This window comes from Anabaenopsis sp. FSS-46 (genome assembly GCF_029891665.1).
GTDB classification, from domain to species: Bacteria; Cyanobacteriota; Cyanobacteriia; order Cyanobacteriales; family Nostocaceae; genus Anabaenopsis; species Anabaenopsis arnoldii.
Genome location: NZ_JANQDG010000011.1, coordinates 57,672 through 102,759 on the forward strand (window position 1 = coordinate 57,672; position 45,088 = coordinate 102,759).

The following is a 45,088-nucleotide window of genomic DNA, read 5'->3' on the forward strand; positions in this document are numbered from 1 at the left end:
CTCCTGCGTTGTTTCAATCGGACTAACGCCTTGATTCCGGGTGCTAAGGTGAAGGGATACCTTACTTACCGGGGACAAAATCTCTACGGTGCTACAGTTGACCCGGTGGTAGTCCGCCGCAGGGTGGGTATGGTATTTCAGCAGCCTAATCCTTTCCCGAAGACGATTTATGACAATGTAGCCTATGGTTTGCGGGTGAATGGCATTAAGGGCAATATGGATGAGATTGTTGAAAATTCTCTCCGCCGTGCAGCCCTCTGGGATGAGGTTAAAGACAATCTCCACAAGTTGGGGACTTCTCTTTCAGGGGGACAACAGCAGCGTTTGTGTATTGCTCGCGCTATTGCGGTTCAGCCGGATGTGATTTTGATGGATGAACCTTGCTCGGCTCTTGATCCTATATCGACGATGCGGATTGAGGAGTTAATGCTTGATCTCAAACAGCATTACACTATTGTCATTGTCACCCATAATATGCAGCAGGCTTCTAGGGTGGCAGATTATACTGCTTTCTTTAATGCCGAAGCCCTGGAAGGGGGAAATCGCGTCGGTTATCTGGTAGAGGTAGATACCACGGAGAGAATTTTTTCCAGTCCCCAGGATCAGCGTACTCGCGATTATGTGAGTGGTCGTTTTGGCTAATGAACCACCAGAGAAAGATTCTCTGGGGCAAAAATCCACAATACACTATTATTATGCCTACTAACACTACTACAGTGAATGACACTGAAACTGTTTTACGCACAGAGAATCTGAATGTGTACTACGGTAATTTTTTGGCTTTGCGAAATATTTGGCTGGACATCCCGAAAAATCAGGTGACAGCTTTTATTGGTCCGTCTGGTTGCGGTAAAAGTACATTGCTGCGATGCTATAACCGTCTCAATGATGTCATCGATTCCTTTCGAGCAGAAGGCAAAGTTTATTTTTACGATCACAATTTGTATGCACCCAACATCGACCCTGTACAGGTGCGCCGCCGAATTGGGATGGTATTTCAACGACCAAATCCCTTTCCTAAATCAATTTATGAGAATATTACTTTTGGAGCCAAAATCAATGGCTATCAAGGGAATATGGATGAATTAGTCGAACGCAGTCTCAGACAAGCTGCTTTGTGGGATGAGGTCAAAGATAAACTGCGACAAAGTGGCACATCTTTATCCGGGGGACAACAGCAACGCTTGTGTATCGCTAGAGCGATCGCAGTGCAACCGGAAATCATTCTCATGGATGAACCTTGTTCTGCCTTAGACCCAGTTTCTACATTGCGGGTGGAAGAACTAATTCACCAACTCAAAGAAAAATATACCATTGTCATCGTCACCCATAATATGCAACAGGCAGCACGGGTGTCTGATCAGACAGCTTTTTTCAACGTTCAGGTTGTGGAAGGTGGTCGCAGTGGTTATCTAGTAGAATATAGTTCTACAGAAGCCATCTTCAAGGACCCCCAACAAGAAGATACCCGAAATTATGTCAGTGGCAGGTTTGGTTAAATATAGCAGATTTGGAACAACTGGCCATGTATAGCATGGGTGATATCAAAAAATGTGCAATATCTGACATGATTCACAAGAAAATCCCCGAAAGGCACGGAAGCCAATCGGCTTTAGACAGTGGAGGAAGTGCCAACGGCTTGATTCGCCGTGATAGTTAACCATGAAAGGGATTTTTCCAGTTTTTGTCCGCATTTAGAGTTAAATTATTCAGCAACCTAAGCCGGTAAATATACTTTTTTCTCCCAGACCTGTAGAGACGTGAGGTCTCACGTCTCTAGGTGATTTGTTAGATATGTCTAATCTTAATCTCAATATTGGGTTAATCTAGACATCAGAAGCTAATAATTCATCCAGCTTACCTTGACGTTCTAAAGCGTGAATATCATCACAACCACCAACATGGGAATCATTAATAAAAATTTGTGGTACTGAGCGTCTCCCCTGAGCTCTTACTGACATTTGAGACCGTGCTTCTTCATCTCCATCAATGCAATATTCAGCAAAATCAACACCTTTTTTAGTCAACAAACTCTTAGCACGTATGCAAAATGGGCAGGTGCTCCAAGTGTAAATTTCAACGTTGGCAGCCATAACATCCTCAATTAAATTTAATACTTCTTAATTTTAATACTCCCCCGGCTTCTATCCGGGGGTTTCTTGCAGCCATCACGGCGATTCAAGTCACCGAGTGTCAACAACATATTGAACCAGTTGGGTCAGACGTTGACGCAGGGTTTCTAAACCTAATCGCTGACTGGCAGAAATAAACACAGCCAGGGGAAACTCCTCTCGAGCTAAAGCCAAGGTGGCGCTGTCTGCTTGGTCAATTTTGTTAAAAACAACCAGTGCTAGACCCGGAGTAACTGGCATTTGTGTCAAAATTTCCCTGAGATGGGTAGCGATACAACGAATACCGCTCAGACGCTCTGCACCGTAGCGGGGTAATTCTAAGGGTGGGATTTGCGTTTGACGGGGCGTACCTACCCCTACACGCATGACTTGTCCCCGACGGTTGAGGTGAGCACATACAGGCTGATTGATTTCTGTGCTGATAGCGGCCAGACGCTGGGAAAATTCAGGCGTGGTAATGCGATCGCCAGGGATGCGGTGGTGGTACAGTCGCTGTAGTTGCTTCAGATGACTGGATTTTAGACCTTGAAGATTTCCAAAAATAGTTTCTATAGGCGTTTCTGACCAGTAAATGGCCCCCCAAATCATTACTTATGTCTATTTTACAACGGGCTTTTGCCTCTCGACAGGTGCCCCTGATTATCCCCAACCCAATTTATCTAACCCATCTGGCCGAAAATTGTTCGCGATCGGCAAAAGTTAAATCTTTCTTAAGGTATCAAATTGAGTTAGTCAGTTGATGTACAGGGTAATTTAAAATTATTAAGTAAGTAACGAACTCGACTCCTCGATTTATGTAGTAGAGAGGGGGTAGAAAAATCAAAAAAAACATTCAGACATCCTCTAAGAAAAATACAGATATTGGCTGTTGGTCTGGTCAACTTGATGGTGCAATTTGATATTCTAATTTTTCAAAAGAATGAAATCTCATATCTTGATTAAATTGAGAACAAGAATTTCTAAACAAATTCCTGATTGGAGGCAATTCATTCTAGAAAAACAACAAGTAATAACGGAGTTACATCCTGAAGTTGATACTCTGTTGAGCAGTTATCACCTGTCTATATGGGTAACGCACGAGTACAAACCTGCTTTAGAAGAGTGGAGTTATTCAGAGTTAGCCACTGGGCTGGATCGCGTGTATAGAATAATTCTTCAAGAAGAACGTCCAATCCCTCCCATTGTAATTGAGAAACTATCTTATCTTCCCTTGGTTGAAGAAGTACGAATGGGAGAAGTTGTTGAGTCTTCCTTACCATCTATACAATTATCGCTGCAAAAACCCTTAACCGATTTGCGTTCTCGTAAGTCTATTTATCTACCAGAAGCCCATGAATTGACTGAGGGTGATCCTCGGATTATTGTTGCTATCCTGGATACTGGTGTTTTTCCAGACCATTTAGAGTATCAAGATTCTCTTCTTCCTGGAATGGACTTTGTTAATATTATTGATGGAGAAAGAAAATTTATTGGTGATTATCTTGGTTATGACGAAGATAGTGATGATGACGTAGGTCATGGAACCCATGTAGCGGGTATTATTAGTGCTAAGGGTTATAACCTACCAAAAGGTGTTGTACCACAGTGCAAAATTCTTCCCGTACGAGTATTAGGTACGATGTTACAGGGCAATAAACGAGTAGGGGCTGGTTTAATTGATAATATCAACACTGGAATTAAGTGGGCAATTGATCATGGTGCTGATGTCATTAACATGAGCTTAGGAATCCAACATCAAGGTGGAGGATTACCTCACAAGGAAATGGTCGATTACGCTAAACATAAAGGAGTGACAATGGTAGCTGCATCAGGTAACAGTGGTAAAGAACAGCTTTATTATCCAGGCGAATTGACATTCCAGAGGGAAAAACAAACACAGCTATTTATAATTTCCACAAGCTGAGAAATCAGCGTAATACACCTGAAGAAAGAGCCATGCTCTATAAACGGGTGCTAAATAAAGGCGACGGACAGATCCTTTCAATGATGGTGGTGAATGATGCTTTTCCCGCTCTTTGGCATCAATTAATGACAGAAATTACAGAATATATTCGCAAAGCGGAGGCAAGTAGTTCAATTTCCCGTGCTTCTGTTTTCCAAGCTACTAAAAACTTACAGTTCAATCTTTCTGAACACATGAAGGGTATGGCCCGTATTCAGGTGACAGAAGACTATGCCCATCTCAAGGCGGCTTTGGAACTTCTTAATTCCCCGGAAATGATAGATAACTTTGGTGGACGACGTAAAAGTTGCTGGAGTGTGATTGAACAAGTAGCTAAAGAGGATTTAAGGACAGTTATTTCTACATCAAATATTAGAACATTAGCCGTTGAAGGAAATAAAATTTTTCAGTGGCTAGCTAATTTTGACGAAGGAAAGACTCAAGATCAGGAGTTTCAACAATTATTACAATCTGCTGAAGCTTGGATTATCGCCCAGGCATCCCTAGAGTCTAACAACAATAGTTCCCAAGCACCTCAAAATTCAGCACAACCACAAAAAATGCCTGATTTATTCAACAATAATATGAATTTTCCTAATTTTGAGCAGAAGGGAGATGATTTTGCTGACTGGTAATCATCAATAGGTAGGTGGGCAATAAGTAGGTAGTCGCTGAAAATTGTCGTTATGACAAGGTAAGAGGCAAAAGGTAATAAACTTTTATCTAATATATCTGATCAATAATTTGGTCTACCTACTTATCAACTAAATACCTGGGAAATTTCGACTTTAATTTATCGGTAATAAATCAAATTGTTAGCTTAAAAGTATCGCCAAGGAATTGATGTTTATGCCTACTCCTGAAGAACTCCAAAACCAAGCCAGAGCAACAGCTCGTTCAGAACTGTCTCAAGATGAATCTTTCCGCAATATGGATAAGGAGCAACAATTTGCTCTTTATAAAAATGCCGTGAATAGAATTTATCAGGAACTGCTCCAACAAAATGAGCATCAGTCAGCAAAAAACGAGCCGGTAAAGAGTATGGGTGTATCAATTGATAATCCATCTGTGCAGACCAACTCTAATCAAATGGCTAGGCCAGCTGAATTTGTCACCGCCATGGCAACATCTCGTAACCCTAATAGTAATCCAGATAACATCCAACAAGCGGGGAATAATTTTGCAAATTTGGTTGATAAGGTAGATTTTCCGGGGTTTGTGCGAGATTTATTAGTTGGGGTGTTCGATGCCAATCTAGATGCCAACGAACGACAAATGGAAGCTTATACTAAGCTACTTAAGGAGGCAACAAAAGGGGTAAACGAGTTCGCTAAAGACGTAACTGATATGGATGCGTTGATTAGAATGGTTGAAACCACTGGTTCATATAGTTTAGGTCCTCCAAGTTCTTTTGGAGATATGGGTGAGGGTGAAGCTGGACTCCCAACACTCATTGACAGCACTACTAATAAACCTATTGATATGAATAATAACACCATTCAATCAAAACTTATTGAAGCTAAAATGGCTTTAGCCAAGGAAAAACGTACCATGCTCAGGGAAACAATTTTGATGGGTGTTTCTCGTCTGGTAGTGGAAAAAGGAACAATCCGGGCTGAAGTGGAGTTTCAAATTAATGCTTCTGCCGCAACAAATGACACTAGTAGTGATACCAAAAACGCTGAGACAAATGCTAGTGTTGCTGCCAAAGCAGGGGGTCAGTTTGGGCTTTGGAGAGCGCAGGGTTCCACTAGTCTCTCCCGCAAAAGCTCACAAGTTAGTATTGCCACTTCTAATGCTACATCTAACACTGATGTAAGTGCAAAACTCAAGGGCTTAGTGGAAATTCAATTTAAGTCAGATTACTTTAAACTGGATAACTTTAGCCAGATTTTTGACTTAGGTCGGGGACAAGTTCCTCAAGGAGCAAATCCTCAACAAAACCAAGCTCCAACACCAGCATCTTAATCAATCTTAATCAACAGGTTAATGTCAGTATTTGAAGAGTTAATATGGCGTTAGCAATTCTCCAATTTTTAGATAGTGACCTCAGTAAATTTCAATTTCAGGTGGAACTGGGGTCAAATAGATTTTATCAGTATCGCATTGGAGAAGGCAAAATTTCTCAGATTAATGGTCTAAAACTCCTAGACCAGCCAAGTTATATTTCTCCTCTCATTGGTCCGATTAGTCAACACCCATTAGGGCGAACTAGGCTAGAAATTCCCAGTCATCTATTTAGTTTCCAACAAAGAGCTATTCAAATTTTCAGTTTTCGGGAAGCTAACGGTGTTGGACCGGCTATTTCTGATGTTGTTACCTTGCCCAGTATGGCTTTAAGTCACATTAACAAATATAATTCCATCAATAATTATGACAAGGCTGATAATTTTACCCCTGTTTCTCTCAGTATGGAGGTATCTATGAAACCTTCCCCTATAGAAAATGTAGCTTTTAGTTATCGAGAAGTGACTCCTATCAGTTCAGCCATGACAGCAGGGAGTGTAATGGATAAAGTTAAAGCTATTACCAAACAAGGTGTTAATATTGCTGGGAAAAAGGCTCTAGACTCAGTTACATCGGCGGTTACTAATAAACTAAGTGGAAATTTAGGGGTTTTACTACCACAGGTGGCGGGTATCATTGGGGCTATTTTACCGAAATTAAGCCAAGAAAACTTCAAAAATCTGCAAACAGGACAGGCAATTAACCGGGAAGAAGTGGCTCGGTTGTTAAAAAGTTTATTAGAGCATATTGGCACAACTCCCCAAAGTTCGCCAAATCCACCAATGAGTCAAAGTTTAGGATATGAACCCTTAAGAACTGCTGCGGTGCGTCAACTGTCCTACCCAAATACCCCTTTGGCGAGTCGTTTTATGGCTGCTCCTGGGTTGATGAGTCGCCAAAATAGTAGTTCTTTGGCGGCGAGAAATCCTTATACAGCAGCTAGTGTGAATGGTCAATCCTCTGATCAGATGAACTTAATGGCGACAAGTGAGGTTTTAGCGGCTGTGTTACCTGCTTTGCTCAAAATTACGCCCGACTTGTTGCAAATGTTAGGAACTGGTTTAATGCCGACGTTTCGCACCCTTTTCCAGCCTCAAAGGTTGATGGCGGGACATATGAGTACGGCTTTGGGGATGGAGGGGCAAAATCGGGAAGATGAGGCGGTAATAATGGCCTTAGGTTTGGCATTAGCGGCTTCAGCAACAGCAGATTTAGCTTATGAACGTCTGGATGTGGTGGAGTTGGGGTTTAGTGGTGTGACTCCGCTGCGGATAAATGGACGGGAAAGGCTAGTTTATCACCGCGATCAGGAGATTGCTTTGCCTTTAACTATTAAAACACCAAAACCGATTTCTCAGGGCAGATTGCAGTTATTAGTCAAGCATCCAAAAACTTTGGAGATTTTGATTGAGGAGAACTATCGGGTTGAGGATGTTAATTCTGGAGTATTGGCGGTAATTCCCAAGATTACCAGGGAAAAGTTACAACCTCTCCCGGTGAATGAGGAGTATTTAATTTGTGTGACCTTGGTTTGGAAGGGACGAAACCCAAAGACTCAGCAAGAGAAGCGGTTGGGGACGAGTGCGATGCAGTTGGTGACGCTGATGGGGGGTTATTGGTTTGACCGCCTGGAGGCGACGGGGGAAGCGATTCCCTTAAATGATGTGCAGCGGTTTCGTAATTTTTGGCACAAGATTTGGGAAGGTGAGTTTGAGAGTGTTGTCCGGCAGATTACTTTAGATTGTAAGTATTATTACGCTCTGGAAACGGAGCGCTCTCATCCTGCGAGAATGGAAACTGTGATGCAGTTTGATAAGACGCGGGCGGTGAGGATTTCCGGGCGATTAAAGTCGGGTTTAATTATGGATTTGTATAGTCTTAATGCTTTGATTCCCCAAGTTTCGGCGCATCCTGCTTTGAGTCAGTCGGAGTTGGAGGCGTTGATGACGACGGAGTTTAAGGAGGGGTTTAGCAATGTGGCACGAAATGAGGTGGTGTTTGAGGGGAGAAAGGGGGATGAGGTGGCGTTATGGGTTTATCCTGAAATTAAGTTACAAAAGGTAGTTTTGAAGGAGGTTGCTAGGACGAATGGTAATGGTTTGGTGCAGGAAGTGAAGGAGCATTTTGTGTTCTTTCCAATGTTTGCGATCGTTCATTTTATTGGGGTGGGTAATTAGAAAATAATTTTTAGTTCCAGAGTCATAAATTTATTATTCATCATGGATTCAGCTTTAATTTTATTACAAACAGGAGGGAAAATAATGCCTTATACACATGTTCAATATACACATATTCGATTTATTGCCTATTGTATATATACTGCTCCAGATAAAAGTGGAAATAAAAAGATTTATAAAGGCATACCACCACAAAAACACAGAAAAAAAGAGGATATAGATGCGAGGATCAATGAAAAAGAGGATATAGATGCGAGGATCAATTTAGTGGGAAAAGCAATTGAGAAGGCAGAAAAAACTCTTGGGGCAGAAGAAAAAACTCTTAATATTTTTATGATGCCTGAATTCTTTTTTCGTGGCAGTACAGGTGCTTATGAGATGAATGATGTTCAATATATTATTTCAGAATTACACAAATTAGTTCACGAAGAAAAATGGAAAGATTGGCTCTTTGTGTTCGGAACTATTGTGGGAAAATCTTATAAAACTGAGTATACGAAAGATAAAGTTGAAATCGTTCCAGAAGCAAATTTAGAAGTTTACAACTTCACCTTAGTTCAAAAAGGATATTTTATTTTAGGAGACGAAAAAGATCCACAAAAAATAAAAGGAGACGAAAAAGATCCACAAAAAATAACAGCTTCAGAGAAAGCTCATGTAGTCATAAAAGAATTCATGTCTGGTATCGATTTTATTGAAAAAGCAAATATATCTAATGATAATCTTTCATTGGATCGAGTTATTCATATGGATAGAACAAATCTATTAAGGCCAACCACTGAAAAACAAGCAATATCATATGATGGTTCATCAATTTTTACCATAGATGGAATTAAGTTTGGTTTGGAAGTTTGCCTTGATCACAGCCAAAAACGTTTAGCAAACTCAAGAGAGGCAATTGACAATCAAAGTGGAATAGTAGATATTCAGTTAATACCATCCTGTGGCATGACGATAATGCAAGATGCCATTGTTGTTCGTAATGGTGGTTATATTTTTAATTGTGATGGACTTGGTGATAATAAAATTAATTTTCACAGCACTTTGTTTAAAAAGTGTGATTCAAATGGAAAACCTTATTCATCAATTAATGCCTTACAAAAAGAAGAATTGCAATTTGAAGGAAAATTTAAAGGAATAATAGAAGAAATATACGCACGCGGTGCAGGAGAATTACATATTTATCCTCGACAAGAACTTCCTCAAAAATATTCTGAAGCAAAGGGTGCATCATTAAGTTTATTTTCTTATTCTCCTTCACATCTAACTACTGCCTTGTCTAATGAACCAATTCTAATTAATCGCATGAAGGTAATTTTTGATAGATCAGTTTCGGTTTATCCAGTTAGTCTTCAATCTAAGATTACATCTACTCAATTGGGAAATTTTTATTTCAGTTACGGGCAAGGGTGGAAAAAAAAATTCAAAATTGGTGATCAAGAGATGGGATGGCAACCAAAGATTAATTGTCAATTAATACGATATGCTACAGCAGAGGAGAAAGAACAACTAGATCGTTCTAATGGGGAATACAAAGAAGTATCTCATCATGGTCATGCTAGAAGTGCTGTATGGTTTTTTGATCCCACAGAAAAATACGAGCCAGATTTTGCAAAAGACAGACCATGCATTTTTACGATTGAGTTTAAAGTAGATGACATACCAGCAAGGTTTATATCTTCTGAAGATCCTAACTTTGAAGGAGAGGCAATGCATCCTGACCAAGTTATTGTCAAGAATAATGAAATAGGTGCATACGGGATAGGACGAAATTTAATAGATAACTTCAGAATAAATATAGAATATAATCAATCTTTAAAGGAAAAAGGTGTGACAAAAAAAAGTCGTAACAGTCGTAAAAAACGATGAGAATACCCTCACATTTTTTTAGTTTACCCTCTAACTAAACAAACCTCATGACTCCCAACCTTGACCTCTTCCCCAACCCCCCTGAACCCGATGATGACACCCCCCTTAACCCCTTCGCTGAACTCATCCAACAACTCACGGACTACGAACCCCAAACCCACGATCGCGCAACCGGACTCACCATGACTCTTGAACAAATCACCATCCAAATGCCCATCGAAATGCGGATAGAGACCCCAGAAAACGGCAAAGTCACCGTCAAAACTTCCGCCCCTACCCAAAACATTGAAACAACCATCATGCCAGTATTCCATCAACTACAGCTAAGGGTGGTAACAAAGGATGGCTAACCCCGCTAACAGTTCCTGGAACTTAGAAAGCTTCCTCGACTCCCTGATCTACGAACTGGATAAAGCACAAGATACCTTATCTGTCAAGGGATTAAACCGAAAACTTACCTATACAGTTAAAGATGTCACCCTAGACTTGCAAATCTTCCCCGAATTTGATGGGGATACAGTGCGCTTCGTCACCGCCAAACCAGGGGAAACGGGTTCATCTAAACTTACCTTTCAACTAGGTTCGATTCGAGATCACCAAATTCAAGAAGTCACCCGTAAACCCCCAAAACAAGGGGAAATCACCATTGATGATATAGATATCCCCGAAACGGAACGGAAGGAACTGAGAAAACTGGGTATTCAATCCACGGAGGACTTAAAACGAACTGTAGAAGAAAAGAAAGTTGATATTACCAAAGCCACGGATAACAAGGTTAATTACCAAGACTTAGCTAGTCTGATCAACAAAGCCAAACGCCAACAAATTCCCCCCACTGTTAATAAAGCCCAAGTTTCCCAAGCTCAAGGACAAACTATTCTCACTCTTCAAGGGGATAACCTGGCTGTTGCTCAGTCTCTTGATAACTTTCCCGTGGCTGTTATTAACAACCAACCTGTGAAAATTATTGCAGCCAATGAGAAAGAAGTCAAAATCGAACTTGATAAAAACCAACTGCAAAGGGAAGGAAATCAACTCAAAATTGCCCTTGACCCTTACGCCGTTGTTACCATGAATTTGCAATCTTAAAGGATTTGTTTAAACTCACTTAAACTTAAAGCTATTGGAGGATGTCTGAAAAGTTATGATTAGTGTATCAACTATTGTTTTACCCCACCCTAACCCTCCCCTTGTAAGGGGAGGGAACTTGATTTTATTGTTTTTTGTGTGTTCGGTGAATCCTTCGGTGTTCCCTGTTCCCTGTTCCCTAAGCTAAAAATTAGCTGTCGAAAACTTATCAAACAACCTGTTAACCTACTTTATTTAACCTGTTTAGTTAATATTACCAATGCTATTTATTATGTACCAAAATCGCAACCGTTTACTAGAACTTGAGCAACAACTTCTCAAGTCCCAAAAAGCCGCAGAGCAAGAAAATCAAAATAAACAACCTCAGTTAAATGAGTATAATCACCATCACCATTTGTCAACCACAAGGAATTATACTCAATTGGTTCCTGTAAAATCTGCTCCCCACCTCTCCTATAGCCAACTTGCTGACAAATTACAAAAAAATCGCCCTGTTACCTTTTCTTTACCGATTTCATCGCCTCTAAATTTAGCGAATTTTCAGGATCAATGGAGTGTTTCAGAGGTTTCACCTGTAAATTATCTAACTTCAAACCATGTAGATCCCCTATCCCTATTAGACGAACTGAATCCTGAACTCGAACTTCCAATTACCAGTTCAGTTGAAGAAGCGATCGCTCCTGTTGCTCCTCCAGCAATTCAGCCAAAATCCGATTCATCCTCCGGGAATGATCAAAATATGAGTTATTCCCAACTTGCTCAACAACTACAAGCAGCTAGATTACCAGCACAAGCAACCCCACTATTTCCAGACAGGGAAGAAAATTACCCAACATCTGACTCCATGACCTTGGAAGCACCAGAAGTCACAGCGATAATTCCCTTTATTCCTAGGGAAGTTGCTCCTGATGGAAATAGGGCGATCGCTCTTTAGCGCAGTTCACACAAATACTGTTTTAATCTGCTGTATTAACTAATCACCAATATTTTTATTTATTTTCCCACAAGTAAAGCCAAGAGGCTGATTTAATTTTTTTGTTTGATAGTTTTGTCCTCTGATTCACAGGTAATTTCTTATGTCTAACTCTCAAAACCGACTCCACGATTTAGAGCAAAGATTATATGGTCGTCTTGATGAAAAATTATCCTTACAACAGGGGACTCAGCAACAGTCACAAGAAAATTCTGTGATTCACAGAGTGACATTTGACCATAATGAACCGATTATTTTGGAGTATGAGACACCGATAACCGGAAACACTACAACCAAGTTTACCCCCTCGGTTGCGCCCAGGGTGGAGGTATTACCCCAGGAGGTTAAACCTGAACCCCCATTACTTCCCATGAAAGCTGAGGTGGTGACTGTGGAATCTAAACCAAGTTCTCCCCAAGTTCCGGCTTCTCCTCAGTCAGAAGTAGCTATTGCTAAGGCTGAAACCAAAGAGTCTGCTATTAAGCCAAATAGTGAGACTAAGGAATTTTTAGCGGATTTACAGGCAATTATGAATGGGGAGAAAACCTATGATAGTAATTCTAAACAGGTAATTGACAAATCCCCCACTACTGCTCAAGCGGAACAGCTATCTATTCCCCAATCTACACCTCCCGTAGAAGCTCCGAAAGTTGCATCGTCGGCTCATGATGTATTTGAGCGCATGGCGCAGGGAATTCCACCTGTTTCTCCCGCACCTGTTCCTACTTATTCTTATGGTCATAGTGTGTTTGATCGGATGGAGCAAAGTAGGGCGTTGGCGAATGCTTTTGAGGTGGAAGCGGTTTCCTTGGATGAGCAGTTTGATGAGTTCGATAGATTGCTGAATGAAGAAAATATGCAATCTCAAATGCTTGGAAGACCCGCAAAAAACTTTAAAGATGAACTAAAGAGTAAATCCGCAGAGTTACAAGTTAAATCAATTGTAGAACGATATTCACGTAAATTAACCGACAACAAAGATAAACCCCAACCAAATGGTCGAGGATGGGATGGACTCAAGGCTGACTACGGTGGTACCACAATGGAATTTATAGCTCAATATCGAAAGGATTTAGTTGATGAAAAATTAAGAAAAGCAATTGAAGAAACTGGACAAAAAGGATTAGTTGATTTTGGTGACACAGGTAGCTCAACACCCACATCAGATTATGATGTTCAGCTTTATGACACAGGTACACTGAGAGGGAATCCAGGTGTAGTTATCAAGAAATTCTATGAGGATTTTAGGAATGAATTTGGCATGGAGTCAGGCACATTGTTTGACACGAATATTTATGATCCGTCCTACCGAATGCCACGTCCAATGGTGCCAGAATTTGAACTAATAGCTAAAGTCGAAGAAGAAGTAGATAACAGTGAGGAAAACAAACTTATACAAGATGCCGGTGCTTTTGCTAAAATTCGCAAATTTATGGCTGCTGAGGAATGGAAAAACTATAAAGATGAACTTTTAAATGAATTAAAAGGTTATCCTGAAACAGAAAAAGCCTTAACAACAGCCGAACTATTCTACGCAGAGTATGAGAAACAGCTAAGGGAACAGAAGGAAGAATTATCTGAATTATCTAAACAAGAATTATCGAAAGAGTTAGATGCAGATAGAGAATTGCGTGCTAAAAATGAGCTTTATGTGTTTCATCTTCAAGTAGTTCAGCAAAGACGAAAAGAACAACTGGAATATTTAGAGAAATATAGCTCTGCAAATACAGAAGAAGAAAAAAATCAGGCATGGAAAGAACTTGTATATGCGACTAAGGAACTGAAAAAATCTATGGTTATCGCTACCCTTTGGGCGCATGAGGCTTACCACAGCGAAGGCCCAATGGCGGACGTGGTTGGCATTGAGCAAGGCGCATTTAAAAAACCTTTAGAGAAAGAGAAAGAAATTATACCTCGAAAAGCTCAAAAGTTTTTCTATGGTGATAGAATCAATACAGGAGATCCGAAGTATATAAAAGAAGATCCGAAGTATATAAAAGCTAATATCAATCGAGAAGATTTATCAAAATGGTTGAGACTCTGGTCTGTAAATGAGAATTTTGGTGATGCCCTCAAAGATATAAAGCATTACGGTAGTTCACCAACTAATGCTTTTGAGACAACAGCTATCCAAACTTCTAAATACATAAATAGATTATTGACCATAGCAGAAACCTTATTCAAGGATGGACTACCAGAAAAATATAAGAATTTGAAGGATGTGAATGAAAAGCTTTATGATGTGCGAAAAGAACCTATCGCAACAGCGTTAAAAAAATTCGATCAGGAAAATGAAAATCCCTTGACTCAACTTAAAAAAGTATTAGAAATAAACGAAGATTTAAAGCCAGATGAAAAAATTCAAGCTTACAAGCAATATTTAACACAGCTAAATCTGTATACCAATCAAGAAGTACGAAAAAATATCAACTAGGATAGTTTGTTACAATCATCTGCAACAGAACCCCAAGAACTCATCAAGTCAAACAAGCCCGGCTAAGAAAATCCTAATAATGACTTCCAATTCTTCAGTCACCCGATAAAGGTTGATTCCTTCACTGATTAATTTTAATTGACGATTTAAAACCCCAAATTGCCAAACATTACCCGTAGTCACAGCCCCTAAAATTTCAGCCTGTGAGGAATCCATCCATTGATCTAGAGCAATCATTTCCGTGGCTAATTGGGTAAATCCTCGATTAATATCCGCTTGTTTTGCTTCAATGACAATTAAATTATTGGTAGAACGCAATAAGTAATCTAATTTACCTTGCAATCGGTTATCAACTTGAATCAAGTATTCTATTCTTAACTTAGCATGGGAATAATGGATTAAGTCTGAAATAATGGGTGCAATTAGCATTTCCCTCCGGGTAGCTTCATTCTCTAAATCTACATAGGGTAGTATTTCTTCAATCCGTTGCTTTAAATCAACAATGCGGTCTAAATCACCAGAATATTGTGGTAAAGTGAGGAATTTTCGCTCAAAGGAGTAACCAAATTCAGCAACTAAATCATCTGCTGTAAATCCTAACTCAAAATAATTGCTGAAAGTATAAGAACGATTCGGATCAAGTAATGGCTGACGAGTCATCGTTGTTCTCCATTGTTTTATTCCGTAACTGCTACCAAAGCAAAAAGCCTCCTTGTTCTCCCTTTAACTATGATACACAACCCAACCCTTACCCACATTCCCCTCGAACAAAACCAACCCCTCTCCCAATCCCTCCTGTGGGAACTTCAACGCAACTTCTTCGCCCAACAAGGCATCAACGCCTGGAATCACAACACCGTCCCCCACTACATTACCAGCAATCCCTACATCGCTAACGCCTACGCCAAAGTCACCTTGGGTTTCCTCCGAGATTGGCAACCCAGCCTAGACCCCACCCACCCCATCTACATCCTCGAACTTGGTGCGGGTTCCGGTCGCTTCGCCTACCATTTCCTGAAAAAATTTTGGGCATTCTTCCCCCATACCTCCCTTAACTACCTCACTGTTAAATACATCCTCAGTGACTTCTCCCCCAGTAACCTCCATTACTGGCATCATCACCCCTTCCTACAAACCTACTTCCAACAAGGCAAACTCGACATCGCCCAATTTGATGCCCAAAACTCTCAAAGCCTCCACCTGCAACACGCCAACCAAACCCACACTACCCTGAAAAATCCCCTGATTGTCCTGGCCAACTACTTCTTTGACTGCTTACCTCAAGATGCCTTCACCTTAAAACAGAACCAACTCTACGCCAGCCTTGTCAACCTTACTTTACCTAACCATCGCACCCCCAACCTCGAAGATCCAGACCTCGTTCATCACCTACAAATTACCTATAGCGATCGCCCTATCACCCCCAATTACTACGGGAACCCCGCTTATAACCAACTCCTGCATCACTACCAACAACACCTCAATAACACCACCGTGCTTTTACCCATCGTCGGGCTGAAATGTCTGGATAACCTCCGCCAACTCAGCCAAAACCGTTTACTCCTGATCTCCGGTGACAAAGGTTACAGCAAATTAGAAGACTTGGGCGATCGACCCAAACCCCACATGGCTTTTCACGGTAGTTGCTTCTCCCTCATGGTGAATTATCATGCGATCGGGCAATATGTAATTAATCAAGGGGGTCAAGCCTTGGACACACCCCATCGCCACGCCAGCCTTAATATCTCTGCCTTTATGTTTGGTCATCCCCCCACTGAATACGCCGAAACTCGCCATGGTTACAGTGATGCGATCATTAACAATAGCCCTGATGATTTCTTTCACCTCAAAAAAGCAATGGAATCTCAATGGGATAGCTTCGCTGCTGCGTGGGGCGCAGATCGTCTCACCCTACAACAATTGATTGCCTACCTACGCTTGAGTGGTTGGGATGCTAACATCTTCCTCAATTGCCTATCCTCCTTGAATAAACTTATCGAAACCACAAATCAAACCCAACGTCAGGAACTTATTCAAATTATTGAAAATATCTGGGACACCTACTACCCCATCGGTGAAACCCAAGACCTCCCCTTTCAATTAGGGAAACTACTACTCAAACTGCAAGACTATTCCCAAGCTTCCTATTACTTCCAACAGTCCCTCAAACTTCACGGACTCCAAGCCAAAACCCTCCAGCACTTAGGACAATGCTACCGTCATCTTAACCAGCACGATGCTGCAATGTACTGTTTGGATCAAAGTCTAAATTTACCTTGACGAGTTAAGTATTAATAAAGTCCTTGTTTGGAATTAATGCCAAACTGCAATTGTAAAATTAGATAACGAAAAAATACTTTTTATCATCACATCAGAAATACTATACTTAGTTTATTATTAAACTAACCAACATAACGATGTTGCCATCAAAACGGGGGAAAGGTAACCTATTTTCCCTAGAGCAAGAAATCCAATCTCAAAAACCGTCTCAACCGGAATTTACCTCATCGGGTAGATCATTAGATTTTCAACAATCACAGACCTTTGAGAGTATTAACACTCTTGGGATGGCTAAACGACCTAAAAATTCGCTTTTTTCGTTAGAACAGACTATTGCAAATCAAATAAACTCCTCTTCAAACCAAAAAGCGATTTCTCATCAAGTTGAAACTTTTGCCTTCGATGATGGTGTGGCAATTGAATTACAGTATGACTTTGAGGCTTTGACTAATTCTATACCAGTAGATGATTCCTTAGATAATTCCTTGACTTTTGCGCTGGAAAATAAGGATCAAGTTTACAGCATTGCAGCTTTTGAGGTTAGTGATGATGGTGATGATGGGGAATTCAATCAGGTTGAAGCTTTTGAAATTACTCAATCTGAGTATCAGAAAGTTAAAACAATTTCTCCCTTAGAAGAGGAGAAAAAATACAAGGAACAACCAGCTAATAGTATTAACGCTAATCTTATAGCCGTTACCACAGAAAATATATCTGCAATCCCTATTGATGCCAAGATTGAACCATCAACAGAAAATCATACTTCAATCGAGTCTGTTCCACCCTTATCAACAGTTAACCAAGAAAACAAAGATGATGCCGATACCTTAGCTTTGGCTGCTGATATTGAACCTATTTGGCGAGGAGATAAAGCCTATGAACCTAATAATATACAATCATCTCAAGCTTTTACCCAGTCCCGAACCCAAACCTTATCCGCACCTCAACCTCAAGATATTTTTGAGCAAATGGGGCGGGATTTATCCCACGCGACAGCCTTTGATGTGGGAACAGTTTCTCTAGAAGCAACCTTTGATGAATTTGATAAATTGCTGGATCAAGAGAATGATTAAGAATGCTCTTTATAGCTGAATAATTCTCTAATAAATTTTGTCTAACCCCATTTTATCTAATAGATTATATCTTGTATGAAACTCTGTATTTTCTCACCAAAAAGCACCAGAATTTGTTTATTATCTACCATCTCAAGCATTTCTGTATTTGGGTTTTATCACTTGGCTCAACCTGATAATTTACAAGCACAAGGAATTAAATCTCAATTGATTTACTCAAATCAAACATCACAAAAACATACTTTCTCAACCACATCTACTAACAGTATTAATTCAAATTCCAATTTAAGAAATAGTAAAACTAAGATTGTTTTTGCTCATAACCCTAAAACTCAACAGAGATGTGTTGCTGGTAATACAAACAACAAGACTATTATTTTAAGGGAATTGGAGATTGATAGCGCCAATCAAAAGCTATCTCTTAATACTCGAAAAACTTTTACAGAAAATACAAAACCTAATGAAGAAATAGGAGCGATCGCTATTAGTGCTGATTGTAAATATCTAGCTGCAAGTTTCAACGCAGAAAATGTGAAAACAGCAAACGAGGGAAAAGATAATAGAATCGTTATTTGGGATGTAGAAACTGTTAAAATAGCTGCTAGATTGTATGGACCATCAAATATTAATACTAAGAACACTCGAGCTTTTAATTATTTTAATTATTCATTAATATTTACTAAGGATAATCAAGTTGTCGCTGGTTATCGTGCGCAAGAAAATAGTCCAGTTATTAGATGGAACTTAAACTTTTTATTGCCAATCAAATCAAAAAAGAATAAGAACTTAGACCTCAAACTTTTAAATGAAAATACAGACTATTCTAAAATAGATGCGGATCAAGGATACTTAGAATCTATTGCGTTAAGTCATGATAACAAACTATTAGCAACTAGTGGGTCAGAAAAAACAGTTAAACTTTGGGATGCGACAAGTTGGAAAAATACACCAATTACAGACAGATTAAATATCAAAGAATCTTATAACGGTGCAACCACTCTTACTTTTAGCAAAAATAATAATCAATTAACTGCTGGAATTACAAAGAATGTTCATAAAGGAATTGCTACGGAAGGAGAAGTTTTGGTCTGGGATATCGAAAATCTAAAAAGCCACAACCTGATTAGAGGATTCCCAAAAAAATATGAATCAATACTTGCATCACTTGATTTTAATGACCAAAATAATTTACTGTTAGCTGGTTATGCAGATGGTAAAATTAAAATTTTACAGATCCCAGAAGGTACAGAAGTAATCAACAAAGAGTTAAAGCCAAAACTGAAATCCGCTTTTTTTATCCCTAATAATGAGCAATCCGATATAATGCATCAATATGCTATAACTGCACAATTAAGTGGTGATATTTCACTATGGAAAATAAAAAAAATACAAAGTACAGAACCAATAAACTATTCGAGATTATTATGGGGGATAATATTATTATTGTATGCCAATATTGCCTTGTACTTGATTGATAATCATCGGAAAAAACTTAAAATTTTTGTTCCTAGCAATAGAAAAGTAAGCAAGAATTATATTGGGGCTGAGGATGAAAATATAAATAATTTTGAGGAAGAATTAGAGGAAATCATTAAACATCTGCAAGATAATCAGCAAGCCCATAAAATTCGCTTAGATTATCAAGGTGAGGAGGGTAAAAGTATTGAACCTTTCAGTATAGAGATAGAATATGACAATGAAAGAATTATTGAAAGCATTAATAATACAAGTAAAAAATGGAAAGAAATTAAACAATTCCATAAATCCTTGATTCGATTTGGGTTAATTCTAACGATTTATCATATTATTCTCTTATTATTGGGAATATGGTTGTTTTTTACCGGATTTCAAACAATATTGGAAAACAGAGTTGAATATGACTGGAAAGAAAGAATAGGTCTTATCAACTTTTGGTGATTTGGCTTGGGGAAAGACGAGGTTACACAGAGAGCACAAGAGTATTCAGTAAAATCAACACCTTTTTTAGTTAATAAACTTTTAGCACGGATGCAAAATGGGCAGGTGCTCCAAGTGTAAATTTAAACGTTGGCAGCCATAACATCCTCAATTAAATTTAATACTTCTTAATTTTAATACTCCCCCGGATAGAAGCCGGGGGGTTCTTGCAGCCATCACGGCGACTGGACACAGATTTTACCCTAATCAAGTCACCGAGTGTCAACAACATATTGAACCAGTTGGGTCAGACGTTGACGCAGAGTTTCTAAACCTAATCGCTGACTTGCGGAAATAAACACAGCCAGGGGAAACTCCTCTCGAGCTAAAGCCAATGTGGCGCTATCTGCTTGGTCAATTTTGTTAAAAACAACCAGTGCTGGCCCCGGAGTAACTGGCATTTGTGCCAAAATTTCCCTAACTGAGCGAATATGACTCAACCAAGCAGGATGAGATAAATCAACCAAATGCAGTAGAGCATCGGCTTCTGTGACTTCTTCTAGGGTGGCACGAAAGGCATCCATTAGAGAGGCTGGGAGTTCGTGTATAAAACCTACTGTATCTGTGAGTAGAATTTCTTGAGTTCCACCATGGTCACCATCGGCAATTACTAGGCGGCGGGTGGTGGGGTCAAGAGTAGCAAACAACTGGTCAGCGGTGTAAACTTCCGCGTTGGTGAGAGCATTGAGTAAAGTGGATTTACCGGCGTTGGTATACCCCACTAAAGCCACAGAGGGAACTTCCTGATTTTGCCGTCTCAGGCGTAACCGGGAGCGATGGGCTTGTAACTGATTTACTTCTTGTTGCAGTCGAGAAATCCGTTTTTGAATAGCGCGCCGTTCTGTTTCCAGTTTAGTTTCACCGGGTCCACGGGTGCCAATCCCACCACCTAACCGCGACATAGCCAGACCTCTACCACTGAGTCTAGGCATCATATATCCTAACTGTGCCAGTTCGACTTGTAGTTTACCAGCACGGGACTGGGCGCGTTGGGCAAAGATATCTAAAATTACCTCTGTGCGGTCAACTACACGGACACCAATTTTCTTTTCCAAGTTACGCACTTGGGCGGGTGAAAGGTCACGGTCAAAAACAATCAGATTAGCTCCCAGGGTTTGGGCGGTAAGGGCGATTTCTTCCACCTTACCCTCACCCACTACTGTTTGTGGATGAATCCGCGATCGCTTTTGTTGTAATGTCTGTAATACTTCTCCCCCTGCTGTATGTACTAACCTGGCTAATTCCATTATGGTATCTTGGAATCTTTGACTACTTTCAGTGTCAGTAATAATACCAACTATTACTACGCGGTCATGGTCAGCACCTACTTCTGTGACCACAAATTCCCGTTGGAATTCCGCTTCCACACTGTCCACTAAGTCGATAAAATCCTGCTCTGACAGCACATCTAAACTCATAGGTGGGGATACGCTAGAGTAAAGTCCCGAGTCGGGAGCCACTAAATTTACCTTTGTCCCCAGCTGAGTTGAGACTAGCTGTTTAGTATTGGATACTAAATGAGCTAAATAACTTTCCTTGACGTACCCAGTGGAGCCGCCTCCGCGCTTTGTAAATCCTGTGGCAGTGATATTTAGCACTACAAGAGCATCTAAGCGTTGCAGTGCCATAGCCGTCAAAGCCGACTCATTCGGGGGTTCTGCCTTGAGATGGGTGGCGATACAACGAATACCGCTCAGACGCTCTGCACCGTACCGGGGTAATTCTAACGGTGGGATTTGCGTTTGACGAGGTGTACCTACCCCTACACGCATCACTTGTCCCCGACGATTGAGGTAAGCACATACAGGCTGATTGATTTCTGTGCTGATAGCAGCCAGACGCTGGGAAAATTCAGGCGTAGTAATGCGATCGCCTGGTATGCGCTGGTGGTAAAGTCGCTGTAGTTGCTTCAGCTGACTGGATTTTAGACCTTGAAGATTTCCAAAAATAGTTTCTATAGGCGTTCCTGACCAGTAAATGGCCCCCCAAATCGTTACTTATGTCTATTTTACAACAGTGTTTTGTCTGTCAACTCCTTCTGATCAACCTGACAAACAGTAAATATTCTCATCTAAAACATCATAAATTGTAATATTATTTTCTTCAACTTTAGGAACACTTACGCAGTTAGCAGATAACTAGCCTGGCTGAAACTACGTAAATGCAGACAATCCACAGATTTTTGACATTCGACGTACCCTAAAGGGTATATTTGCCCTAAAAGTGCCAATTAATGAGGGAATGTCCTTGTTTATCAAATTATTCGACAATCATAGAGTCTTTGGATTACTGATCTATTTATCCTCTACCTTGTTTATCTAAAAATTTGTTGAATTTAGCTAATTACCATTTTTCTTAATTTTAGGATTTTGAGCCACAGATGACTGAAATTCTCCCCACCGGAAACCTAGGCGCTATTACTGTTTCAAACGCCCAACCCTGAATCAACAGGGTTTGTGAGCAGACAACACCACGCTCTTGAGAGCAAACGTGGTGCGCCTGGGAACTTGGAAACTCAGTTGGATCTGTTGTTCCAAGATAACAACAATGGCACTAGAGTACCTGGTGGTGAATATCCCGGCTTCTAGCCGGGTAGAGCGTCAAGCCGAGCGACATTCCATGTCTGCTGTGGTCACAGCATGGTATGTTCTAGAACGGTTATTATAAGTGAGCTTAATTTCTTCTAAAGCCAGACGTAAATCCTCTTTACTACTAAAACCTTCTAGACGATGCCGAATTATGCCATTTTCCACTAACAGCAAAGTTGGCAGTGTCCTGAGTCTATAAGTATTAGCCAGTTTAAAATTATTATCAGCGTTAACCCCCACTAACTTGATTTGCTCACCACATTGAGCATTAAATTGCAACAACAGAGGGTGAATCAGGCGACACAAGCTGCACCACGGTGCTTCAAAATTCACTAAAACAGGAATGGGAGATTGTAAAACTTCTTGTGTAAATGTCCGCTCACTAACCGACAACACCATGACGCCTCTAAAATTATAAGGTTTTGATATTAAACTAGCTATCAGGAGCAAGAATTGCCAAGGCAGTTATTTCCTCAAGCAGCTTTAGGAAAAACATACACTCTAACCACCAGCCAGGGCAGAGATACTGTCGCTGTTTTCACTTATCCACTGCCCATGTTTCCTGTTCCCAGGAAATTGGACTGCTGTGTTATTACTTCCCTAGTACAAGCATTTAAGTTGTCAAAGACCTAGAGAAAATATCAAACTGACGAAGCGATCCCCCCGCTGAAAGCTATTAAAATTCATACTACATTGATTTGGCAGCGGTTGATCGGCGGAAATTGCCATTGAGTGGTATTTTATTTTGATAGTGGGGATCGTCTCTAACTACCATTCTATCCTACTAGTTGCTACCAGTAACAGGGGGTGAGCCCAAGAGAGCAGAGCTATAAAAATTGCTACTCCTAAGTAGGCAGGTCGGAGAAACTCCTGCCATTTGATAGATTGACGACCATCAATAATTGCTCGGAAAGGAATAATTGATGTCCGTTGTTTGACGATTTCAAAGGCTTCACCATAGCGTGCCGCCAGCCGGCGATCGCCATGCCAAACACCAAACAAGTGATGCAAGATTAAGCCCAGGGAAGTAACCAAGGTAAAGCTAGTTCCTAGCCAGAGGGTATGAGCTAAACACCAGATAATTTGCCCTACCATCTGGGGATGGCGGGTAATACGAATAATTCCTGTCTCGTAAAGGTGAACTTGGGGCTTTTGAATGGCGGCGATTTCTAGTAAATTGAAGGTAGCAGGATACAAAAAGAAAAAGGAAATCGCTGATAATACCCAAACTCCTAGCCTTACTCCCGGTACTGCCTGTACTAGCCACAGTTGCAAACCGTCATACCGATGATTGAAAAAGTAAATAATTAAGATTACAGCTAAGGGTAAACTAATTAATGCAAAACAAATGCGATAAAGCCTCGGTCCGATGTGTTTTTCTGCCCAAGGACGGAGGGCCGCTCCCCCACTGTGAGCGATCGCGAAAGCTAATTGTAATCCCAACATGACCAAATGACTGGGAGTAAGCCAAGAATTTAGCATTGTATACATAGGTGAAGTAATTTAACAAAAAGTTAACTCAGTACAACCAATACCACAAAATTTTCCACAGGAGACTTTACTCAGGGTGTTGTGGTACTGTCTTTTTCGAGTCAAGCCTTCTTGAAGATGTAACAAAACAAGGGAGGGTGACAAGCTGGAAAACTTGATTCACTAGTCAATTGTCACCAATTATTTATTTCTGCTACAGATCACGCCCCTAGTGGGCAGAAAAACTACGTAGCAGTTTGCTTTGTTCACCAAGCTGCTCCTTTTAAAATTGTGGGTTGAGCCTTATGTCTGACCTTCCTTTCACTTTAGATCAGTTACGTATCCTGAAAGCGATCGCCGCAGAAGGGAGCTTTAAGCGTGCTGCTGATAGTCTTTACGTCTCGCAACCTGCGGTGAGTTTACAAGTCCAAAATTTAGAACGACAGCTGGATGTACCTTTATTTGACCGTGGAGGCCGTCGCGCACAATTAACCGAAGCTGGACATCTACTCTTGAGCTATGGTGAGAAAATCCTGAGTTTGTGTCAAGAAACCTGCCGCGCTGTGGAAGATTTACAAAACCTCCAAGGCGGTACTTTAATTGTTGGCGCTTCTCAAACCACCGGAACTTATCTTTTACCAAAAATGATCGGTATGTTCCGCCAAAAATATCCAGATGTATCAGTGCAATTACATGTCCACTCTACCCGGCGCACCGCCTGGAGTGTCGCTAATGGACAAATTGATCTAGCGATTATTGGTGGTGAAGTTCCGGCTGAGTTAGCAGAATCTTTGGTAATTATGCCCTACGCTGAGGATGAACTAGCACTGATTTTACCAATATTTCATCCCTTTGCTAAACAGGAAAAAATTCAAAAAGAAGACCTATATAAACTACAATTCATTGCTCTAGACTCCCAATCAACTATTCGCAAGGTGATTGATCAGGTACTGGTAAGGTGTGATATTGATACCAGACGGTTTAAGTTTGAAATGGAACTAAATTCCATAGAAGCCATCAAAAATGCCGTGCAATCAGGCTTGGGTGCTGCCTTTGTCTCCACCTCAGCCATCGCCAAAGAATTACAAATGGGTGTATTAAAATCTACCTGCATTGAAGGTGTCGTCGTCAAGCGAAACCTCTGGTTGATTTTTAATCCTAATCGCTATCGTTCTAAGGCTGCAGAAGCCTTTAGTCAAGAAATTTTACCTCAGTTTGCTACTCCAGAATGGAATAAAGATATGTTGAAAATATCACAACCTAAGTTAGGGGTAAATACACTGGATGGAGTCAATATTAACTCTTCTGAACCAGTTTAAAATCTAGTTATTAGTCTCTTGTCATCAGTATTTTTAGTTTGGGGATGTAATTTTCCTTAATTTATTGGTGGGAAAATTATAATTTATGGTTGAGAGCAAGTAAATCGATTTATTTATTGATGGCATGACAATGATAAAAATGAAAGTTTACTGTACTCGTCCGACTTGCCCTCGCCCACAAAACTACTTTGCGGATTTGGACGATATTAACACCCTGAAAACAACGCAACAAAAATATTGTACTACCTGCGGTATGCCCTTACTCCTAGATGGTCGATATGTGCCAGTTAAGTTACTGGGAAGAGGGGGATTTGGTACAGCATTTTTAGCAATAGATCGCCGCATACCAGGAATGCGTCAATGCGTAGTCAAGCAGTTCCAGCCCGCAGGAAGTTTATCACCTACTCAATTGCAAAAAGCACAAAAGTTATTTGAGAGAGAAGCAGAAGTTCTAGCCCAAATAGGTAGTGGACACGAGCAAATACCTGATTTATTTGCTTTTTTCCCGGTAATAGTTAATAGTTGGCAAGGAGGACACCAAGAGCAGTTTTTTTACTTGGTACAAGAATACATTGATGGACAAAATTTAGAAGAAGAATTGGATCAGAAGGGTAAATTTTCTGAACCAGAAGTTTTAGAAATACTCCAAGAAATTCTCAAGGTTTTACAGTTCGTACATGATAGAAGTATCATTCACAGAGATATTAAACCTTCTAATATCATGCGTCGTCGTGATGGTAAACTCTTTCTCCTGGATTTTGGGGCTGTAAAGCAGGTAACAAATGCTACGGGAGGCTCTAATGCTTCCACTGGTATTTATTCCATGGGATTTGCACCACTTGAGCAAATGGCCGGTAACCAGGTCTTCCCGTCTACAGACTTATACGCTTTGGCGGTCACCATCCTGAACTTGCTGACAGGTAAAGAAGCAAATCAACTGTTTGATACCTATACTAATCAGTGGCAATGGCGCTCTTTAGTTAAGGTCAGTCCTCGCCTGGCTGATATTTTAGATAAAATGCTCTTACCTGCTGCTAATCAACGCTTTCATTCGGCCAATGAAGTAATTATAGCTCTTTCTCAACCATCAATTACCCCAATTGTTACACCCAAATCTCAACCAGCCAAAACAAAACCTCAGCCCAGTTTTTCTACGTGGGAATTATTGGCTGGAGCAGCTTTTAGCGGGTTTGAGGGTGCATTAATAGCGATCGCTCTGAATAGTTTATTGGGCAGTGCTGTAATCACTGGGGTGATTTGTGCTTTGCTCTTAGGTATAATAATATTCGCCCAAACTAGACGGTGGATTGAAAAGTTTGATTTATTATTGATTCCGGTAATTACCTTAGCAGTGATTATTTTTGTTCCGTTTTTACAAGGGGGAATTGCCATTTCACAAATAATCTTGCTAGCGGTTGCTGGTGGTTTAGCAACTATTGCAGTTACATCCATATATCGAATTGTTTATCAAATATTATCTTTAATATTTAACAAGAATTAAAACACCTACACATCCAGTTTCTTTCAGCATTACTCACCGCGACGCATAAATAAATTTATAAATCAACCCCAATTCTTAATTATGTCCCAGAAAAATGAAACTACCCTACTTGTTTTTTCCCTGCTGATCACATTGGGCTTATTAGGTGGTATTTTGTGGTTTTTTGACATAATCAGATTTCCCCAAAATCAACCCGGTGCAGAGCGGATTAGTTTTGGAGAAAGAATTTTGAACACTGGCGAAGTGACTCCTGACAAAAAAGCGGGAGTACAAGCAATAAGTGATAAAAATTATACCCAAGCTATTGCTAGTTTAGAAACATCTTTAAAACTGAAGCGTAATGACCCCCAGGCACTGATATATTTAAATAATGCCCGCATTGGTGCTGCTAAAAGCTATAGTGTTGTCGCTTCAGTACCTATAGGTAATAATCCTAATGTTTCCCTGGAGATTCTACGCGGTATCGCTCAAGCCCAAAATGAGGTGAATACCTCCGGGGGTATTAAAGGCGTACCTTTAAAGGTAGGGATAGCCAATGATGATAATAATCCTGAGATTGCTCAACAAATTGCTGCTAGCCTAGTTAAAAATCCCGATGTATTGGGGGTAGTTGGTCCTTATAGCAGTGACACTACCTTAGCGGCAGGTACTATTTATGATGCTGGGAAACTGGTAGCCATTACTCCTATTAGCACTTCGGTGAAAATTTCTAACTTTAGCCCCTATATTTTCCGCACAGTACCTAGTGATTTTATCGCAGCTAGGAGCTTGGCTAATTATATGGTCAAAAACTTGCAGAAAAGACAAGCGGCGGTTTTCTTTAATTCCCGGAGTAATTACAGCCAGTCTTTAAAGTCGGAGTTTGTATCATCTGTGTTGTTGGAGGGTGGACGAGTATCACGTGAGTTTGACCTGTCCCAGGGAAATTTTAGTGCGGCTAAAAGCCTACAACAGGCTATTGGGGAGGGTGCAGAAGTTTTGATGTTAGCAACTGACACTGAAAGTTTAGATAAAGCACTGCAAGTGGTTCAACTCAACCAGAAACGGTTAAATGTACTGGGAGGAGATGATGTTTATAATATTAAAACATTAGAAGTGGCGGGAGAGGCAGCCTTGGGGATGGTGGTAGCAGTTCCCTGGCATATTTTAGGCGATCGCCAGTCAGATTTTCCCCAAAAGTCGAGGGATTTGTGGGGTGCTGATGTTAGTTGGCGAACTGCCTTGGCCTATGATGCCACTTTAGCCCTGATTGCCGCATTAGAAAGAAATCCTACACGTTCGGGGATACAACAAGCACTCACCGCTTCTGATTTTTCTCCTACTGGGGCTTCTGGTGCGATTCGATTTTTACCTTCAGGCGATCGCTCTGCGCCTGTGCAACTAGTAAAAGTAGTTACCGGTGACCGTTCCCGGACTGGCTATGACTTTGAACCGGTACGGTGAACCATCAGAGAAGATGGGGAAAACGTTTTCCACGGCATAAATTCTTCCCCAGGCGAGTTGAGTGGTCTTAATGTGGTTTGTACAGCCACGACCACCCAAGCCCAGTCTAAATTAACTGAACATCCTAGGTAATATAGAATACATTGGTGCTATTGACCCTTGCTATTGGGAAGCAAGGGCAATAGATTGCTCATTACCAAGAACATTGATTTTCACATTACGCAATTGATCACAATCTGTTTGTGGTTGTCAAACAGATTGCTCAAACCCAGGAAGTAGATATTGCCGACTCTAACTTGCTGTGGCTTTTGTTCATCAGCTGTGAAATGCGTTTCAGTTGGCTCGATTAATCGACTCTGCTGGTAAGCAAATGAGATTATCTCCCTGGGTGAGGATTAAGCCGCGTTGACGCAACTTACCCATCAAGCGAGTCACAGTTACACGAGTGGAACCGATGGCGCTACCAATTTGGGCATGGGTGAGGGGGAAGGGCAGACAATAGCCACGAATCACATCGGGGTCAGTCTCACTCATAGCCGGTTCTCCGTATTCCTCAATCAATAGTGTCAGGAATCCTAAGAGTCGGTCAATGGTGCGGCGTTGTCCCAAGGCACTCAGCCACAGTAATTTACGTTGGTGCTGATACCTAAAGGCATCCATGACTTCACGGCGGAAGTGAGGCCAGTTGTCTAAATCGTGCCAGTACATCCACAGCACAGCTGTTTGGTCAACATGGGCGTATGCTTGGAGGGTGAATGGTGACTGAGCCACAATTTCAAACGGTTGTCCCGCGCCGATAAAACCCAAGAAGGCTTCTTCTGGAGTTCTATTAATGCGTCGAGAAGTGAGCTGACTGGCGGTGGCACTAACTTGTGCTGTTCCCACCATGCGAATTGCGCCCCTTTGCACTAAGTACAATAATCCAGGTCGGGCTGGAATACGTTCATCCTTGCTAAAGGTGCGGCAGCGGTAGTGTTCTTGAGCCCAGTCAAGAATCCGTTGCCAAGTTAAAAAGGGCCGTGATGCCTCAGAAAAAGAAGATGGAGATTGCATAGGTAACAAAGAGCGTTTGGCTGAATACAAAGACGTAATAAAAAGGTGCAAGGAGTGTCTTTGTGTCGGCAGAGTAGGCTTAACGCCTAACAGCGTCAGCCATACAAAGAGCAGAAAAGCAGTTAGTTTGCCCTCTACTCTTTTGTTATACTTCCTACTGTACAATGATTGTAGTAAAGTTTACTGACAGTTCATCGAAAATTCATCAAATTTTATGCTACTCTCATTTTTTTGCATCAAGTTCAGATTTATATCTTAAGGTAGATGACGAAAATATACAAATATGTTATGGATACCCTGTGAGTACAAGTGTATATAGTTCAAATTTACTAGTGAGCCAAGAAATAGCAATTAAGGGGTTAATATATCGTTACATATTATATGTACTCAGTTTTTGTAATTTTAGTGGTGAATTTGTCCCCATAGCAAGTAGAAAGTTTCCTCTCTATAAGGGTACAGATGATAGTCGAGTTTTATATATTTCAGGTTTGGCGCTCCAGTTGGCAAAATCTGATCATGACAAAACGATGGACATCGCCAATGGAATTGTCTCTCACTTATCGGCAATGGGTGACGGTGTTTTTCATGTGGAAGTAGTCCCGCCAGGTTGGATTCATTTAGAGTTAACTCATGCTTTTTTAGCTGCTTGGTTGCAAAACCTTGTAGTTAAGAGTGTGGGTGAAGATGGGGAGAGGGAAAAAGCCAAAATTACCATATTAAATCCCTCTAGCTTGTTTATGATTCAATATGCTCATGCGCGTTGCTGCTCACTGGTGCGGCTAGCTCACCATGAAGGATTGATTAAACTCAAGGAAGTACATCAGGCTAACCTGACTAGTTTGGTATCGGTAGAGAACATACCTTGGCTCAACGATGAGCAAAAACTCCGCTTCACTCACCCAGCAGAGGGTCGTCTGATTACTGAGTTAGTAGAGGCTGTAGATAACTTAGAGTGTAGTGGTACAGTGAACTGGGAAAAAGTTGCCTTGGATTTAAGTCGAGCTTTTGAGGCTTTCTGGTGCAGGTGTCGGATTTTGGGGGAGGTGAAAATTACTTCACTAGAATTAGCCCAAGCCAGGGTGGGACTGATCATGGCTACTCAGTCTGTGTTGAGGTGTTTACTTGTAGATAAACTGGGAGTTTTTGCTCCTCTGGAGTTATGATTATTTGCGATGAAAAGATTCTTTACCAAATCTTTATAATTACCGGGAAAAATCGCAAGTTTTGTGGAAACTATTGACTGATGTAGTCGCCTCGGTTATATTTACAGGTGTGTGAGGAGCGAACCAGTAAAGGCACCGAGACGAAACACGGCCAGTCGTCGGTGTCTTTTCTGATGTTAAGCAGTTTTAAGAGAGTAAAAATTTCTCGATCGCACTTACTACCCCATCTTCCTCTACAGTAGGGGCTACCCATTGGGCGACAGCTTTTACACCTCCTGGGGCGTTACCCATAGCTACACCGATACCAGCATATAGCAGCATTTCCAAATCATTAAAGTTATCACCAATAGTCATGACGTTTTTGCTTTTTAAGCCTAGTAATTCTTCTGCTAGGTAACGCACAGCAGTTCCCTTATTAACTAAGGGGTTAGTTGCTTCAAAGAAGGTAGCAATCGAAGTTGTGAGGTAAAGTTCAGCAGGTGTGTATTGACGGCGTAAATCACCTAGTAACTGATTAATTACCTGTGTGTCCTCACACAAGGCTAGTATTTTTGTGGGTTCATCGCTCAGAACTCGGCGTAGGTCGCCTACGGGAATTGGCGTAATACCAGAACGTTTTGCATAGGTTTGAGTTTCTTGGCTCAAGTCTCGCACGTACAGCTGGTCATTAATATAGAAATGGATAGATAAATGCGATCGCAGTTGTGGTTGTTCAAAATAATCTAGTAGTTGGTGTGCGATTTCTCTGGAAACAGACCAATGGCGATGAATTTTCTGACTAGCTGGGTCTTGAATCCAAGCGCCTTGATAAGCCATCAATGGTAGAAGACAGTTAATTTCTTGGTGGAAGCGTAAAGCTGAACAATACATCCGACCAGTGGCGATGGCTACGTGAATTCCTTTGGCTTGTACCGCGGCGATCGCTTGCTTTACGGGTACACTTAAGGTGTTAGACTCTCCAGAAATCGTACCATCTATATCTAAAACCAGTAACTTAATGTCCTGTGTAGCCAGAGCCTGATTACCAGCGGATGTTAAATCAGAGGTAGGTGCTTTGTGCATAAATTCCCCATTCAGGTTAAAACTCCCAGTATGAGGTTAGCAGGCTCTAGCACTTCATGGAGAGGTAAAATAATATAGCTATGTCTCAAACTGCAAACACCACACGTCGTCCCACCTTCATCCTCGTAGATGGACATTCCCTAGCTTTTCGTTCTTATTTCGCCTTCGCCAAAGGAAAAGATGGCGGACTGCGGACTAAAACAGGAATTCCTACTAGTGTATGTTTTGGGTTTCTCAAATGTCTATTAGAAGTTATGGCGACACAACAACCAGAAGCCATAGCTGTGGCTTTTGATTTGGGTTTACCAACTTTTCGCCATGAAGCTGATGATACTTATAAAGCTGACCGTCCAGGAACACCAGAAGATTTTGTTCCTGATTTAAAAAATCTGCACGAATTGCTAGCAGGGTTAAATCTGCCAATTTTCACTGCACCTGGTTATGAAGCGGATGATGTTTTGGGAACCATAGCACAAAAAGCTACTGCTGCTGGGTATGGAGTGAAAATCTTAACAGGCGATCGCGATTTATTTCAACTCATCGACCCAGCCAAAGAAATCACCGTTTTAAATTTTAGCCCTGATGCTCTCAAACGTTCTACAAACAGCATCACTGAATTTAGTACAGCAGAAGTTCAAGCCAAATTAGGTGTATTACCTGCACAAATTGTCGATTTTAAAGCCCTCTGTGGTGATAAATCAGATAATATTCCCGGTGTCAAGGGAATAGGCGAAAAAACCGCAGTACAGCTACTTAGTACTTACGGTTCTCTAGATCAGATTTATGCGGCACTAGATGAAATTAAAGGCGCAACACAGACAAAACTATTAACAGGTAGAGAAGACGCCCAAAAGTCCCAATACTTAGCCAAAATTGTTTTAGATGTTCCTCTAGAAATTAATTTAGAAGATTGCAAATTAACGGGATTTGATACCAGTATTCTCACTCCCATTTTAGAGAAATTAGAATTCAAAAGCTTTTTAGGTAAATTTAACGAACTCCAGCAACGTTTTGGTGGGGAAATCACCCAGAACTCAGCCACCACAACCGATGAAGATGATGATGTGTGGTTTTTTAGTGCTGCGGACACAGCAGCAATGTCACCAACAATTAACTCACCCATTCAACCACGGATAATTAAGACCTCATCCCAACTGACTGAGTTAGTCAACTTATTACAAAAATTTACTGACCCCAAACATCCTGTTGCTTGGGACACTGAAACCACTGGATTAGAACCAAGAGATGCTCAACTAGTGGGTATTGGTTGCTGTTGGGGAATTGCTCCTGATGAGTCAGCTTATATTCCCCTGGGTCATAGAGAAGGGGAGAATTTACCTAAAGATATTGCACTCACCGCACTAAATCCGATATTATCAAGTGCAGAATATCCCAAGACCTTCCAAAATACTAAATTTGACCGCTTAGTTTTTCGCAACCAAGGAATTAACTTGGCAGGGGTAGTATTTGATACCATGTTAGCCAGTTATGTTTTAAATCCAGATACTAGCCATAACCTCACTGATTTAGCGTTGCGTCATTTGGGATTAATCTTAACTAACTATAATGATTTAGTTCCCAAAGGTAAAAATATTGGGGATATAGATATCACTGCTGTAGCTAATTATTGCTGTTTACAAGTTTACGCCACATGGCAACTTGTGCCTAAGCTCCGTGAGGAATTAGAAAAAACTCCAGCTTTACATAAGTTATTGCTACAAGTGGAACAACCCCTAGAAGCAGTTTTAGCGGAGATGGAATATACGGGTATTTCGATTAATTCTGTTTACTTACAAGAACTCTCCCAGGAATTAGAGATAACTTTAGCTAAATTACAGGACACAGCAATTACCGTAGCTGGAGAAAAATTTAATTTGGGTTCTCCTAAACAATTAAGTCAAATCTTATTTGAAAAATTGGGGTTAAGTACCAAATACTCCCGGAAAATTCAAACCGGTTACTCTACTGATGCAGGGACTTTAGAAAAACTCCAGGAAGTTGATACAACTGGCTTTGTTAATGCCATTATTGAATATCGTACTTTATCGAAATTAAAGTCTACCTATGTAGATGCTTTACCGGCTTTAGTCCGTCCAGATACCCAACGGATACATACTGATTTTAATCAAACTGCAACTTCTACGGGCCGGTTATCTTCCTCGAATCCCAACTTACAAAATATCCCCATTCGTACAGCTTTTAGTCGCCAAATTCGTAAGGCTTTTTTACCGAAATCAGATTGGTTAATGGTGTCTGCGGATTACTCTCAAATCGAGTTACGCATATTAGCTCATTTGAGTCAGGAGCCGATACTATTACAAGCATATCAGCAAAATGAAGATATTCACACAGTAACCGCACGTTTAGTATTTGACAAGGAAGATATTACATCAGAAGAACGCAGGATTGCGAAAACTATTAATTTTGGTGTAATATATGGTATGGGTTCACTAAAATTTTCCCGTTCTACGGGGATAGATAAAACTATTGCTAATGAGTTTATCCAGCGATTTAATGAACGTTATCCATGTGTATTTGCTTATTTAGAAGGGTTAAAAAAACAAGCGATCGCTCAAGGTTATGTAGAAACTATTCTAGGTAGACGCAGGTATTTTGAGTTTACCAATAATAGTTTACGCCACTTAAAAGGTAGCAACCCAGATAACATTGACTTGAGTAAATTAAAAAAATTAGCTGCTTCCGATGCGGGATTATTACGTTCTGCTGCTAATGCCCCAATTCAAGGTTCTAGCGCTGATATTATCAAAATTGCCATGGTGCGACTGCATAAAGTTTTGCAGAAGTATCAAGCGCGGTTGTTATTACAAGTTCACGATGAATTAGTATTTGAAGTTCCTCCTCTAGAGTGGGAAGAATTGCAACCACAAATCAAGTTACTCATGGAAGATGCTGTACATTTAAGTGTCCCCTTAGTGGTTGATGTGAGTACAGGTGATAATTGGATGGAGACCAAGTGATTACAGCTACAATGATTGACCATAACCGTTTATTCAACAGACTACTCACTAGCTTTTTTTGTAGAGTTCCGAGCGGAATCAGTAGAGGCTGTTAAGGTTTTCATGATTAGTTACGGGTTATGTGTAATACCACTAAATATTTTCTGTTCCTTACTACCCAATTTATAAAATATAAAACCATGCTTAATTACCCTGCCTAATTAGCTTCCGGTGGGGTATTTTATCCTCAAGGGTGTGTGTCACAATTATTAACAGTTCCCCCAAATTAGAATTCTAAAAGTAAGCATCAGTGATGGAAGTAATCTATGAATATGCCTGGCTGATTCCAGTATTTCCGCTTTTAGGAGCAATGCTGGTTGGTTTAGGGTTAATTTCTTTAAATCAAGTGACAAACCGCCTGCGGCAAATCAACGCTGTAGTCATTATCTCCCTCATGGGAGCCGCAATGGCGTTCTCCTTGGCCTTGCTGTGGAGCCAAATTCAAGGACACGCGCCTTACCTGCGTACCCTAGAATGGGCAGCAGCCGGTAATTTTCACTTGAGTATGGGCTACACTATCGACCACCTAACAGCCCTGATGCTGGTGATTGTCACCACAGTAGCTTTATTAGTCATGGTGTACACCGATGGCTATATGGCTCACGACCCTGGATACGTCAGGTTTTACGCCTATCTCAGCCTGTTCGGCTCCTCGATGTTGGGTCTAGTACTTAGTCCCAACCTGGTGCAGATTTATATCTTCTGGGAACTAGTGGGGATGTGTTCTTACCTGCTGGTAGGCTTTTGGTACGATCGCAAAGCAGCAGCAGATGCTTGTCAAAAAGCATTTGTGACTAACCGCGTGGGAGACTTTGGGTTACTATTGGGCATTCTCGGACTATTCTGGGCTACGGGAAGCTTTGATTTTGGGGTCATGGGCGATCGCCTAGGCCAACTCGTAGAAACCGGTTCTGTAAGCAATTTTCTCGCCATCTTGTTGGCGATCTTAGTCTTCTTAGGACCCGTGGCAAAGTCTGCCCAATTTCCCCTCCACGTCTGGCTCCCAGATGCCATGGAAGGACCAACCCCCATTTCAGCCCTCATCCACGCTGCCACCATGGTAGCAGCCGGTGTGTTCCTGATTGCCCGGATGTACCCAGTATTTGAGCATGTCCCAGCGGCCATGAACGTCATTGCCTTTACCGGGGCATTTACAGCGTTTTTGGGTGCTAGTATTGCTATAACTCAAAATGACATCAAAAAGGGTCTGGCTTATTCCACCATCTCCCAATTAGGCTACATGGTGATGGCTATGGGATTAGGCTCATACAGTGCGGGCTTGTTCCACCTTATGACCCACGCCTACTTTAAGGCGATGTTATTCCTAGGTTCTGGTTCGGTGATTCACGGTATGGAAGGGGTTGTCGGTCATGACCCAGCCTTAGCCCAGGATATGCGCTTGATGGGAGGAATGCGAAAGTATATGCCCGTCACAGGTATTACCTTCTTGATTGGTTGCTTGGCAATTTCTGGGGTTCCACCTTTTGCTGGTTTCTGGTCAAAAGATGAAATTCTCGGTAACGCCTTTGAAGCTAGTCCACTTCTGTGGTTAATTGGCTGGTTAACTGCCGGTATTACCGCCTTCTATATGTTTAGAATGTACTTCATGACATTTGAAGGCAAATTCCGCGGTAACGACCAGAAAATTAAGGATAAGCTGAAAAAAGCTGCCACCCCCATAGTCCAGGAATTAGATTCGGCTGCACTAGCACCTAATTTTGGACCAGGGGCGATGAAACAAGGAGAATTGGCAGCCCATGACTCCCACGGACATCACAGCAGTACTCCCCATGAATCACCGTGGACGATGACTTTACCTCTGGCTGTGTTAGCTATACCTTCGATTCTGATAGGTCTGGTGGGGACACCCTACGCTAACTACTTTGAGGAGTTTATTTTTCCCCCTAGCGAAACCATCACCGAAGTTCTGGAAAAAGCCGCTGAGTTTAACCCGACGGAGTTTTACATCATGGCGGGGGCTTCTGTAGGTATTTCTTTAATCGGCATTACCTTGGCTTCGCTAATGTATTTGTGGGGTAAAATTGACCCGGCTGCGATCGCTTCTCAAATCAAATCTCTTTATGAGCTATCCCTGAATAAGTGGTACTTTGATGACATTTACCATCGTGTCTTTGTTCTGGGACTACGTCGTCTAGCTCGACAAGTGATGGAAGTTGACTTCCGCGTTGTTGATGGTGCTGTTAATCTTACCGGCTTTTTCACCCTCGTTAGTGGTGAAGGTCTGAAGTACCTGGAAAATGGTCGCGCTCAATTCTACGCCTTAATTATCTTTGGGGCAGTTTTGGGTTTAGTGATTTTCTTTGGTATCACCTAGTTGTTACAGGGGTGGACTGCTGTCCGCCCCTACATTATTTTTTGTTTCACGCACCAGGCGCACTAGGCGCAGAGAGTTGCATTGCAAAAGATGACAAGATTTTTGACTACAAGTCATATACCTTTATTTGCTCTCAGGGTGTTGATAAACTCTATTTTCTAAAAGCCAAAGCCAAATCCTGAATTTATAATGTGACTCTTTATCAAGAGGTTTGTACAAATATTTGACTAACACCTCAATAATCATCTAAAAATACGTGATTTTAATATTTTCATTAAATTTGTCATTTAATGGACAACAGATGCCTTAATTGCTAATTATGAGGCAATTGGCGGGGAGTTTACCTGTAATATACAGACTGGCGGTTAGGGCAGCTTTGTAGATGTGGTTTAGGTCATCCGGGAGGGTGGGGGATTGTCAATTTGATTAAATCAACCTAACAATGAAAGGAAAACTGCCAAAAAGCTGTTAGTTAATAGCTAGTGACTTTTTGCCCAACATGATTCTGTTTGCAGATTAATTGCGATGAATACAGTTAATTTTCCGTGGCTGACGACAATTATTTTGTTACCTATAGCCGCGTCGCTACTGATTCCCATCATCCCAGATAAAGACGGCAAAACAGTGCGCTGGTATTCCCTGATTGTGGGACTAATAGATTTTGCACTAATTGTTTACGCTTTTTATACTGGTTACGACTTCTCGAATCCAGATTTGCAAATGGTGGAGAGTTACCCCTGGTTACCTCAACTTGATTTGAATTGGTCAGTAGGGGCAGATGGCTTGTCTATGCCTCTGATTATTTTGACTGGGTTTATTACTACATTGGCAATTTTAGCAGCTTGGCCTGTGACGCTCAAGCCCAGGCTCTTTTATTTCTTGATTCTGGCGATGTATGGCGGTCAAATCGCCGTGTTCGCTGTTCAGGATATGCTGTTATTTTTCTTGGTGTGGGAACTGGAACTCGTACCTATCTACTTTCTGCTGTCCATTTGGGGAGGCAAAAAGCGACAATATGCAGCGACTAAGTTTATTTTATACACCGCTGGTGGATCGTTGTTTATTTTGCTGTCTGCCCTGACAATGGGATTTTACGGCGATACCGTCACCTTCGATATGCGATCGCTGGCTTTGAAGGATTTCGCTCTTAATTTCCAGCTTTTACTTTATGCTGGGTTTCTCATTGCCTACGCTGTCAAGTTGCCAATTATTCCCTTACATACTTGGCTACCAGATGCCCACGGTGAAGCTACAGCCCCAGTACATATGTTATTAGCAGGTATTCTGCTGAAAATGGGCGGTTATGCCTTAATTCGCATGAATGCCCAAATGCTCCCCGATGCTCACGCTTATTTTGCCCCTGTGTTGGTGGTTTTGGGGGTGGTTAATATCATCTACGCCGCCCTAACATCTTTCGCCCAGCGCAACCTGAAGCGGAAAATTGCCTACTCTTCAATTTCTCACATGGGTTTTGTCCTCATTGGTATTGCTTCCTTTACCGATTTGGGACTGAGTGGGGCGGTTTTACAAATGGTTTCCCACGGGTTAATTGGGGCGAGTTTGTTCTTCCTTGTGGGCGCAACTTATGACCGGACACACACCCTGATGTTAGATGAAATGGGTGGTGTCGGTAAGAGGATGAAAAAGATTTTTGCTATGTTTACCACTTGTTCCATGGCTTCTTTAGCATTACCAGGAATGAGCGGTTTCGTGGCTGAATTAATGGTGTTTGTGGGTTTTGCCACCAGTGATGCTTATAGCTCCACTTTTAAAGTTATCGTGGTGTTCCTGATGGCTGTGGGGGTAATTTTAACTCCAATTTATTTGCTGTCTATGTTACGGGAAATTTTCTATGGTCAAGAAAACGAAGAGTTAGTTTCCCACCAAGCTCTAATAGATGCTGAACCCAGGGAAGTGTTTATCATTGCTTGTTTGTTAGTGCCAATTATTGGTATTGGGTTTTATCCTAAGTTACTGACCCAGATGTATGATGCCACAACAGTACAGTTAACGACAAGATTACGTCATTCTGTACCGACTTTAGCACAGGAGAAAGAAGCATCACAGATTTCTTTGCGCGCGCCAGAAATTTCCCTCTAAGTACTGATTGATAGTTGAATTTTATATTTCTCTGCTGGCGGGTCGAGTACCCGCTTTTTTTTGCTAAGATGCTAACTAGTAGGAAATTATTCACAGGTCAACAGTCCCCGTCTCTTTAGAGCGGGGATTGTCAATAGAGTTTTGTATTTGCAATGTTATAGCATTTCCCATGCTCGTGAGGTACAATTTTTTTTAGTTTGAGGGAACAGGGAACAGGGAACAGGCAATTGGGAATTGGGAATAGGGAATTGGTGTGTACTTCATGAGCCTGAAAAAGGCTTTATTACATCTGTTATTACATCTTGCCGTGCTGCATCACTTGTTGCAAATGGTGGCGAACTTCTTGGGTTTGTTCTATTTCCAACTGTCGCAACTTTTGAAATAATTCTACACAGGGCTGAGAGTTCATTTCCTGTGCATCTTTGATGTAGCAGTCATAAGCCTTTACTGCTTCAGCTTTATTATGCAGCACGGTGAGGAAGTCATACTCTAGGTTGCTAATGGGTTGTTGAGATTGACCGTTACCCGTAGTCATAGATTGATTCTCCTTGAGGTGACTATTTGATTTTTACTCATGCTCAAGGAATGATTCATCTATCTATAAGGGTACAAAAAAATACGTCTCAAAGAGGTTCAAACCTCAATTTTAGCTGTATGTACACAGCACTTTTCAAATAAATCAAGTCACATTTTAATGTCACAAATCTTCTCGGTTGGGCATACTATGGCTAGGCGACGCAAGCTATCCACATGCTCAGTATAACTCCTGCCTACCCTGGGTAAATAATGTGAATAATAGAAAATCACTTGTATCTTGGTGCATACAAGTAGTATAACAGCCTAACAAATGCTATAATAAGGGTTGGCAATTATCAATTATTTACAAATCTTTAATATTGTATATTAAAGTTATTTTTATCTTAAAAAAAATCAAGGTCAACCTTACGATAAAATACAATTTCTGGCAATTGTGGTTAAAGGCAGGATAATGACAAGTTAAGGAAGGAATTATTTTTCTGGCAGAAAAGTATTTGATACTCCTGAACAAGAATCATGCAGGTAAGACTGACTTACCGCAAGAGGGGTTTTATGAACGAAAAAGTAAAATCGGGTTCGCGGAACGTTGCAATTGTTGGACCTTATTTAAGTGGAAAAACCACACTACTAGAAAGCTTATTATTTGTCAGTGGAGCAATTTCGCGCCCGGGTAATGTGAAGGATGGTAACACGGTGGGGGATAGTGCGCCAGAATCGCGCGATCGCCATATGAGTGTGGAAGTCACCGCCGCCAGTACAGAGTTTAAAGACACTCGTTTTACCTTTATTGATTGTCCGGGTTCGGTAGAATTTGCCCAAGAAACCTACAATACTTTAATAGGAGTTGACGCAGCAATTGTCGTTTGTGAACCCATCAGCGAACGGGTTCTGACCCTAGCGCCCTTATTTAAATTCCTGGATGATTGGGAAATTCCCCATCTGGTGTTTGTGAATAAAATGGATAGGGCAAATATTCACGTTTTAGAAACATTACACGCACTCAAAGCAGTTTCTAGTCGTCCTCTGGTAGCTCACCAATACCCAATCATGCAAGGGGAACAACTCACCGGATTTATCGACATGGTGAGTGAACAAGCATATCAATATCACCCAGGCGCACCTGCTGATTTGATTCCTTTTCCTGAAAATTTAAAAGCAGAAGAACAAATCGCCCGGTCGGAAATGCTCGAAGCTTTGGCGAATTTTGACGACCACCTACTCGAAAAACTTTTAGAAGACATTGAACCACCCCAAGAAGAAATTATTCAAGACTTAAAACTAGAATTAGGGGCGGATTTGGTAGTTCCGGTGTTCTTTGGTATAGCAGAAAAAGATTATGGTGTCAGACCTCTGTTAGAAGCACTACAACGAGAAGCGCCGGAATCAGAAACCACAGCAGAACGTCGTTTAAGAAATATCAAAGGGAATCACCCCTTAGCCCAGATATTAAAAACTTACTATACCCCCCAAGGTGGCAAACTCTCCTTAGTGCGTGTGTGGCGAGGTGAATTAACTGATGGTATTGTCCTAAATGGTGTTCGGACTGGGGGAATTTACCGCCTCATGGGACAACAACAGCATTTAGTTAATCAAGTCGGTGCAGGTGAAATTGTCGCTTTGAGCCGTTTAGAGGGTATCAACACAGGAGAGACAATTTCTACACAAACCCCGGCGAAGGAATTACCCAAAGCCGAACAGTTAAGGCCAGTCTATGCTTTGGCGATTACACCGGAAAGACACAATGATGAAGTAAAACTCAGCAGTTCCCTGAGCAAGTTGTTAGAAGAAGATCCTTCCTTGGCTTGGGAGCAACACGGGGACACTCATGAGGTCATTCTCTGGGGTCAAGGTGAAATTCATTTACAAGTCGCCCTAGACAGACTGCGCCGCAAATATCACTTACCGATGACAACTCATCAGCCGCAAGTACCATATAAAGAAACCATCAGTAAAACTGTGGCTGCGGTTCATGGACGCTACAAGCATCAAAGTGGTGGTCACGGCCAATTTGGTGATGTTTTCCTGGATATCAAACCCCTAGCACGGGGAAAAGGTTTTAACTTCGATGAAACTATAGTTGGGGGTGTAGTTCCTAAACAGTATATTCCCGGTGTAGAAATGGGTGTGCGGGAGTTTTTAACACATGGGCCTTTGGGGTTTCCCATGGTAGATGTGGCTGTCACTCTCACTAATGGTTCTTATCACAGCGTTGATAGTTCTGAACAAGCTTTTAAACAGGCTGCACGATTGGCAATGCAAACGGGAGTACCCCAGGCTAAACCGACTCTGCTAGAACCGATTCTGCGGGTGCGAGTGACAACACCGAGCGAATTTACCTCTAAGGTACTGCAATTATTGAGTGGTAGAAGAGGGCAGATTTTAGGATATGAGGGCAAAGATGATTGGCAAAACTGGGATCATGTATCTGCATACTTGCCCCAAGCTGAGATGCAAAACTTTATTATAGAGTTGCGATCGCTCACCCTGGGTGTTGGGTTTTTCCACTGGGAACATGACCATTTCCAGGAAGTACCAGATAAACTTGCTGAACGTGTGCTAATGCGGAATGGGAATGGTAGCAAGGGGAACAGTAAGTAATATCTTCAAGTTTCTTGATCCGTGGCTCTAGGAGTGGCAATAACAGTCACTCCCATTTTCTATTAATCACCTTGGGGGTATTCATTCCACAGTGTCGTAATTTCACGTAAACTTTGGTGATTACCATTACCCAAAATCAAGTGATCTAATAATGGAATGCCTAAAAGCCGCGCCCCTGCTAATAATTGACGGGTTAATTCTATATCTTCTGGGCTAGGTTCCACATTACCTGAAGGATGATTATGAGCAATAATTGCCCGGGTTGCACCTTGACGAATGACTTCTCGGAAAATTTCTCGCGGGGATGCTAAGGTTTCCGTGGCAGTACCAATAGTAATTACTTGGGTTCCCAATAACCGATTTTTCACATCTAACAGCAACACTGCAAAACGTTCTTGTGTTTGCCACATTAAATCTTGACTAAGTGCAGCCGCAGCCACAACGGGGTTATCAATGGGTGTACTGTCTGATGGGCGAAATTGAAAGGTACGTTTCCCCAATTCAATTGCCGCTAAGATAGTGGTGGCTTTGGCTGGGCCAATACCAGGAATTTGCATTAATTCCGCTGGGTTAATCTCTCGCAGAACTGCTAGGGGGTCACGTTGATGTTTACTTAGTTCTTGTAATATATATTGTCCTAATCCTACAGCCGAAAGTTTTCCTGGACCCTGGCCAGTACCTAAAAGAATTGCAATTAACTCAGCTGTAGCCAAAGTTTTAGCACCGTGGCTCATTAAACGCTCGCGTGGACGCTCATTAGTGGGAATATCGGCAATTCTGAGGCAATAAGTCATAGAAGAACTAAGGGGAGGAATCACTTAGATAAGACTATTCTTATTTATCCCTCTTTTGGTTCATATTTGATCGCTAGGTAAAAAACTTTAACAGAAAATCTTCACCACATAACCAAAATCCCCCATAGATGAATTTAGGGGCTACCTTTCCAAGAAAAAGTTGGTGTAGCCCCCACTGATAGTCAGCTGATACCAAATAATTAAAATCCCATTGCTTGGGCTACTGCCCCTACTTCAGCATCAATGCCTTGTTTAAATTGGCTCTGACTGTGTTTAATAGCTGTATCTGGGTCTTTTAAACCATTCCCTGTGAGGACACAAACCACTGTCGCCCCTGTGGGAACTTGGTCTTTAACCTGCAATAAACCGGCTACAGATGCAGCGCTGGCGGGTTCACAGAAAATACCTTCTGATGATGCTAAAAGTCTATAAGCATCGAGAATTTCCTCATCGGTAACGGCTTTAAAACTACCTTGACTAGCAGATTGGGCAGCCATGGCTTTATCCCAACTAGCAGGGTTACCAATACGTATAGCTGTGGCGATGGTTTCGGGATGGGTAACAGGATGCCCATTTACCAGGGGAGCAGCCCCTGCGGCTTGGAATCCCATCATCCGCGGTAGGCGATCGCATTTTCCGCCTTGGTGATATTGACAAAACCCCATCCAATATGCTGTGATATTTCCCGCATTACCCACTGGGATACACAACCAGTCTGGAGCATTACCCAAAGCATCTACCACTTCAAATGCTCCGGTTTTTTGTCCTTCCAAACGGTAGGGATTCACGGAATTAACTAAAGTAATGGGATAGCTTTCGGACATTTCCCGCACAATTTCCAGGGCGCGGTCAAAATTCCCTTTGATTGCTAAAACTTCCGCACCATACAATAAAGCCTGTGCTAACTTACCCAAGGCTACATAGCCATCGGGTATCAACACAAAAGGCTTCATCCCGCCACGTTTAGCATAAGCTGCCGCCGCCGCTGAGGTGTTCCCTGTACTAGCACAAATTACTGCCTTAGCCCCAGCTTCCTTAGCCTTGGTGATTGCCATGGTCATCCCCCGATCTTTGAAGCTACCAGTGGGGTTAAGACCATCGTATTTGACAAATACTTTTACCTGTCTGCCAATGCGTTCGGCGATGGCCGGTACTGGAATCAAGGGAGTATTACCCTCTAGTAAGGTAACAACCGGCGTTTTCTCGCTTACAGGTAAATATTCGCGATAGGCTTCTATCAGTCCGGGCCAAGGTTGGCGAGTAGATTTAACAACAGACAAACTCACAGTCACAGGTTTTAAAAGTTTTTAACTAAGGATTGGGGATGGGTAAGCCCTCCATTGGCAAGGGAAAAACTTAATTTCTCCTTTCGAGGTGCTATTTTCTAGATTTTTCATTCTATAAGAATATTATCCACATTGAGTGCCAACGTCTCACTGATGATTTTTATTTTATGTGAAATCCTCCTTTGTGATCACACTACTCTGCCTTCCCAGCCATGAATTCTGTGTGTAACTCAGGGGATACCATTACCTTCACTTATAAATACACTAGCCAAGTATGAGTTTATATGATTAAATATATACAACTGTTTAACTAATCTTAACTTAACGTTATTATGATGTTTATATAGATGGTGTGAGTCAATTTAGGAAATTTATTTAACAATGCCTACTTGTTCATCTAGTGTTTCCGAACGTCCCTCCCAGACTCTCTGGGTTAGCGATGTCACCAAGTCTTATTATCAAGAAGACCAACACGCGAAACTTCAACACCTCCAAGCAGAAGTAGATTCTTTGTTAGAGCAATTACAAAACCTTAAACAACAACGTTTAACCGAGAACAACTCAGAAGTTTGACAGTCTCAGATATAATCCCCTGTTTACACAGGTTTCCAGATTCACCGCGTTTAATCTTAGAGCGTGGTGATATTTTTTCGACGTTTAGCTGTCTGCTATATAAAACCTAGACAAAGCTAGACTTTACTTTCTACTTCAACGGGGGCATGGGAGCGGTTATCCCTTAGTAGACTTGCACGCCTTAGCCAGACGCGATATTTCTCTTAAGATTTACAAGAAAGACTACCGCTATCATTGCTTGGTTTTCGCGTTGGCAATAGTCTTAATTCAATACTTAATATCGTATTATATATCAAGTGGGCGATTTTATTAACTCA

36 protein-coding genes and 1 pseudogene (1 of these 37 running past the window's edge) are annotated in these 45,088 nt (G+C 41.4%); 25 read left to right on the forward strand and 12 right to left on the reverse strand.

Annotation, left to right across the window (positions count from 1 at the left end):
- The 3 genes in view from pstB (NWP21_RS01230) to NWP21_RS01240 are tightly spaced (at most 53 nt apart) and all read left to right on the forward strand, a layout consistent with a single transcriptional unit that may run on beyond the window.
- Nucleotides 1–642, forward strand: the 3' portion of a protein-coding gene (gene pstB / locus NWP21_RS01230; RefSeq protein ID WP_271734124.1) for a phosphate ABC transporter ATP-binding protein PstB. 171 nt of this gene lie to the left of the window's left edge; 642 of the gene's 813 nt are visible here — the last part of the coding sequence; its start codon lies beyond the left edge, outside the window; the stop codon is at nt 640–642.
- Between the two features lie 53 nt (nt 643–695).
- The gene (gene pstB / locus NWP21_RS01235) at nt 696–1,499 is read left to right on the forward strand and encodes a phosphate ABC transporter ATP-binding protein PstB (RefSeq protein ID WP_280791304.1); all 804 of its coding nucleotides are present in this window, start codon (nt 696–698) and stop codon (nt 1,497–1,499) included.
- 35 nt (nt 1,500–1,534) lie between these two features.
- On the forward strand, nt 1,535–1,660 hold the full coding sequence (locus tag NWP21_RS01240) for a hypothetical protein (protein ID WP_280791305.1): 126 nt from the start codon (nt 1,535–1,537) through the stop codon (nt 1,658–1,660).
- A gap of 166 nt (nt 1,661–1,826) precedes the next feature.
- Here the strand turns inward: NWP21_RS01240 and grxC are convergent, their stop codons facing one another.
- Both grxC and NWP21_RS19060 read right to left on the reverse strand, forming a co-directional pair.
- A complete protein-coding gene (grxC, locus tag NWP21_RS01245; protein WP_280791306.1) occupies nt 1,827–2,093 on the reverse strand; it encodes a glutaredoxin 3 in 267 nt (88 codons plus the stop codon).
- Nucleotides 2,094–2,183: 90 nt separating this feature from the next.
- Nucleotides 2,184–2,720 (reverse strand): hypothetical protein, encoded by a 537-nt coding sequence (locus tag NWP21_RS19060; RefSeq protein ID WP_348519743.1) that lies wholly within the window; start codon nt 2,718–2,720, stop codon nt 2,184–2,186.
- A gap of 331 nt (nt 2,721–3,051) precedes the next feature.
- Between NWP21_RS19060 and NWP21_RS01255 the strand changes: the two genes are divergently transcribed.
- The 9 genes from NWP21_RS01255 to NWP21_RS01295 all read left to right on the forward strand — a co-directional run bounded on the left by NWP21_RS01255 (nt 3,052) and on the right by NWP21_RS01295 (nt 14,623).
- Entirely contained in the window at nt 3,052–4,035 is a 984-nt protein-coding gene (locus tag NWP21_RS01255; protein ID WP_280791307.1) for a S8 family serine peptidase, read from the forward strand.
- A gap of 32 nt (nt 4,036–4,067) precedes the next feature.
- Nucleotides 4,068–4,709 carry a hypothetical protein gene (locus NWP21_RS01260; RefSeq protein ID WP_280791308.1) on the forward strand — a complete coding sequence of 214 codons (642 nt, stop codon included), beginning with the start codon at nt 4,068–4,070 and terminating at the stop codon, nt 4,707–4,709.
- 214 nt (nt 4,710–4,923) lie between these two features.
- Nucleotides 4,924–6,042, forward strand: coding sequence for a hypothetical protein (locus NWP21_RS01265; RefSeq protein WP_280791309.1), 1,119 nt, complete (start codon nt 4,924–4,926; stop codon nt 6,040–6,042).
- Nucleotides 6,043–6,086: 44 nt separating this feature from the next.
- Nucleotides 6,087–8,258: a hypothetical protein gene (locus tag NWP21_RS01270; RefSeq protein ID WP_280791310.1), complete on the forward strand. Its 2,172-nt coding sequence runs from the start codon at nt 6,087–6,089 to the stop codon at nt 8,256–8,258.
- A 42-nt stretch (nt 8,259–8,300) separates the two neighbouring features.
- Nucleotides 8,301–10,127 carry a hypothetical protein gene (locus tag NWP21_RS01275; RefSeq protein WP_280791311.1) on the forward strand — a complete coding sequence of 609 codons (1,827 nt, stop codon included), beginning with the start codon at nt 8,301–8,303 and terminating at the stop codon, nt 10,125–10,127.
- Between the two features lie 47 nt (nt 10,128–10,174).
- Nucleotides 10,175–10,477 carry a hypothetical protein gene (locus NWP21_RS01280; protein WP_280791312.1) on the forward strand — a complete coding sequence of 101 codons (303 nt, stop codon included), beginning with the start codon at nt 10,175–10,177 and terminating at the stop codon, nt 10,475–10,477.
- Nucleotides 10,470–11,216, forward strand: a complete 747-nt coding sequence (locus NWP21_RS01285; RefSeq protein ID WP_280791313.1) for a hypothetical protein — start codon at nt 10,470–10,472, stop codon at nt 11,214–11,216. The genes NWP21_RS01280 and NWP21_RS01285 overlap by 8 nt, the downstream gene beginning before the upstream one ends.
- 259 nt (nt 11,217–11,475) lie before the next feature.
- Entirely contained in the window at nt 11,476–12,150 is a 675-nt protein-coding gene (locus tag NWP21_RS01290) for a hypothetical protein (protein ID WP_280791314.1), read from the forward strand.
- 142 nt (nt 12,151–12,292) lie between these two features.
- Nucleotides 12,293–14,623, forward strand: coding sequence for a hypothetical protein (locus NWP21_RS01295; protein WP_280791315.1), 2,331 nt, complete (start codon nt 12,293–12,295; stop codon nt 14,621–14,623).
- A gap of 48 nt (nt 14,624–14,671) precedes the next feature.
- Here NWP21_RS01295 and NWP21_RS01300 read toward each other — a convergent pair whose 3' ends face one another.
- On the reverse strand, nt 14,672–15,283 hold the full coding sequence (locus tag NWP21_RS01300; RefSeq protein WP_280791316.1) for a hypothetical protein: 612 nt from the start codon (nt 15,281–15,283) through the stop codon (nt 14,672–14,674).
- Between the two features lie 69 nt (nt 15,284–15,352).
- Between NWP21_RS01300 and NWP21_RS01305 the strand changes: the two genes are divergently transcribed.
- The 3 genes from NWP21_RS01305 to NWP21_RS01315 all read left to right on the forward strand — a co-directional run bounded on the left by NWP21_RS01305 (nt 15,353) and on the right by NWP21_RS01315 (nt 19,893).
- Entirely contained in the window at nt 15,353–16,903 is a 1,551-nt protein-coding gene (locus NWP21_RS01305; protein ID WP_280791317.1) for a tetratricopeptide repeat protein, read from the forward strand.
- 137 nt (nt 16,904–17,040) lie between these two features.
- Nucleotides 17,041–17,976 carry a hypothetical protein gene (locus NWP21_RS01310; RefSeq protein ID WP_280791318.1) on the forward strand — a complete coding sequence of 312 codons (936 nt, stop codon included), beginning with the start codon at nt 17,041–17,043 and terminating at the stop codon, nt 17,974–17,976.
- Between the two features lie 162 nt (nt 17,977–18,138).
- The gene (locus NWP21_RS01315) at nt 18,139–19,893 is read left to right on the forward strand and encodes a hypothetical protein (protein WP_280791319.1); all 1,755 of its coding nucleotides are present in this window, start codon (nt 18,139–18,141) and stop codon (nt 19,891–19,893) included.
- 38 nt (nt 19,894–19,931) lie between these two features.
- Here the strand turns inward: NWP21_RS01315 and NWP21_RS01320 are convergent.
- Both NWP21_RS01320 and hflX read right to left on the reverse strand, forming a co-directional pair.
- A pseudogene (locus NWP21_RS01320) lies at nt 19,932–20,015 on the reverse strand (glutaredoxin domain-containing protein); the annotation flags it as partial.
- Between the two features lie 129 nt (nt 20,016–20,144).
- Complete coding sequence (gene hflX / locus NWP21_RS01325) at nt 20,145–21,704, reverse strand: GTPase HflX (RefSeq protein ID WP_280791320.1); 1,560 nt, start codon at nt 21,702–21,704, stop codon at nt 20,145–20,147.
- Nucleotides 21,705–22,388: 684 nt separating this feature from the next.
- On the opposite strand from hflX, the gene NWP21_RS01330 reads away from it, so the two are divergent.
- The gene (locus NWP21_RS01330; RefSeq protein WP_280791321.1) at nt 22,389–22,520 is read left to right on the forward strand and encodes a hypothetical protein; all 132 of its coding nucleotides are present in this window, start codon (nt 22,389–22,391) and stop codon (nt 22,518–22,520) included.
- A 12-nt stretch (nt 22,521–22,532) separates the two neighbouring features.
- Here NWP21_RS01330 and NWP21_RS01335 read toward each other — a convergent pair whose 3' ends face one another.
- Both NWP21_RS01335 and NWP21_RS01340 read right to left on the reverse strand, forming a co-directional pair.
- Nucleotides 22,533–22,919, reverse strand: a complete 387-nt coding sequence (locus tag NWP21_RS01335; protein ID WP_271734117.1) for a thioredoxin domain-containing protein — start codon at nt 22,917–22,919, stop codon at nt 22,533–22,535.
- Between the two features lie 369 nt (nt 22,920–23,288).
- Nucleotides 23,289–24,011 carry an NnrU family protein gene (locus NWP21_RS01340; RefSeq protein WP_280791322.1) on the reverse strand — a complete coding sequence of 241 codons (723 nt, stop codon included), beginning with the start codon at nt 24,009–24,011 and terminating at the stop codon, nt 23,289–23,291.
- Between the two features lie 284 nt (nt 24,012–24,295).
- Between NWP21_RS01340 and NWP21_RS01345 the strand changes: the two genes are divergently transcribed.
- The 3 genes from NWP21_RS01345 to NWP21_RS01355 all read left to right on the forward strand — a co-directional run bounded on the left by NWP21_RS01345 (nt 24,296) and on the right by NWP21_RS01355 (nt 28,253).
- Nucleotides 24,296–25,309, forward strand: coding sequence for a LysR family transcriptional regulator (locus NWP21_RS01345; protein ID WP_280791323.1), 1,014 nt, complete (start codon nt 24,296–24,298; stop codon nt 25,307–25,309).
- Nucleotides 25,310–25,448: 139 nt separating this feature from the next.
- Nucleotides 25,449–26,810: a serine/threonine-protein kinase gene (locus NWP21_RS01350; protein ID WP_280791324.1), complete on the forward strand. Its 1,362-nt coding sequence runs from the start codon at nt 25,449–25,451 to the stop codon at nt 26,808–26,810.
- A gap of 81 nt (nt 26,811–26,891) precedes the next feature.
- Nucleotides 26,892–28,253 carry an ABC transporter substrate-binding protein gene (locus NWP21_RS01355; protein ID WP_280791325.1) on the forward strand — a complete coding sequence of 454 codons (1,362 nt, stop codon included), beginning with the start codon at nt 26,892–26,894 and terminating at the stop codon, nt 28,251–28,253.
- Nucleotides 28,254–28,586: 333 nt separating this feature from the next.
- Here NWP21_RS01355 and NWP21_RS01360 read toward each other — a convergent pair whose 3' ends face one another.
- Entirely contained in the window at nt 28,587–29,306 is a 720-nt protein-coding gene (locus NWP21_RS01360) for a Crp/Fnr family transcriptional regulator (protein ID WP_200989883.1), read from the reverse strand.
- Between the two features lie 332 nt (nt 29,307–29,638).
- On the opposite strand from NWP21_RS01360, the gene NWP21_RS01365 reads away from it, so the two are divergent.
- The gene (locus NWP21_RS01365) at nt 29,639–30,469 is read left to right on the forward strand and encodes a DALR anticodon-binding domain-containing protein (protein WP_280791326.1); all 831 of its coding nucleotides are present in this window, start codon (nt 29,639–29,641) and stop codon (nt 30,467–30,469) included.
- A gap of 186 nt (nt 30,470–30,655) precedes the next feature.
- On the opposite strand, the gene NWP21_RS01370 is transcribed toward NWP21_RS01365, so the two are convergent.
- Nucleotides 30,656–31,531 carry an HAD family hydrolase gene (locus NWP21_RS01370; RefSeq protein ID WP_280791327.1) on the reverse strand — a complete coding sequence of 292 codons (876 nt, stop codon included), beginning with the start codon at nt 31,529–31,531 and terminating at the stop codon, nt 30,656–30,658.
- Between the two features lie 80 nt (nt 31,532–31,611).
- On the opposite strand from NWP21_RS01370, the gene polA reads away from it, so the two are divergent.
- From polA to ndhD1, 3 genes are all read left to right on the forward strand, one after another.
- Nucleotides 31,612–34,509, forward strand: coding sequence for a DNA polymerase I (gene polA, locus NWP21_RS01375; protein ID WP_280791328.1), 2,898 nt, complete (start codon nt 31,612–31,614; stop codon nt 34,507–34,509).
- 292 nt (nt 34,510–34,801) lie between these two features.
- Nucleotides 34,802–36,883: an NAD(P)H-quinone oxidoreductase subunit 5 gene (locus tag NWP21_RS01380; RefSeq protein ID WP_280791332.1), complete on the forward strand. Its 2,082-nt coding sequence runs from the start codon at nt 34,802–34,804 to the stop codon at nt 36,881–36,883.
- Nucleotides 36,884–37,408: 525 nt separating this feature from the next.
- The gene (gene ndhD1 / locus NWP21_RS01385; protein WP_280791329.1) at nt 37,409–38,983 is read left to right on the forward strand and encodes a photosynthetic/respiratory NAD(P)H-quinone oxidoreductase subunit D1; all 1,575 of its coding nucleotides are present in this window, start codon (nt 37,409–37,411) and stop codon (nt 38,981–38,983) included.
- A 295-nt stretch (nt 38,984–39,278) separates the two neighbouring features.
- On the opposite strand, the gene NWP21_RS01390 is transcribed toward ndhD1, so the two are convergent.
- The gene (locus NWP21_RS01390) at nt 39,279–39,518 is read right to left on the reverse strand and encodes a hypothetical protein (RefSeq protein WP_271734104.1); all 240 of its coding nucleotides are present in this window, start codon (nt 39,516–39,518) and stop codon (nt 39,279–39,281) included.
- 554 nt (nt 39,519–40,072) lie between these two features.
- Between NWP21_RS01390 and NWP21_RS01395 the strand changes: the two genes are divergently transcribed.
- Complete coding sequence (locus tag NWP21_RS01395) at nt 40,073–42,118, forward strand: elongation factor G (RefSeq protein WP_280791330.1); 2,046 nt, start codon at nt 40,073–40,075, stop codon at nt 42,116–42,118.
- A 62-nt stretch (nt 42,119–42,180) separates the two neighbouring features.
- On the opposite strand, the gene radC is transcribed toward NWP21_RS01395, so the two are convergent.
- A complete protein-coding gene (radC, locus tag NWP21_RS01400; RefSeq protein ID WP_271760806.1) occupies nt 42,181–42,912 on the reverse strand; it encodes a DNA repair protein RadC in 732 nt (243 codons plus the stop codon).
- Between the two features lie 200 nt (nt 42,913–43,112).
- A complete protein-coding gene (gene thrC / locus NWP21_RS01405) occupies nt 43,113–44,204 on the reverse strand; it encodes a threonine synthase (RefSeq protein ID WP_271734101.1) in 1,092 nt (363 codons plus the stop codon).
- Nucleotides 44,205–44,579: 375 nt separating this feature from the next.
- Here thrC and NWP21_RS01410 point away from each other — a divergent pair, with 375 nt between their 5' ends.
- Complete coding sequence (locus NWP21_RS01410) at nt 44,580–44,771, forward strand: hypothetical protein (protein WP_271734100.1); 192 nt, start codon at nt 44,580–44,582, stop codon at nt 44,769–44,771.
- Nucleotides 44,772–45,088: the final 317 nt, after the last annotated feature.

Excerpts from the sequence above, each read along its gene's own strand:
- NWP21_RS01295 (WP_280791315.1), top strand. The coding sequence starts at position 12,293 with ATGTCTAACTCTCAAAACCGACTCCACGATTTAGAGCAAAGATTATAT.
- NWP21_RS01255 (WP_280791307.1), top strand. The coding sequence starts at position 3,052 with ATGAAATCTCATATCTTGATTAAATTGAGAACAAGAATTTCTAAACAA.
- NWP21_RS01360 (WP_200989883.1), bottom strand. The coding sequence starts at position 29,306 with ATGCAATCTCCATCTTCTTTTTCTGAGGCATCACGGCCCTTTTTAACT.
- NWP21_RS01335 (WP_271734117.1), bottom strand. The coding sequence starts at position 22,919 with ATGGTGTTGTCGGTTAGTGAGCGGACATTTACACAAGAAGTTTTACAA.
- NWP21_RS01240 (WP_280791305.1), top strand. The coding sequence starts at position 1,535 with ATGGGTGATATCAAAAAATGTGCAATATCTGACATGATTCACAAGAAA.
- NWP21_RS01305 (WP_280791317.1), top strand. The coding sequence starts at position 15,353 with ATGATACACAACCCAACCCTTACCCACATTCCCCTCGAACAAAACCAA.
- NWP21_RS01275 (WP_280791311.1), top strand. The coding sequence starts at position 8,301 with ATGGATTCAGCTTTAATTTTATTACAAACAGGAGGGAAAATAATGCCT.
- radC (WP_271760806.1), bottom strand. The coding sequence starts at position 42,912 with ATGACTTATTGCCTCAGAATTGCCGATATTCCCACTAATGAGCGTCCA.
- hflX (WP_280791320.1), bottom strand. The coding sequence starts at position 21,704 with ATGCGTGTAGGGGTAGGTACACCTCGTCAAACGCAAATCCCACCGTTA.
- NWP21_RS01355 (WP_280791325.1), top strand. The coding sequence starts at position 26,892 with ATGTCCCAGAAAAATGAAACTACCCTACTTGTTTTTTCCCTGCTGATC.
- NWP21_RS01390 (WP_271734104.1), bottom strand. The coding sequence starts at position 39,518 with ATGACTACGGGTAACGGTCAATCTCAACAACCCATTAGCAACCTAGAG.
- grxC (WP_280791306.1), bottom strand. The coding sequence starts at position 2,093 with ATGGCTGCCAACGTTGAAATTTACACTTGGAGCACCTGCCCATTTTGC.
- NWP21_RS01265 (WP_280791309.1), top strand. The coding sequence starts at position 4,924 with ATGCCTACTCCTGAAGAACTCCAAAACCAAGCCAGAGCAACAGCTCGT.
- NWP21_RS01350 (WP_280791324.1), top strand. The coding sequence starts at position 25,449 with ATGAAAGTTTACTGTACTCGTCCGACTTGCCCTCGCCCACAAAACTAC.
- NWP21_RS01260 (WP_280791308.1), top strand. The coding sequence starts at position 4,068 with ATGCTCTATAAACGGGTGCTAAATAAAGGCGACGGACAGATCCTTTCA.
- NWP21_RS01300 (WP_280791316.1), bottom strand. The coding sequence starts at position 15,283 with ATGACTCGTCAGCCATTACTTGATCCGAATCGTTCTTATACTTTCAGC.
- NWP21_RS01285 (WP_280791313.1), top strand. The coding sequence starts at position 10,470 with ATGGCTAACCCCGCTAACAGTTCCTGGAACTTAGAAAGCTTCCTCGAC.
- NWP21_RS01290 (WP_280791314.1), top strand. The coding sequence starts at position 11,476 with ATGCTATTTATTATGTACCAAAATCGCAACCGTTTACTAGAACTTGAG.
- NWP21_RS01270 (WP_280791310.1), top strand. The coding sequence starts at position 6,087 with ATGGCGTTAGCAATTCTCCAATTTTTAGATAGTGACCTCAGTAAATTT.
- NWP21_RS01340 (WP_280791322.1), bottom strand. The coding sequence starts at position 24,011 with ATGTATACAATGCTAAATTCTTGGCTTACTCCCAGTCATTTGGTCATG.
- NWP21_RS01395 (WP_280791330.1), top strand. The coding sequence starts at position 40,073 with ATGAACGAAAAAGTAAAATCGGGTTCGCGGAACGTTGCAATTGTTGGA.
- NWP21_RS01280 (WP_280791312.1), top strand. The coding sequence starts at position 10,175 with ATGACTCCCAACCTTGACCTCTTCCCCAACCCCCCTGAACCCGATGAT.
- ndhD1 (WP_280791329.1), top strand. The coding sequence starts at position 37,409 with ATGAATACAGTTAATTTTCCGTGGCTGACGACAATTATTTTGTTACCT.
- NWP21_RS01410 (WP_271734100.1), top strand. The coding sequence starts at position 44,580 with ATGCCTACTTGTTCATCTAGTGTTTCCGAACGTCCCTCCCAGACTCTC.
- NWP21_RS19060 (WP_348519743.1), bottom strand. The coding sequence starts at position 2,720 with ATGATTTGGGGGGCCATTTACTGGTCAGAAACGCCTATAGAAACTATT.
- pstB (WP_280791304.1), top strand. The coding sequence starts at position 696 with ATGCCTACTAACACTACTACAGTGAATGACACTGAAACTGTTTTACGC.
- polA (WP_280791328.1), top strand. The coding sequence starts at position 31,612 with ATGTCTCAAACTGCAAACACCACACGTCGTCCCACCTTCATCCTCGTA.
- NWP21_RS01345 (WP_280791323.1), top strand. The coding sequence starts at position 24,296 with ATGTCTGACCTTCCTTTCACTTTAGATCAGTTACGTATCCTGAAAGCG.
- NWP21_RS01310 (WP_280791318.1), top strand. The coding sequence starts at position 17,041 with ATGTTGCCATCAAAACGGGGGAAAGGTAACCTATTTTCCCTAGAGCAA.
- NWP21_RS01380 (WP_280791332.1), top strand. The coding sequence starts at position 34,802 with ATGGAAGTAATCTATGAATATGCCTGGCTGATTCCAGTATTTCCGCTT.
- NWP21_RS01370 (WP_280791327.1), bottom strand. The coding sequence starts at position 31,531 with ATGCACAAAGCACCTACCTCTGATTTAACATCCGCTGGTAATCAGGCT.